Here is a 56,326-nt window from a genome sequence, read left to right as displayed (position 1 = left end):
GCCGAGACTCGCCGCGCCTTCTTCGAGCGTGCGCAGATCGCTGCTCGCGCACACGGCGGCGACCGCGCGCACCATGAAGGGCAGCGTGAACACCACATGGCCGACGACGATAAACGCCACGCTCATGCGGAACATCGTGAAGCCGCCGTAGACCACCAGCAGCGCGAGCGCCGACGCAAGGCCCGGCAGCGCGATTGGCAGCACCAGAAACTCTTCGATGATGCGCGACAGGCGCGTCTTGCTGCGCGCGAGCACGTAACCCGCCGGCACGCCGGTGAGCAGCGTGATGAGGAGGGTCGCCGCCGCCACTTCAAGCGAGAGGAATACCGAGCCGTGATATTGCGTCCACACTTCTTCGAGCCAGCGCAGCGTGAGTCCGCTCGATACGCCTTTGAAGTAGTTGACCGTCAGCCCCGCCATGATCGACATGACGACCGGCACGATCAGGAACGCGCATAGCAGCAGCGTCACGAGCCATTGGCCGGCTGCGAGCCACGTTCTGGCGGCCGGCAGGCGCGCACGCGAGCGCGGCTTCGTTGCCGGCTGTAGAGAAGCGGTGATGGAATTCATTGAGGTCCTGTCTTCCGGTCTGGCAGCGCCAGGTTTGAACATGCCGTTCATGCGCTTGCCGCCACGGCCGAACCGCTCACGCTGCGCGCCAACGCCAGCACGGCCCACGTCACCATGCCGAGCACGATCGAGAGGCCCGCGGCGGTCACCATGTTCGCGTTGAGGGTGAACTCGGTGTAGATGGTCATCGGCAGCACGTCGATGTCAGTGGCGAGCGTGAAGGCGGTGCCGAATGCGCCCATCGCGGTGGCGAAGCACACCGCGCCCGCCGCGATCAGACCAGGCGAGAGCGCGGGCAACACGATGTCGCGCGTGATGCGCCACGGCGACGCGCCGAGCGAGCGCGCGGCTTCTTCCAGCGATGCATCGAGCTTGGTCGCCGAGGCCATCACGGTGACGATCACGCGCGGAATCGAGAAGTACAGGTAGCCGAGAAAGAGGCCGCTCATCGAATAAGCGAATACCCAGCGGTCGCCCGTGAGTTTCAGCGAGAGCGCGCCGACCAGCCCCTGGCGCCCGGCGAGCATGATGACCATGAAGCCGACCACCACACCCGGAAACGCCAGCGGAAAGGTGAGCAGCGCGAGCAGCGTGCGCTTCAAAGGAAACTCGCGGCGCGCCAGCAGCAATCCCGCGATCACCGAGAGCACCAGCGTCGCCGCCGTGACCGCCGCGGACAACAGCACGGTCGCGCCGAGACTCGACATGTAGCGCGGATTCGTCAGCATCGCGCGATAGGTGGCGAACGCGTGGCCGTCGCCGCTCAACTGCGCGAGCGCGCCCATCGGCAACAGCCAGAAGGCGATGAATACCGCCAGCGCCGGCGCGATCAACGCGATGCGCCAGCGCAGCGGGAACGTGATGTCGTTCAATGCATCACCTGCAGATAACGCTCGCCGAAGCTCGACTGCTTCTCGGCCATCTTGCCGAAGTCCACCGGTTTGGCGCGCGCATAGTCGCTAGCCGGCAGGAATTTCGCGGCGGTGTCGGCCGTCATCGCGTTTGCGCGGACCGGGCGCAGATAGGCGTCGGCCCACAGCTTCTGGCCTTCGTCGGAGAGCACGAAATCGAGCACCTTCTTGCCGTTGGCCTCGTGCGGCGCGCCCTTCACCAGACTCATCACGTACGGGACGGAGATCGTGCCTTCCTTCGGAATCACGAACTCGACGTTCGCGTGATCCTTGTACTTCGCGCGGTAGGCGTCGAAATCGTAGTCGAGCAGGATCGGAATTTCGCCGGACATCACGCGCGCGTAGGCGGTCTGCTTCGGCACGATCGGCGCATTGGCCTTTAGCTTGCGAAACCAGTCGAGGCCCGGCTCGAAGTTATCGAGCGTGCCGCCGAGTGCCTGATTCACCGCCACCGCGCCCGCATAGCCGACGAACGCGCTCGACGGGTCGAGGTAGCCGATCATGCCTTTGTACTCGGGCTTGAGCAGGTCGGCCCAAGAGCGCGGCACGGGCTTGCCTTCGAGCGCGTCCTTATTGACGAAAAAGCCCAGCGTGCCCGAATGAATCGTGAACCAGTAGCCTTGCGGGTCCTTCATGTTGGCGGGAATGTCATCCCAATGCGCGGGCTTGTACGGCTGGATCACGCCCTTGTCCTTCGCCTGGAAAGCCGATGAGACGCCGAGGTACACCACGTCGGCGACCGGGCTCTTCTGTTCGGCCATGAGCTGAGCGATCGACTGGCCGGAATTCTTGTTGTCGAACGGCACGCGAATGCCGGTCTTCTGCTGGATCGCCTTGATCTGGCTCGCCCAGTCGGCCCATTCGGGCGGGCAGTTGTAGCAGATCGCGGTTTCGTCGGCATGCGCGAGCGAGGGTGCGGCCAGAGTCATGACAAGTGCCGAGGCGGCGAACGCGGCGCGCGCCAATTGACGCACTCGAACAAAAGCGGTGGAGGAACGGCGGGTCACAGCAATCTCCCAGAGATGGACAAGGTGGCTTAAGCGGTGGTGTCGAGTACGGGTGAACTGACGCAATACAGGTGGCGCGATGCGGGCTGCCGGACATCGCTTGTGTGCCGTGCTGTCTGGCGATGTAAACGTTTTCGTCGAGCGGATTATCGGGAACGTATGTGACGACGCTATGACGTGTGGCTTGCCGTTCGGGCGGCCGTTCTCCGGATACCGTTTGATCGGATCAGTTGATTCTTGACCTTATATCTGCGCCGCATTTTCTTGCGCCGGCTAATTCGCAGGGAAATCCCAATTCCGGTTTTCCGTGATTTTAGGAGTTCTCCGATGGGCGGTTAGCAGGGCGAAATTCACTATGAAATTGCCGCTTGTTACGCGGCATGACGGTAAAGCGGATTTAATTTCAGAAAACGGAGGCGTTGCGAAGCTGTTGTGTTTTTGTCCCGGTTTGTTCGAAGGTAATCTCAATTTTGATATTAGAGGCTTGTATGAAAACCAATCTATTGTTGGCCATGACTGCCGTGCTTTTATCTGTTTGCGCGCCTGCTCACGCAGCCACGGAATGTTATTTCGAGAAAACCCACGACGCTGTGGATTTGAACATCGACAATCTGGTGTTTGAGAACGTGGTTGCGCCCAAGTCCGGATACACCGCGATCAGCCCGGCCGGAGGCATGTCCATCACGCCCACCGACGACAACATCACCTCGAACTGCGATCTCGGGCAGGGCGGCCAGGCATTGAGGGCCAAGAATAACCGGCCGGCTTCGACGGACTATAAATATGTGTCCGTTACAGATGCCAGCGGCAATTCCCATCACGCTGTTTTGTATAGGACAACGGCGCAGGGAATATACTACACGGTTAAAATTACCAACGACGAATGCACCGATAATTCCGGATTTATTCCCCCTGATAACTCGTACGTTAAACTATATGACGTAGGTGATTCAAAGGAAAGGAAGTGCTTGAACGGGGCTAAGCATTTTACCTTTGGGGTTAAGTTTTATGTGAGCCCGGAGTATAAAGGTGCAAAAGGCACGTTCAGGTCCAACGAGACGATACATGGCAGCTTTAATATCTCTGGGGCGGTCGACGAAGTGGCCGTAAGGTCGGTGATATTCAATGCCACGTTGAAATAGTTTTTTCTTTCTGCCCGAGCCCGTGCCCATCTCGGTGTCCGGATGAGGTACGGCGCCTCGGGCTTCAGCAGTCGGGCTTCAGCAGTCACCAGCGAGCAATGCGCGGGCGTCTCATACAAACGGCCGCTCGGCATTTTCCGAGGCCCGCACCCGCGAGGGCTCGTTGCGGTTCGAAATCGCCGCGATGGTGGCGCCCTCGCGCAAGCTGTGCGGCAAGGTCAGCGTGAGCGATGTTTCATTCAAGGCTTCGTAACTGCCGGTGACGCGCGCCAGCAAACGCTCCCAGGCCGCACAGCCGATTTCCCGATTCGGCGCGCAGATGCTGGCAAGCGGCGGCGACAGCAGTTCGCCCATCGCGAGTCCGTCGAAGCCGAGAATCGACATGTCGTGAGGAATCTGCAGGCGCGCGCGGCGCAGGCCACGCATGACCACCATCGCCAGCAGATCGTTGCTGCAGAAGAGGGCACTGGGACGGTTCGCGCCGCTCGTCAGATGGGCGAGCACCGCGGGCGACAACTCCTCCGCGTTGAAATCGACCTCGAGCGCGGGCGCCGGCGTCAAGCCGGCTTGTTGCATGGCCTGCGAATAGCCGAGATGCCGCTGGCGGGCGCGGTCTGAGGCAGCCAGCGTGCCCGCCAGCATGAGAATACGGCGATGGCCGTGAGCGATCAGCATGCGCACGCCGTCGTAGGCCGCGAGACGGTTGTCGACGGCGACCGACGGACGGCGTACCGTGTCGTTATGCATCAGCACGTAGAGCAGGCCCGCGCGGTCGAGTTCGTCGAGCAGCGGGTGCGTGTCGGCATCGGCGACGGTCAGGATCAGTCCTTCCACGCGGTGTTCGCGGAGCGTCTCGATAGCGTGGCGTTCACGGTCGGCGTCGTACTGCGTGGTCATCAGCATGAGCCGGTAGCCTTGCGCCGAGGCGAGTTCGTCGATACCTTGCAGGCACTCGGCGAATACGGGATTGGCGAGCGTCGGCAGGATCACGCCGATCAGGCGCGTGCGTTCGCCGCGCAATTGGCGGCCAAGCGGGCTGGGGCGGAAGTTCAGCGCGTCGATGGACTGGCGCACTTTGTCGAGCGTGACCGGGTTGACGGTATGCGGCGCGTTGATCGCGCGCGATACCGTGGCGATGGAGAAACCGGCGTGGGCAGCGACATCTTTGATCGTCGGAGTCATGGGTTTCCGCTCGGGTCGTAAACGTTTTCGTGAGTTTCCGTGAGCGGATTATCGGCAACGTTTGTGACCCCCGGATGAATTCGGTTTTTGGGTTGTGCCGCGCCTGAAAATCGCGGTACGGGGCGGGTGCCGCGGCGGTTTGGTACGCCTGCCGCGAAATGGTAGAATTCGCGTCCACATGCGTTCTGGCCCCTGCCGGGGTGATGAAATTGGTAAACATAGCGGACTTAAAATCCGCCGCTTCACAGCTTGCCGGTTCAAGTCCGGTCCCCGGCACCAATCGTCCCGCCAAGGACTTGCGCGCTTTCAGCCGAACCCGGTTCAACCTGCGCGCAACCGGATCAGACGCCTTTCCTTCCCGCCGTATCTGAAATGCGCAGCCGCTCGCCCACGTGTTCGACGACGTGCGATGCTATGACGTAGTCAACCTGCGTGTCACACCAAGGCAACCCAACTCCAACGGAGAAATCGATGGGCAACGAAAAATCGAAGCGCGCACGCCGCGCAGCCGAAAGCCTTTTCGGGGATTTGCCGAGCGCCAGCAACACCCGGGCCAGCCGCCCCTCGAATCCCTTCGACGACGATCCATTTCAAAAGCCGGCCGGCACAACGCCGACTGGCGACGCCCTAGTCGTGCTGCCGGCCCAGTTCGAACTGCCGCCCGGTTACGAAGATGCGGCAGCCATGCGCGATGCGCTCGCCCGCATCTGGCGGATGGACTGGATCAAGGTCGGCAAGGACGAATGCGTGGTGCGCCTGCCGGTCGGCTGGCGCGCGGACAAATCAGTGGACGGTGTTCTGCGAATCGAATGCGCGGGCGTGGTTCGTGCGCAGGGCCGGATCGTGGAAGGCGCGATGCTGCAGATACTCCCGCGCTATTACCTGAAGGCGGAATTCCATGAGTCGAACGATCACTGCCGGATCGTCGTGCGGGACCGCGGCCGAAACAACGCTGTGTTGAAGGAATCGTTCTGGGACACGAGAAGCGGTCCGAACCATCCGCAGTGGAAGATTCTCTCCGACTGGCTGGACACGCAATACCCCGATCATCGCGACCCGCTGCGCTATTGGGACGATTGCGAAGACAATCGCCGCGCCGGTTGACCGAGCGCCGAGCCGAAGCATGTCCCACCTGAAATACCTCACCGGCTACCCAGCCGCGCTCCAGGAGAAGGTCAAACAGCTGATAGCCGAAGACCAACTCGGCGCGTACCTCGTCGCGCGCTACCCCAACACGCACGAGGTCCAAACGGACCGGGCGCTTTACGCGTATTGCGCGGACCTGAAACGCGAGCACCTGCGCAGCGCGGAGCAGATCGACAAGGTCACGTACGACAGCAAACTCGACGTGGTGCGCCATGCGCTAGGTCTGCATACGAGCATTTCCCGCGTGCAAGGCGGCAAGCTGAAGGCGAAGAAGGAAATCCGCATCGCGTCGCTGTTCAAATCTGCCGCGCCGGAATTTCTGAAAATGATCGTGGTGCACGAACTCGCTCATCTGAAGGAAAGCGATCACAACAAGGCGTTTTACCGCCTGTGCGAGTTCATGCAGCCGGGTTACCACCAGATCGAATTCGACTTGCGTCTCTATCTGACGCATCGGGAACTGGCGAAAAAGCAGACCTGACGATCCAGCGTCAGGTCTCATGCATCAAGTCGCAATCGCGTCGGCCGCGGAAGCCGTCAACAACACCGGAATCGATTTCGACGTCGGCGTTCCCGCGCCGTCGGCGACCGACGAGAGCGGCACCAGCGGATTCGTCTCCGGATAATAGGCACCGAGACAGCCGCGCGGAATGTCGTACTCCACGAGCAGAAAACCGTCCGCGTGACGCTCGATCCCATCGGCCCACACGCTCGTGATATCCACGCGTTGCCCCGCCTCGAACCCCAGCATCGCGAGATCGTGCCTGTTCGCGAACAGCACGCGACGCTGACCATACACACCGCGATAACGGTCGTCGAGGCCGTAAATCGTCGTGTTGTACTGATCGTGCGAGCGTGTCGTCATCAACGTCATCAGCCGCTCGCCATGTTGCTTGCGCGCCTGATGAATCGGCGTCGCCGTGTCGATCGCATGCACGAGGAACTGCGCCTTGCCGCTCGGCGTTTTCCAGATCCGCTCGCGTGAGGCCACGCCGAGATGAAAGCCGCCAGGGTTCTTCAGCCGCTCGTTGTAGTCCGTGAATCCCTCGATCACTTTGGCGATGCCGTCGCGAATCAGCGAATAGTCCGCTGCCTGCGCGAGCCAATCCACTTTCGCGCTGCCGAGCGTCGCATGCGCCATGCGCGCGACGATCGCGATCTCCGACAACAGATTCTCCGAAGCCGGTTTGTTCATGCCGTACGAGATATGCACCATGCTCATCGAGTCCTCGACGCTCACGCCTTGCGCGACACCGTTCTGCAAGTCGATCTCGGTGCGCCCGAGCGTCGGCAGAATCAGCGCGGCGCGCCCATGCACGAGGTGGCTGCGGTTCAGCTTGGTGGTGATGTGCACGGTGAGATCGCACGAACGCATGGCGTCCCACGTGCGCGGCGTGTCCGGCGTCGCAATCGAGAAATTGCCGCCGAGGCCGATAAATACTTTCACCCTGCCGTCGAGCATCGCCTGAATGGTGTTGACGACGTCGAGTCCGTGCTCGCGCGGCGGCTCGAAATCGTAGACTTCGCCGAGCCGGTCGAGGAACGCCTGCGTCGGCCGTTCCTCGATGCCGACCGTGCGGTCGCCCTGCACGTTCGAGTGGCCACGCACCGGGCACAGGCCCGCGCCGCGCCGGCCGATATTGCCGCGCATCATCATCAGGTTCGACAGGATCTGCACCGTCGGCACCGAGTTCTTGTGCTGCGTGAGGCCCATGCCCCACGTCGAAATCACGGCGCGTCCCTTCACGTAGATGTCGGCGAGCTTCAGCACGTCCTCGAACGGCACGCCTGCTTCGGCGACGATGGTGTCCCAGCTTTCCGCGCGCAGGTCGTCGGCGAACGCGTCGAAACCCACGGTGTGCCCGGCGATAAAAGCGATGTCGAGCACGCGTTCGAGACCCGAGATCAATGCTTCGTCGTCGAGTTCGATCACGCGCTTGGCGACGCCCTTGATCAGCGCGAAGTCGCCGCCGACTTTCGGGCGAATAAACACGGAGCTGATCTTCGTGCTGCCCATCGTCAGCATTTCCACCGGATGCTGCGGGCTCGCAAAGCGTTCGAGGCCGCGCTCCTTGAGCGGATTGATCGATACGATGGTCGCGCCGCGTTTGGCGCACTCGCGCAACTCTCCGAGCATCCGCGGATGGTTGGTGGCCGGATTCTGGCCGAAGATCAGGAGCGTATCGGCGTGTTCGAAGTCGTCGAGCGTGACCGTGCCTTTACCGATGCCGACCGTATGCGGCAAGCCGCGGCTGGTCGCCTCGTGGCACATGTTCGAGCAGTCGGGGAAGTTGTTGGTGCCGTACATGCGCACGAACAACTGGTAGAGGAACGCGGCTTCGTTGCTCGCGCGTCCCGAGGTGTAGAAGGCGGCGCGGTCCGGATCGTCGAGCCGCTTCAGGTGCGCGGCGATCAGCTCGAACGCCTGGTCCCAGCCGATCGGCACATACCGGTCGCGCAGCGCGTCGTAGACGAGCGGGTCGGTCAGGCGGCCGTGCTGTTCGAGTTCGAAGTCCGATTGCGCCATCAGTTCGGTGACCGTGTGCTGCTCGAAGAATGCGGGCGTCACGCGCTTGCTGGTCGCTTCCGCGGCCACGGCTTTCACGCCGTTCTCGCAGAACTCGAAGGTGGACGCGTGCTCGCGATCCGGCCACGCGCAGCCCGGGCAGTCGAAGCCGTTCGGCTGATTCTGCTTGAGCAGCATGCGGTAGTCGCCGCCCGTCACCTTTTCCTTGATGAGATTGATGGCGACGTACTTGAGGGCGCCCCAGCCGGCGGCGGGGTGCGTGTACGGTTCGATGCGAGCTTCGGGTTTCTTCATGAGGGTGCCGCGGTGTCGGGCCTGAACGCGCCTGGAGAGGCTGATAGGTGCAAGCCTACTGTGTTCCAAAAAGTGCGCAGCATACAGAAATTTGGAAAGGTGAGGGATACAGTGGGCGGGTTTTTGTCATAGACTGACGCTCCCACTCATGTCTTTGCTCGATCCAGCCCCTTGAACCTGTACGAAAAACTCGCCGACGAAATCACGGAAGCCGTGCGCCGCGGTGTATTCGCGGCCGGCGAGCGGATTCTCTCCGTGCGGCAGGCAAGCCAGCAACACGGCGTCAGCATCAAGACGGTGTTGCACGCTTACGCGTTGCTGGAAAACCGGGGGATTGTCGAGACGCGCCCGCAGTCGGGCTATTTCGTGCGCGACGCCGCGGCGCTGTCGGCGGCGCTCGACGCGCCGCAGCCCGGCCGCCCGCGGCCGCCGCAAGCGCCACAGACACCGCCGGTCGCGGCGACCGTGGACGTGAGCCGCCTCGTGCTGTCGACCTTGCGCAGCATCCGCGCGCACGACGCCGTGCCGTTCGGCTCGCCGTATCCGGATCCGTCGCTGTTCCCGTGGCGGCGCATCAACCAGTATGCGAACGCGATCGCGCGACGCCAGGCGAGCTGGAATCTGATCGACGACCTGCCGCCCGGCAATCCGGAACTGATCCGGCAGATCGCCCGGCGCTACGCCGAAAACGGCGTGCCGGTCGATCCCGGCGAGATCGTCATCACGCTCGGCGCGACCGAAGCGATCAACCTGAGCCTGCAGGCGGTCGCGAAACCGGGCGACACCGTCGCGGTCGAGTCGCCCACCTATTACGCGATGCTGCACGCCATCGAGCGGCTGGGCATGCGCGCGATCGAGGTGACGACGCATCCGGTTCATGGCATCGACATCGAGGCGCTCGCGCAGGTGATCGCCGAGCAGAAAATCGCAGCGTGCATGGTGATGCCGAACTTCCAGAATCCGCTCGGCTTCCGCATGCCCGATACGCGCAAGCGGCAACTGGTGGAACTGCTCGCCGCGCACGAGATTCCCGTGATCGAGAACGACGTCTATCAGGAGCTGTACTTCGGCGAGACGCGTCCGTCGACCTTGAAGAACTTCGACACGAAAGGGCTGGTGTTGCATTGCGCGTCGTTTTCGAAGAGCCTGACCGCGTCGTACCGGATCGGCTGGGCGCTGCCGGGACGCTATCGCGCGCAGGTCGAGAAGCTGAAGTTTCTCAACACGCTGACCACGCCGTCGGTGCCGCAAGTCGCGGTCGCCGACTATTTGCGGCAGGACGGCTACGACCGCCACTTGCGGCACGTGCGCAAGGTCTACCGGCAGCAGGCGAGCATCATGATGGCGATGGTGCAGCGGTTTTTTCCGGCGGGCACGCGCATGTCGACGCCGCAAGGCGGCTATGTGCTGTGGGTCGAGTTGCCGGACAGCGTCGATTCGATGCGGCTTTACCAGGCGGCGCTCGCGCGCGGCATCACCGTTGGGCCTGGCACGATGTTTTCGACGCGCAACGATTTTCGCCACTTTATCCGGCTCAACTACAGCTATCCGTGGACGGCGCAGACCGAAGCGGCGTTGAAGACGCTCGGCGAACTGGTCACGCAGATGGCGTAAGGACAAGGAGACTCACCATGGAAGACGACGAACTCGATCCGGTGCTCGCCGCCGTGCTGACGCAACTCTGGCGCGCGCATCGGGAAACGCCGGGCGGCGCGTGGTCGCTCGCCAAACTGTCGAAGCAGGCCGGCGTGCCGATGAGCGGCCTGCGGCGGCATTTAACGGCGCTGGTCGACGGTGGTCTGGTGCTCACCACCTTCAGCGAGGAAGGCACCGGCACGGCGCGCCTGAGCGAACTCGGCGAAACGCTGTGCGGCGAGTTGTTCGGCGACGGTGAGGCACCTGATGAAGATCAGCCAGACCCGCCGCCGAAACTTCACTGAGGCGTCGTCCGGTCACCAAAATACGGGTTTCGTTATGGGCGGGATAACGAATAATAATTTTGCCGCTGAAATTGACCTTCGAATATGGCCCCCTATGCTGGAGCCTTGCCCGGGTTATCCCGAGCGCTGGGGCAGGCACCTTCAACCATCTTCGGAGAATTCATGAAAACAACGCTGGCGCGAGCGCTGCATCATTCACTGCGCATCAAAACCGTCCGAACCGTACTCGCGGCAACGCTTGGCGCGACGCTGGCATTCAGCGCCGCCGGGGCGGCCGCCGCCACCACGCAGCCGATCGGCATCGCCTTCGTCTATCTCGGCAATCCGGGCGACGCCGGCTGGACCTACGCTCACGAGCAGGGCGTGAAGGAAGTCGAGGCGAAGTTCGGCGACAAGGTCAAAGTGACGCGCGTGGAGAACGTGCCGGAGTCGGCGGATTCGGAGCGCGTGTTCCGCGACCTGGCGTCCAAGGGCAACAAGATCGTGGTGGGCTCGAGTTTCGGCTTCCAGGATTTCGAACTGAAAGTGGCCAAGGACTTCCCGGACACCGTGTTCGAGCATGCGACCGGCTACAAGAAGGCGGCCAACTTCGCCACCTACGACGTACGCACCTATCAAAGCGCATACCTGGCCGGCCTCGTCGCGGGCTATACGACCAAGTCGAACACGCTCGGTTTTGTCGGCTCGGTGCCGGTGCCTGAAGTGGTGCGCAACATCAATGCATTCACGATGGGTGCGCGTTCGGTCAATCCAAAGGCGCGCGTGAAAGTGGTGTGGATCAATAGCTGGTTCGATCCGGGCCGCGAAAAGCAGGCCGCCGAAACGCTGATCGGCCAGGGCGCCGACGTGCTGATCCAGAACACCGATTCGACGGCGACGATGCAGACCGCCGAGCAGAAGAAGGTGCATGCGTTCGGCTGGGACTCGAATATGAAGAAGTTCGGGCCGAATGCGCAACTGGGTGCGTGCGTGAGCAACTGGGGCGTGTACTACACGCATCTGGTGGAGCAGGTGATGTCGGGCACATGGAACAACTCGCCGGTGTGGTGGGGGCTGAAAGAGAAGGCGATCGACCTCGCCGACATCAACACTGAAGCCGTGTCGCCGACCGCGCAGAAAGCCTTGAGCCAGAAGCGCGACGACATCATCTCCGGCAAGTTCAATCCGTTTGCCGGACCGATCATGGATCAGTCCGGCGCGGTGAAGGTGGCCGCCGGCAAGTCGCTGAGCGATCCGGAACTGCTGCGTTTGAACTGGTTCGTAGAGGGCGTGGACGGTACGCTGCCGAAGTAATAATTTGCTTCGCAAATCTAACTATTATTCAAGGAGATCGCCCGTGAGTCTGACCGTCTCGAGCGGGGCCGCCGCTGCGGCCTCGAACTATCCGCCGCAGGGTTTGACGCCCACGCACGAGCAGATCGTGCGGCATCTGCAGCATTCGAGCCGGGTGGCCGAACGGGCGACGCTGCTAGGGCACCATCCGTTCGGCGCGGTGCTGGTCGGCCCGGACCAGGAGACGGTGCTGATGGAGCAGGGCAACGTCGATACGGTGAATCACGCCGAGTCGGTGCTCGCGCGCGTGGCCGCGTTGAACTTCACGCCGGAGTATTTGTGGAGTTGCACGCTGTACACATCGGTCGAACCGTGCTGCATGTGCGCCGGGACGATGTATTGGGCCAACATCGGCCGGGTCGTGTTCGGCATGACCGAAAAGCGCTTGCTGGAAGCGACCGGCGATCACGCCGAAAATCCCACCATGAGCGTGGATTGCCGGTATGTCTTCGATCATTGCCAGAAACCGGTGGAGGTGATCGGGCCGGTCCCCGAGGTGGAAGCCGAGGTGATGGAGGTTCAGCGCAGATTCTGGAGCGGTCGGTAGCGGCGGTTTCTTCCTTCCTGGCTTTTTCCCTTCTCCCGAGCGGCGTTTTTCGCGGTTCCGGGAGAAGGGCGTCTTGCCTTGTCGCTGGCGGCGTGTCCAGGCATAGCGAGCACCTCGGTGCTCGCCTTCCTGCTCGCCATCTCGCCTGCTCGCGTAAGCCGCACGCCTGTATCGCCGCGTTGGCGCGGCAGGTATGCGCAACAGCCTTCCTAGTTCGCGACGTCCGTCTGCAGTTCCGCCGGCGCCAGTGTGGCCACGCCGCAAAACCAGCCGCCGTCATGCGGCTTGTGTTTCCATTGACTGCCGTTCTCCGTGAGCACGGCTGAGCACTGCTCGTTCACTACGATCCCTGGATTCGCCGCCGTACACTGAAGCATCGCCATGCCGGTGGATTGCTCGGGAGCCACGACGGGCCTGCTGCGCGAGTCCGGTTCGTCCGGTGAGGCAAACGGCTGCGGCGTCCCCGCTTGCAGGCTTTCTATCAGCTGCTGCAGTTCTTCGATGCGCGTTGCGTACCACGTCCCCAGACACGCCGAGTCACGGCAATTCGCTTCCCGCCATGCCCACTTGCTATCGCTGTCGGTGAGAAAGGCGCGCCGGTTGGCGACTCGCCGCCGGGCTTTCCAGTACAGTTGCCCGAGGGTGTCGTCGAGCTTCGAGAGCGCGGGGTCGTGGCAAATCATCTTCTCGGTCAGCGAGCGCCCCTTATTGCAGTCGAAGCTCGCGGCATGGGCGAGCGGATGCGTGAGCATGAGCGCGGCGATCAGAAGCGGACGGAGGAGGTTCATCGCAGTCCCGGCAGTGCATGGCTTTTTCATGGAAGCGATGATCGGTCGGATTGCCGAAACATGGACGCCGGAAAAACGCGTGACTTCGACCGGGTGGTTACCAAATCTTGCCAGGCGAAGACGCCGCAAGAATCGATTGAGGATCGACTGAACGCTTTCAGGCACGCGCCGTGCAACGTCCTTACAGGTAGCTGGCATCGCGCGGCAACGCGATGAGTTGTGCAAGAAGAAACAATATTCATAACGCATCAGCAGAGGCGTGCCGGCGGCGGACCGCGGACGCTGAATCGGGAGAAAGAATGAAACAACACCTCGTTCGATGTCTTTATGCGGCGGCCGGCGTGCTGGCATTGCCCGCCGTGGCGTGCGCACAGTCGCAGGCGTACACGAATGGCACGGTCAACGTGCGCGCGGGCCCGGCCTCCGACTACCCGGTCGTGACGCAACTGCCGGGCGGTGTGCCGGTGAGCGTGATGGGGTGTATCAGTAACTATGAATGGTGTGATATCGCCGCGCCCAATCTGCGCGGCTGGGTCTATGCGGGGCGGCTCAGCTATCCGTATCAGGGCGCCAATGTGCCTGTGATGAACTACGGTACGGTGATCGGCCTGCCCATCGTGACGTTCTCGATTGGCACGTATTGGGGCGATTACTATCGCGGACGACCTTGGTACGGCCAGCAATCGCGCTGGGCGCATCATCCGCCGCCGCCTCCGCCGCGTCCTGACGCCGGACGGCCACCCGGAGGTCGTCCACCGGGCGGTCCGCCGCCGGGGCACGGAGGTGGCAGGCCGCAGGGTGGACCGCCGCCGGGACACGACGGAGGAAGGCCGCAGGGCGGCCCACCGTCGGGGCATGACGGGGGAAGGCCGCAGGGTGGACCGCCGCCGGGACATGACGGGGGAAGGCCGCAGGGTGGACCGCCGTCGGGGCATGACGAGGGAAGGCCGCAGGGTGGACCGCCGTCCGGGCATGACGGGGGAAGGCCGCAGGGCGGTCCGCCGCCGGGGAACGCGGGCGGCCATCCGCCTCAAGGTGGCGGAGGTGGTGGCGGTCGGCCGCCGGGCGGCGGAAACGGTGGGCATGGCGGCGGAAACGGCGGCGGAGAAAAGGGCGGCGGCGGGGGCCGCCCACCGGACCAGCACGGCTGATCGCAACCACGCGGCCGACAAATATCAAAAAGTCACCAAAAAAGCCGCCGCGACAGGCTATTGCTTGATTCGGGTTCCAGGGTTCCGCCAGGCGGTGTCGGAACCCCGCCTGCGGAACCCGAACAGAATGCCGTCATCTCGTCCCGGCAACTGAACCCTTCGATCCGGTGATTGACAGTCGAGATCAAGCGGGCATTACGCGATGCGCGAAGAATAAAATTCGCGACCCTCGCGTAAACCCCGGTGTGCCGCGTACACTAAACTGCCGATGTCGGGTTAGGGGGCGCACAAATGACTTGCGAAGCGACATCAGAAAACAAGACGGGAGCCGCGCCTGAAGGCATTCGCTACTGTGCGAATCTGGCCGAAGGCGTGCTCGCGTCCGAGCGCACGGTGTTGCGATTGATTACGCAGAACACACCGCTGCCGGAATTGCTCGACGAAGTATGCCGCCGCGCGGAAGCGCTGCTGGGGGAAGGTGCGTCCTGTTCGATCCTGTTGCTCGACGCCGACGGCGTGCACGCCAGGGTCGGCGGCGCGCCTTCGCTGCCCAGGCACTACAGCGCGGCCATTGACGGCGTGATGATCGGGCCACAGGTGGGCTCATGCGGGACTGCGATGTTCGAGCGGCGTCTCGTCGCCGTCGACGATATCGAAACCGATCCGCTGTGGGCCGACTACCGGCACCTCGCGTTGCCGATCGGCCTGCGGTCCTGCTGGTCGGTGCACTTTGAAAACGATTCCGGCGTGGTGCTCGGCGCATTCGCGGTGTATTACCGCACGTCGCGCCGTCCCAGTGCCGAAGAAGAAGCGATGCTGCGCGACATCGGCCGCAGCGTTGGTCTGGCCGTGCATCAGGACGCCATGGCGCAGCGGCTCGCGCACAGCGAGGAGCATCACCGTCTGGTGGTCCATCACCTGATCGAAGGGATCGTCGTGCAGTCGCGCGCAGGCGTGGTGTTGGCCTGCAACCCGAGCGCGCAGCGGATTTTGCGCGCAACGCCGGAGCTCGTCGGCCGCAGTATCCAGTCGGTGATGGTGCGCGCGTATCACGAGGACGGCTCGCTCGTCACCGAGGCCGCGCGCCCGACCGCTCAGGTGCTCGCCACCGGCAAACCCGTGCTGGGTGTCACGATCGGCGTGGAGCTGATTGGCGGCGACGTCGTCTGGATCACCGAGAACGTGGTGCCGATCATCAAGCCGGGCGATACGGAGCCCAGCTCGGTGTTGATCTCGTTTACCGACATCGGACCCGTGCGCGAAGCGCAACGGCAACTCAAATTCCTCGCCACTCGCGATTCGCTCACCGGCCTCTACAACCGCGCGTACCTCACCGAGCGGCTGCGCGATCTGTTCTCGCTCGACACCGCGTCCGGCGTCGGCGAACTGGCGAGCGTCGCCGTGCTGTTCGTCGACCTGGACGGCTTCAAGAAGGTCAACGACACCGCGGGTCACGAGGCCGGCGACTCCCTGCTTTGCAGCGTGGCGCAACGGCTCTCGGCGTGTATCTCGCCGGAGGACACGCTCGCGCGGGTGGGCGGCGACGAATTCGTGATCGTGGTCAGCGCGTATGAGAACACCGGGCAGCTGATCGGCCTCGCGCGGCGCATCCTCGACATGATCGCGGAGCCGTTCGCGGTGGCGGACAACGAGTACTACCTGGGCGCGTCGATCGGCATCAGCCGCTTTCCCGAGGACGGCCAGGATGTGGCCACGCTGATGCGCAACGCCGATTCGGCCATGTATCACGCCAAACAGCGCGGCCGCAACAACTTCCAGTTCTTCACCGCCGAGCTGAATCAGCAGTTGCAACGGCGCTTCACGATCGAGCAATCGCTGCGGCGCGCGCTCGCTTCCAACGAACTGAGCCTCGTGTACCAGCCGATCGTCGATAGCCGCGACGGCCGCACGATCGGCGCGGAAGCGCTGCTGCGCTGGTACAACAGCGAACTGGGCAACGTGTCGCCGGGGGAATTCATCCCCGTCGCCGAAGATGCGGGCCTGATCGGCGAGATCGGCAACTTCGTGCTGGCGCGGGCCTGCGAGCAGGTGGCGCAATGGCGGCGCACGCTGGCGCCGGAACTGATCGTCGCGGTGAACCTGTCGCCCCGGCAGTTCAACGACGGCCTGGTGGAGCGCATCCAGCGCTGCCTGATGCAATCCGGGCTCGAGCCGTCGGCGCTGGAACTGGAAATCACCGAACGGCTGCTGATGAGCGACAGCGAAACCGTGTTGCCCATGCTGAGCACGCTGAACGACATGGGCGTGCGCATTTCCGTCGACGATTTCGGCACCGGTTATTCGTCGCTGTCTTATCTGAAGCGCTTTCCGCTGCATAACCTGAAGATCGACCGCTCGTTCGTCGCCGGCTTGCCGGATCATCGCGATTCGATTGCGATTACGCAGGCCGTGGTGGCGATGGCGCACTCGCTCGGCATGAACGTTACCGCCGAAGGGGTGGAGACCGCCGAACAGGCGGCGTTCCTGCGCGCGATCCATTGCGACAAGCAGCAGGGCTATTTTTACAGCCGCCCGGTCGGGGCCAGTGCGTACGCGCGTAGTTTGTGGGACGCGCAGGTCGGTCTGGTCGACGCTTCCTGAGCGCGCCGGCGCTTACGCGCGCAAGCCTGTGCGCCTTGCCAGGCTTGGCGGCGCGGGATTTCGTCGTGCGCTGCCGCTTGCGGCCGGATTCGATTGTTCGGTTTGACAAACAAGTGCCTTCGCGTTAGCGGTATTTATCCGCGAAGGCCACCTCCCTACAATCCTCCCATCGAAACGTGAATAGAGCGAAGCCGAAGCGGCGCCGCTCGACGGGAGTTGTCATGCCAGCTTTGATCAGGAACCAGCTTTACCGGCCGTCGGTGCTTTTGCCGATGGTCGCCCTCATGCAGGTGATGGTGTCGCAGGATTTCAACCTGGGCCAGGTCGGCTGGGTCGTGGCGTCACGTGGCGCGCAGGCCGCGCTGCAACGCTCGCGTGAATTGATCTGCGCCGTGCATTGCCACGACTAAGCCTCGCGGCTTTGCGGACGGTGAGAAGCAATAGTGCGGAACAGTTGGCATTCGAATGACAATTAGTCTGTGATCAGCAACCACCGGCAACCGGCAACGCAGCATGGCGATTCGAGAGGCTGAGGGTAAGATGCTACGACATGCATCCCAGCTTCCGGAGAGTTGCCATGTCACAGCACTTCGATGCAGTCGTGATCGGTACGGGACAAGGCGGCGCGCCGCTTGCCGTGCGTCTCGGTCAAAGCGGCCGTAAAACCGCGGTCATCGAGCGCGGGGCCTTTGGCGGCACGTGCGTGAACGTCGGCTGCACCCCGACCAAATCCTACGTCGCCAGTGCTCGCGCGGCGCATGTCGCGCGCCATTGCGCGGAACTCGGCGTGCAACTGAGCGGCGCGGTCAGCGTCGATCTGGCGGCCGTCAAGGCGCGCAAGGACAGGATCATCGGGCAGTCGCGCGACGGCGTCGAGAAATGGCTGCGCGGCGCGAAGAACGTGAGCGTGTTCAAAGGCCATGCGCGCTTTACCGGACCTCATGCGCTTTCGGTTAGCGGACCGGACGGCAAGCTGCTCGACGAGCTCAGCGCCGACGAAATCTTCATCAACACAGGCACGCGCGCCGTCGTGCCGCCGCTCCACGGTCTCGAGCGGATTCCGTACTACACGAACTCCAATCTGCTCGAACTGACGGAATTGCCGGGTCATCTGGTGATTGTCGGCGCGAGCTATATCGCGCTCGAATTCGCGCAGATCTTTCGCCGCTTTGGCAGCCGCGTGACCGTGCTGGTGCGCGGCGAACGCGTGCTCACCCGCGAGGACGCCGACTTCGCCGAATCCGTGCAGAAGGTGCTCGCCCGCGAGGGTGTCGAGTTTCACTTCGGCGTGCAGCCTTCGCGAGTCGAGCCGCATCCGCATCACCCGAACGAAGTGTGTATCGGCTTCGAGCAGAACATTCCGGCGCTCGAAGCGTCGCATCTGCTGTTCGCCACCGGCCGTGAGCCGAATACCGACGACCTCGGCCTCGCGGCCGCCGGCATCACGACGGACAAGCACGGCACGATTCCCGTGGACGGCCAGTTGCGCACCAACGTGCCGGGCGTGTGGGCGATCGGCGACGTCAACGGGCGTGGCGCTTTTACCCACACTTCCTACGACGACTTTCAGATCGTCGCGGCCAATCTGCTCGACGGCGGCGCGCGCACCGTGGACACACGCATCATGGCGTATGCGGTGTTCGTCGATCCGCCGCTTGCGCGCGTCGGCGCTTCGGAGGCCGAGGTGCGCAAAGCGGGCCGCGATGCGCTGATCGCCACCATGCCGATGTCGCGCGTGGGCCGTGCGCGCGAACGCGGCGAGACCGATGGCTTCATGAAGGTGATGGTCGACGCGCAGAGCAAGCAGATTCTCGGGGCGGCCATTCACGGCATTGAAGGCGATGAGGCGATTCATACCTTCATCGACATCATGACGGCGGGCGCGCCGTATCCGACTTTGCAGTACGCCATGCATATTCATCCGACCATCAGCGAACTGGTGCCGACCTTGCTCGACGGGCTCAAGCCCATGAAGTGAGCGGTACGCACAAGCGGAGCAGCCACGATGAAGCGTGCGATCCGAAGCGGCAATCTGTTCGACCCCGGTGCGTCGGCGGGCGGGAGCGAGGGCGAAGGAGAGGGCGAGCAGGTCGACGCCCTGGTGGAACAGGGCGGCGTGAGCATCGAGCGGATCGTCTCGATGGGGCACGCCAGCCCGCCGGGCTTCTGGTACGACAGTCCTCGCGCCGAGTTTGTCGTGCTGCTGAGCGGCGCGGCCACGCTCGAATTCGAAGGCGAGGCCGAGCCGCTTTCGATGAAGCCCGGCGATCACGTGCTGATCGAAGCGCATTGCCGGCATCGGGTAGCATGGACAAGCGACCGGGAGCCCAGCGTGTGGCTCGCCGTCTACTACCCGGACGACGCTTCGCGCTGAACACGGCACGCGGGTCGAACCCGGCCGGATCGACAAATCGTTACGGCTTCGCGGATAATCGGCAGCGGCGCGGGTCGCCCGCGGAGTGCGGGCCGCCTTGGCGCGCAACCGCATTCAACACCATCATCAGGAATCCAATCCATGGGCAAAGGACGTGTCGAAGCCTTCAGCGATGGCGTGATCGCCATCATCATCACGATCATGGTGCTCGAGTTGAAGGTGCCGGAAGGCTTCGATCTCGCGGCGCTGCGCCCGGTGCTCCCCGTGTTCTGCGCATATGTGCTGAGTTTCATCTACGTGGGCATCTACTGGAACAATCATCATCACATGTTCCATGCCGTGCAGAAGGTCAACGGCGCGGTGCTGTGGGCGAACCTCCATCTGCTGTTCTGGCTGTCGCTGCTGCCCGCCGTCACGCACTGGGTCGGCGAAAACCATCTCGCCTCCTGGCCGACCGCGATGTACGGCGTGGTGCTGTTCATGTCGGCGATCGCCTATTTCATCCTCATGCGCGTGCTGATTCGCGAGCACGGCGAGGATTCGACTCTCGCGAAAGCGGTCGGCAATGACTTCAAGGGCAAGGTTTCGGTCGTGATCTATCTCACGGGTATCGCGCTGGCGTTCGTCGTGCCGTGGGGTTCGGCGGCGCTGTATACGCTCGCCGCCGCGTGGTGGCTGGTGCCGGATCGCCGTATCGAACACGTGATGGAAGCGTGAGCGCGCATCAGGTGAGCGCGCTGCTGGCCGCGGCCGCGCGGCCGCGCAGCCAGTTGATGCTCGCGAAGAGCAGCACGGCGAATACGATCAGCATCGTCGCCACGGCGAGAATCGAGGGGTCGATCGAGTCGCGAATGCCGCTCCACATCTGTCGCGGTACGGTGGTTTGATCCGGGCCGCCAATGAACAGAATCACGATCACTTCATCGAACGAGGTCGCGAAGGCGAACACGCTGCCGGTTGCGACCGCCGGCATGATGAGCGGCAGCGTGACGCGCCGGAACGTGACCCAGGGCGCCGCGCCGAGCCCGGAAGCGGCGCGCAACAAACTCTGATCGAACGACAGCAGCGACGCGGTCACGGTGATCACGACAAACGGCGTGCCGAGCGCCGCGTGCGCCAGCACCACGCCGGGATACGAGTTCACGAGGCCGAGCGGCGCGAAGATCAGATAGAAGCCCGCCGCGACCACGACGATCGGCACGATCATCGGCGAAATGATGATCGGCATGATCAGCGAGCGCAGCGGAAACTGAGCGCGCGAAAGACCCAGCGCGGCGAGCGTGCCGAGACACGTGGCGATCAACGTGGACGCCGCGCCGATGCCGATGCTGTTCAGGAGCGAGCGTTGCCAGTCCGCGCTCGTGAGCGCCTGCTCATACCAGCGGAACGAGAAGCCCTGCATCGGGTACGAGAAGTACGAACCCGAATTGAATGAGAGCGGGATGATGGCGAGAATCGGCGCAATCAGAAAGAAAAGCACGAGCGCCGTGTGTACTCGCACCCAGCGTGTGGCGATGCGTTCCGTCAGCACCTTGTTGCGTTTGTCTTGCATGTCGTTCCTTCGTCGTGTGCGCGTGTTCGACCGGGCTTAACCAAAGCGCAAGCGGTCGATACCGACGATGCGGTTGAACAGGAAATAGAAGATCGCCGTGAAAATCACCAGATAGGCCGAGAGTGCGCCGGCGAGTCCCCAGTTGAGCTGCGTGTTGGTCTGGATCGCAATGAGCTGGCTGATCATCTCGTCGCCTGCGCCGCCGAGCAGCGCGGGTGTGATGTAGTAACCGAGCGCGAGCACGAACACGAGGAAGCAGCCGGCGCCCACGCCTGGCAGCGTCTGCGGTATGTAGACCCGCACGAACGCGGTGAACGGATGCGCGCCGAGCGATTGCGCCGCGCGCACGTAGACGGGCGACACGCTTTTCATCACCGAATAGATCGCGAGAATCATGTAGGGCAGCAGCACGTGCGTCATGCCGATGAGCACGCCGGTGCGGTTGAAGATGAGTGGCAGCGGATGCGTGGCGAGGCCCAGACCCATCAGCAGGCTGTTGATGACGCCGCCCGGCTGCAGCAGCACGTACCACGCGGTGGTGCGCACGAGCAGCGAGGTCCAGAACGGCACGATCACGAAGAGCATCAGGCGGTTGCTGCTTTTCGCGGGCAGGTTCGCGAGCAGCCATGCCACCGGATAGCCGAGCACGAGGCACAGCAGCGTGACCGTGGCGCTGATCGAGATCGTGCGCAAGAAGGCCTGCCGATAAATCGAGGCGTTGTCCGGCACGAACGCGACCGAACCTTGTGGCGTGACTTGCGCGTCGACGGCGGCGAGCAGATAGTCGGGCGTCGGCGACGCGGCGGCGCGCTTGAGCAGGCGCCAGGTTTCCGGCGAATTCCAGCGTTCGTCGAGTTCGACGAGCGCCGGTTTCCACGCGGGCGGCGCATCGGCGGGAAGTTGGCGCGCGGTGCGCATCAGCAGGCTGCGGAACTCGGCCTGCTCGAAGTTCAGCCGGCGCGCGACAGTGCCGAGTTGGCCGCTCTGCTGCGCTTCTTTGAGGCCCGCAGCGAGCAGGGCGAAGGTATGTTCGTCCGGCACGCCGCGGCCGTCCCACGCATCGAGTGCGCGGGTCAATGCGGGCATGCTGCTGGACATTTCATGGTTCTGCACGCTGCGCGCGAGCAGCAGCGCGATCGGCGCGATGAACGTCGACACGAGGAACACGATGAGCGGCAGCGCGAGCAGCAAAGCCCGCACCGATGCGCGGCGACGCGCTTTCTGAAATGAAGCGCCGCCGTCGGCTCTCGTCGGAGAGCCCAGGGATGAGGCGCGGGCCGGGGCGGGCATGCTGGTAGTCAAGTTGGGCTCTCGTCGGACGATGGGTTTATTGCGTCAGCCACACCTGGAAGCGCTTGTTGATCTGGTCCGCGTTGTCGGCCCAGAAGCCTGCGTTGATCTGCAGCGCGCGCTTGAAGTTCTGCGGTGAGGTCGGCAGATCGGCGAGGCGCTGCTTGTCGACGAGCGCGATCGCGTCCTTGCGCGGCGGCGCATAGGCGATGTACTTCGACAAATCCGCATACGCCTTCGGCTGGGATGCGGAGACGATGAATTTCGCAGCGGCGTCGGCATGCTTCGCGCCTGTCGGAACGCCCCACCAGTCGAAGTCGTAGACCTGTGCGTCCCAGACGGCCTTGAACGGCTTGTTGTCCTTCTTCGCGGCGTCGTCGATACGGCCGTTGTAGGCCTGCGTCATCACGACCGCGCCGTCCGCGAGCAACTGCGGCGCCTGCGCACCCGACTCCCACCACACGATGCTCTTCTTGATCGTGTCGAGTTTCTTGAACGCGCGATCCACGCCGGCGGGCGTGCCGAGCACTTTATAGACGTCCTTCGGATCGACGCCGTCAGCGATCAGCGCCCATTCCATCGTTACCTTCGGCGATTTGCGCAGGCCGCGCTTGCCGGGGAATTTCTGCAGATCGAAGAAGTCGTTGACGGTGGTCGGCGCGGTCTTCAGCTTGCTGGCATCGTACGCATAGACCGTGGACCAGACCATGCTCGCGACCGCGCAATCGCTGATCGAGCCGGGAATGAAGTCGCTCGTCTTGCCGAGCGATTTCTTGTCGAACTTCTGCAGGAGGCCTTCGTCGCAGGCGGTGATCGCGTCGTTCGTTTCGAGGTCGATCAGGTCCCACGTGGTGTTCTTCGCCTGCTCCATGGCGGAGAGCTTGGCGAGACCGCCGTCGTACGATTCGGTCGAAAAGCCGATGCCGGTGGCCTGCGTGAACGGTTCGAAATAGGCCTTTTTCGCGGCCGCTTCATAAGCGCCGCCGAAGGTCACGACGGAGAGCGTCTCCGCGGCCTGGACGGTCACGGTGGCGAATGCGAGTGCGGCGAGTGCGGCGCTTTGTGCTTTGTGAAGAGTGCGCATTTCAGTTGGCTCCTGCGGCTGCTGTAGTGATGATGGAAGGTGACGGCGGTGTGGATACGTGGAGCGTGGGCGCGCTGCGTGGCGCGGCCGCCGCGAGAATCTTGCAGTCGTCGTGGCGCCAGGCGATGTCGATCTCGTTGCCGGGCGAAGGCAGCGCGTGGCGCTGCGTGTTGGGCACTTTCACGACGAGGGAATCGCGCGAACCGAGCTTCAGGTGGACGCGATGGTGATCGCCGCAATACACCAGTTCCTCGACGCGCGCACGCACCACGTTGCTCTGTTCGTCGACGTGCAGGCCTTCCGCGCTCGGGATATGCGCGCGCTCGGGGCGCAACGCGAGCATCGCTTCGTCGCCCGCGCGCAGGCCGGGTTCGCAACGGCCGCGAATCACGCTGCCGTCGGACAGCGCGAGCGTCGCCCAGTCGTCGCCCACATTGACGACACGTCCGCTCAACCCGTTGTTCTCGCCCACGAAGTTGGCGACGAACGCGTTCTGCGCGTTCTCGTAGAGTTCGCTCGGCGTGGCGGCTTGCTGGATGCGGCCGTCGGAGAACACGGCGACGCGATCGGACATGGTCAGCGCTTCGGCCTGATCGTGCGTCACATAGACGATCGTGAGCGACAGCTCGCGATGCAGGCGCATGATTTCGTATTGCATGGTTTCGCGCAGGCGTTTGTCGAGCGCGCCGAGTGGTTCGTCCATCAGCACGACGCTCGGCTCGAACACGAGCGCGCGCGCGAGCGCCACGCGCTGCTGCTGTCCGCCCGAGAGTTGCACGGGGCGCCGGTTCGCCAGATGCGGCAGCTCGATCATTTCGAGTGCGCGCTTCACGCGCGTTTTCTGTTCAGCGCGGCTCACGTGCCGCACGGAGAGCGGAAACGCGACGTTCTCCGCAATCGTCAGATGCGGAAAGAGCGCGTAGTTCTGAAACACCATGCCGATGTCGCGTTGATGCGGCGGCTTGTCGTCGAGCCTGCGGCCATCCAGGCGGATCTCGCCGTGCGTGGGCGATTCGAATCCCGCGAGCATCATGAGCGTGGTCGTCTTGCCCGAGCCGGACGGGCCGAGCAGCGACAGGAATTCTCCCTTGCGCACGTCGAGGTTCAAATCGTCGACGACATTTTGCGTGCCGTCATACGTTTTGCTCACGCCCGAGAACGAAATGAAGGAAGGGTTTGACATCGTGATTGCGTCCTGTCGGTGAAGCGGGTTCAGTGCGCGCCGAGCGTCGCCGTGGCGACTTTGCTCGCAAGATAGCGCGCGAAATCGTAGTTCGGGCGTTCGAGATGACTCAGATGGCCGGGTTTCGCGAGCGGCGCATGCACGCCGCGAAAGACGGCTTCCACGCCGCGTTTGTCTTCGGCGTTCACTTCGTCGAGCAGTTTCTTCAACGTCGTCATGTGCGCGTTGGCCGCGGGATCGGCGATGAATTCGGGCGCAAGACCGCCGCCAAAGCGGATATGCACGCGCCCCACGCCTTGAGGCTGCAGCACGAGATACCAGAAGTAACCCGGCGTGAGCGTGACGAGATGCGTCGGGTAGATGGCGAGCAATGCCGTGGTCTTGCGCCAGTGTCCCGTGAGACGTGTGTTATCCGGATGCGCATTGCCGATAGGCAAGCTCGCTTCCTTCGTGATCCAGTGATAGTTGAAGGCGGGATAGCCCGGCGGGCATTCCATTTCGTCGAGCCGCGAATGCGGGCCTACCGTCGCGCGATGCAGCATCGGCAGGTGATAGCTCTCCATGAAATTTTCCGCGAGGATCTTCCAGTTCGTGTCCCACACGTGCTCTTCATAGAAGGTTTCAATGTAGTCGGACATGCCGTATGCGCCAACCAGTTCGCCCAGTTTGGCGAGCTGCAGGTGGACGGGCGGCGCGTTCTGGTCGAGTGTCACGTAGAGCCAGCCTTGCCATTCTTCGCAACGCACGGCGGGCAGCCTGTAGGCTTCCTTGCAGAAGCCCGCTTGCCGGTCCATGAGCGGTGCGCCTTGCAGCGCGCCGTCGAGCGAATAGTTCCATGCGTGATACGGGCAGACGATACGACGCACATTGCCGCGCCCTTCGAGCAGCACCGACATGCGATGCAGGCACACGTTCGACATCGCCTTGAGCTGCATCTGTTCGTCGCGCAAGATCACGATCGGTTGTGCGCCGATACGCGTGGTCAGGTAATCGCCGGGCGCTTTGAGCGCACTGGCGCGGCCCACGCATTGCCATTCGCGCTGGAAGATCGTGCGCTCTTCCAGCGCGAGGAATTCAGGCGACGTATAGACACCGGGCGGCATTGCATGCGCATCGCCGAATGACCGCTCGCAACCCGTCTGCAGTTCGTCGACCAGCGCTTGCACTGCAATCGTCTCTGACGGGTGGGCCATGGTGTCCTCCTGGGTTCATCACGGTAAGAGCGCACGCGCACGAGGCTTTGTGGCGTGGCGCTCAACATGGACACAAATCTATCAAGCCAAATTGCAAGCCAAAATATTGTTTTTAGATACAAAGCAAAGTTTTTACCTATACAGCGGCGGCCCGTTCGACGCGTGTAAGCGTGTAAGCGCGCTTTGCCGATCAATCGTCGAGATGCAGTCGCCGAATGTACGTCTCGCAGAACGACGCGAAGCGATGCACGACCTGGCGCGGTTTCATCGTACGTGACTGCGCAATGCCGAGCATCGTGGCGTTGACGTTGTCTTTGAAACGTTTAATGACGAACTCTTCACCGTCCACGGTGCGATTCGATTTGAGCGGAAAGTTCAGCAGGCTATAGCCGAGACCGTTGGCCACCATGCCGCGCACGACCTCCGGCTGTGACGAGCGGTACGCGGGCACAGGGCGGTTGCCCACCGCATCGAAGAGCGCGGCGAAATACTCGCGGCTGTGTGGCAGATCGAGCATCACATATGGCTCGGGCAGGAGGTCCGCGAGCGATACCTTGCGGGCGCGCGCGAGGCGATGCGTGCGCGGCAGAATCGCATATGGCGGCAGCGACAGCAGCGGCGTGAAGGCGATGTCCTCGGTCAGGTCGAGGCTATAGGTGAGGGCGATGTCGAGCGAACCGTCGTGCAGGCCACGCAGGAGGCCGTCCTGATGCGCTTCGACAGTGCGGAACGAAATGCCCGAGTGCTCGGCCGTGAAGCGGCTGATGAGCCTCGGCATGAGCGGCGGCGCGAGCGAAACGAGGCAGCCGAGCGCGATGGCGCCCGTCATGCCGCCGTCCATTTCCTTCGCGGCCATCTGCAATTCTTCCGCAATCTTCAGCAGATTGCGCGCTTGCCCAAGCAGATCGCGTCCCGCTTGCGTGAGCGAGAGGCCGCTTGCGTGATGCCGTATGAACAGTTGCACACCGAACGACACTTCGAGGTCCGCGAGCGCCGTCGAGATGGACGGCTGCGAAATGTGCAGACGCTTCGCGGCGGCGGTGAAGGACAGCGCCTCCGCCGTGACCACGAAATAACGCAACTGGCGCAACGAGTAGCGCAGGGGGTGGCTCTCCATCGGCAACGCTCCATGTCCAGGGCCTTCAATGGATGGGATTGTGCGGCGGCCAAAAAGACATGCATAGGAAAATCCGATGCTATGCATTTTTTAAATATATTTTTCAGATTCGGGAGGGGCGCGTAGATTTTCACCGACACGAACGGCCCAAGGCGGTACGCGCCATCGGAAAACACGACTGGGGTCCGCCACGGTTGCGAGCGCTTGAAGGCCGCGAGGCCGCAGCCGAATCGAAACATTCCGCCATTCAGAAGGACACAGCCATGACAGTGGAAACAACGTCAATCGATACGCTCGTGGTCGGTGCCGGCCAGGCCGGCATCGCCATGAGCGAACACCTGAGCAGGCTCGGCGTGCCACACCTCGTCCTGGAGCGCGATCGAATCGCCGAGCGCTGGCGCACGGGACGTTGGGATTCGCTGGTCGCCAACGGCCCCGCATGGCACGATCGGTTTCCCAATCTCGAGTTTGCGGAGGTCGACCCTGACGGATTCGCGCCGAAAGAGCAGGTCGCGGACTATTTCGTCGCCTATGCAAAGAAGTTCGATGCACCGATCCGCACCGGCGTGGAAGTCAGGAAGGTCGTGCGCAATGCGGGACGGCAGGGCTTCACGATCGAAACATCGGAGGGCACGATCGAGGCCAATCGCGTGGTGGTCGCCACCGGCCCTTTTCAACGCCCGGTGATTCCGCCGATCGCGCCGCAGGATTCGAGTCTCACGCAGATTCATTCCGCCGACTACCGCAATCCCGCACAATTGCCCGAAGGCGGCGTGTTGGTGGTGGGCGCGGGATCGTCAGGCGTGCAGATCGCCGACGAGTTGCAACGCGCGGGCAAGCGCGTCTATCTGTCGGTTGGCGCGCATGATCGCCCGCCGCGCGCCTATCGCGGCCGCGATTTCTGCTGGTGGCTGGGCGTGCTCGGCGAATGGGACGCGGAAGTCATGAAGCCCGGCAGGGAACACGTCACCATTGCGGTGAGCGGCGCGCGCGGCGGCCATACGGTGGACTTCCGGCGTCTCGCGCAGCAGGGCATCACGCTCGTCGGATTGACGAAATCGTTCGAGCATGGCGTGGCGACTTTCGAAACGGATCTGGCGGAGAACATCGCGCGCGGCGACGAGAACTATCTGTCGCTGCTGGACGCGGCCGACGCTTATGCGGCCCGCAATGGCCTCGATCTTCCGGAGGAGCCCGAAGCCCGCATCATTCCCGCGGATCCGGATTGCGTGACGCATCCGTTGCACGATCTCGATCTGGCTAAAGCCGGCGTGACGTCGATTGTCTGGGCAACCGGCTATGCGCTCGATTTCAACTGGCTGAACGTCGACGCTTTCGATGAAAAGGGCAAGCCGAAACATCAGCGCGGCGTGTCGAAGGAACCCGGCGTCTACTTCCTCGGTCTGCCGTGGTTGTCGCGTCGTGGCTCCGCGTTTATCTGGGGCGTGTGGCACGACGCGAAGCACATCGCGGATCACATCATCACGCAGCGCAAATATCTTGCGTATTACGACGGTGCGCAGCCAGATGCACAGCACGGCCGCGACGAAAGCGGTGACAATACTTCCGGCCATTCGCCCGTTCATAAAGTCAGCGCGATGGGCTGAACTGATGTGCATGCGTCTTTAATCCGCGATCCATTTCTTCCTAGCATTGAGGTGCATTGATGAGCCAACCTACGCACACCCGTATCCGCATGTTCAACACGAAGGATACGTATCCGAACCAGACACTCGACAACGATCTTTGTCAGGCCGTGCGCGCCGGCAATACCGTGTATGTGCGCGGTCAGGTGGGCACGGATTTCGACGGCCGTCTGGTCGGCCTCGGCGATCCGCGCGCTCAGGCCGAGCAGGCCATGAAGAACGTCAAGCAATTGCTCGCGGAGGCGGGCAGCGATTTGTCGCACGTCGTCAAGACGACGACGTTCCTGACAGACATCCGTTATCGCGAGCCGGTCTATCAGGAAGTCGGCAAGTGGCTGAAGGGCGTGTTTCCGATTTCCACGGGCCTGGTGGTGGTCGCACTGGGTCAGCCGCAGTGGTTGATGGAAATCGATGTCGTCGCCGTCATTCCGGATGGATGGACGCCGCTGGCGGCTTAAGGAGCGGGACATGACATTCTCTATCGTCGGGCGGTGTGCTGAGTCCGGGCAGCTTGGCATCGCGATCAGTTCGTCCAGCATCGCGGTGGGCGCGCGATGCCCGTGGGTGCGCGCAGGCGTGGGCGCGGTGGCGACGCAGAACGTCACACTGCCTGCGCTCGGCCCGCAGGTTCTCGATCTTCTGGAGAACGGACAGTTGGATCCGGCCGCGGCACTGGAGCAAGCGCTCGGCGGGAGCGAGTGGAGTGAGTACAGGCAGGTGACGGTGATCGATAGCCAGGGCCGCACGGCTTTCTTCAGCGGCAAGGAAGCGCTGGGCACCTATCACGCTGTTGCCGGCGCGCAATGCGTCGCGGCGGGCAACATGCTCGCCGGTGTCGAAGTGATCGAGGCGATGGTTCCTGCCTTCGAGCACGCAGCCGGCACGCTGGCCGAGCGCCTGCTCGCGGCCATGCATGCCGCGATGGCTGCCGGCGGCGAAGCAGGCCCCGTGCATTCCGCGGCGCTCAAGATCGTGGGCGAGCCGAGCTGGCCGATCGTCGACTTGCGCGTCGATTGGGCGAATGAAGATCCCATCGATCAGCTCGACGGTCTATGGCAGGCTTATCGGCCGCAGATGCAGGACTACATCACACGCGCGTTGAATCCGACCGCCGCGCCCAGCTACGGAGTGCCAGGCAATGAATGACCGATCGAGCCGTGCGCTGCTCGAACGGCTGATCAGTTTCGCCACGGTCAGCCGCGACTCGAATCTGGAGATGATCGAGTTCATTCGGACTTACCTCGAGGAACTGGGTGTCGAGTGCGAGCTGTTCTACAACGCCGAGCGCACCAAGGCGAATCTGTTCGCGACCATCGGTCCGTGTGAGGGAGGCGGCGTCGTGCTGTCCGGGCACACCGACGTGGTGCCTGTTGACGGCCAGCCATGGACCGTCGATGCATTTCGTCTCACTGAACGCGAAGGGCGGCTGTATGGCCGCGGCACGGCCGACATGAAAGGCTTTATCGCTTCGGTGCTGGCGGCGGTGCCCATGTTCATCGAACGGGAACTGAAGCTGCCGGTGCACCTCGCGTTCTCGTACGACGAGGAAGTAGGATGCCTCGGCGTGCGTTCCATGCTGGCGGACCTGGAGCAGCGGCCGCACAAGCCGGCTCTGTGTCTGATCGGCGAGCCTACCGAGCTCAAGCCGGTGCTGGGTCACAAGGGCAAACTGGCAATGCGCTGTCACGTGAAAGGCGCGCCTTGTCATTCGGCTTACGCGCCTTATGGCGTCAACGCGATTCAATACGCGGCGCGGATGATCGGTCATCTGGAAGAGATCGGCGAGCAACTGGCGCAACCCGAGCATCACGACGAACGCTTCGATCCGCCGTTCTCGACCGTGCAGACGGGTGTGATCAAAGGCGGCCGTGCGCTCAACATCGTGCCGGCCGAATGCGAATTCGACTTCGAAGTGCGCGCGCTGCCGGGCTTTAATGCGCACACGGTGGCCGACCAGTTGCAAACTTACGCCGAAGCCGAGTTGCTGCCGAAGATGCGCGCCGTGAAGTCCGACACCGGCATCCGCCTTCAGCCGCTTTCCGCCTATCCGGGATTGGCGACATCGCCCGATAGCGAAGCGGCGCGGCTTCTCGCGCTGCTCAGCGGCTCGACTGAATTCGGCACGGTCGCATTCGGCACCGAGGGTGGGCTCTTCGAGCAGGCCGGCATTCCCACGGTGGTCTGCGGCCCGGGCAGTATGGACCAGGGGCATAAGCCCGACGAGTTTGTCACCGTCGAGCAATTGCGCGATTGCGATGCGATGTTGATTCGCCTCGCGGACTACCTCTCGAGCGCATCCTTTCAATAATATTTCACTTGCCGATTTCGAACATTCGCTCAATGATTTTTTAGCTTTTATTTTTGAAACATGTTAAAAAGCATTCCGTTATCGTATGTTGACATCAAGGCTTCACGCAAAGCGGCAAGACTGGCGTCGACGAATGACAAGCAGTAGCGATTGAAGTAATGCTTTTCAATTAAATATAAGAAATATCACGAGGCATCGAACGCTCGATTGAAGCGGCCTGAGGTCAGGCGCGCTGCGGGGAGCAGGCAGGCATCATGTCCGGTGATGCGTGTGTTCGGTGCAGCAGCGGTCGTCGCGGATCGGATTTGCCGGCGTAAAGGTGTAATGGCAAGTCGCATGGGCCTGATCCACGGTAGTACGGCCGCAAGGCGTTCGCTCGCGCGGACGCGGTGTCAGTACGCATTTGCCTTGCGCAAGTGCCTGCGAATACGCCATGCCCATCGAAAAACTCCTTGTTCCGCTACCGGCGGGCCTGAAAGTCTACGTTGAACGTCACGTATTCGATCCGGCCTTCGAGAGTGTCATTCTGATCAACGGCGCGTTAGCCACCACGGCGTCGTTTGGACAGACAATCAAATACCTCGGCGAACGCTATAACCCAATCTGTTTCGATTTGCCCTATGCGGGGCAATCGAAAGCGCATAACGAATGCGGCTTCATTCTTACCAAAGACGATGAAGGCGACATTCTGTTGTATCTCATCGGCTTATTCGAGCCGGGCTTCCTGTTATCGGTGTCCTGGGGCGGCGTGGCGTCGCTGCTTGCGCTCTCGCGAGCGCGCACGAGCGTGCGCCGCGCGGTGATCGCGTCGTTCTCGCCGCTGCTCAACGAGGCCATGACCGCGTACGTGACCGCGGCGCGCGACTACATCGCCGCGGGCGAAAACCTGAAGGCCGCGCAACTGCTCAACGACACCGTGGGCTGTCATTTGCCGCGGATCATGAAGCTCTACAACTACCGCTACCTGTCGACGCTGCCGCGTGACGAGCAGCACCAGGTGGCGTTTCATGTCGACCAGATTCTGGCGATTCGCCCGGAGCAGTATCTGCACGAATTCAGCAACATAGACTGCGGACTGAAGTTCATCAACGGCGAGCTCGATGCGTACACCACGCCCGACGACGTCCGCTCGCTCGGCCATCATCTGAAGCGTGCGGAGTTTGCGACCATCGATCAGGCCGGGCATTTCCTCGATCTGGAAGGGCGCGCCGCGCTGCGTCAGGTGCGCACGGCGATTATGGATTACTTCGGCGCCGCGCCGGTTCAGCAACCCGTGCGCGCGCTCGACTGCTTCGACGCGCCGAGCGGCCGCGCATCGCTCCCGCTCGTGCCCGAACCCGCCATCGCGAACGTCGCAACTCCCGCGTTGCAGGCCGCTGCCGATCACTCGTTCTAACAGGTCGAACCATCGTGAATATCGCTCAGAGCATCGCCATCGTCGTACCGTGGACAGTGTGGCTGCTGTACTGGATCGCCACGTCGAACCAGGTCAAGGAGACCGCGCGAAAAGAGGCGTCCGTGTCGCGCACCTTGCAGTCGATTCCGTTGATCGCTGGCGGCGCACTAATCGTGTTGCCGGACTTCAATGCCGCGGCGTGGTCGTTCGACTCGCATTCGATCGGTGCGCTGCAATGCGCCGGCCTTGCCGTGCTGCTTGCCGGCCTCGCGTTTTCAGTATGGGCGCGCCTGCATCTCGGCACCAACTGGAGCGTGTCGGTCACGCTGAAAGAAGATCATGAACTGGTCCGCAGCGGCCCGTACGGGCTCGTGCGGCACCCGATCTACACCGGTTGCCTGCTGGCGCTCGCGGGCGGCGTGCTGATCGGCATGCAATGGCGCGGCGCGCTCGGCTTGCTACTGATTTTCGCTTCGCTTGCGTACAAGGTGCGGGTGGAGGAGAGCTGGCTGACCGGCCACTTCGGCCGCGCCTATTCGCAGTATCGCCGCGACGTCGCTGCGTTGATCCCGGGTCTCTTCTGAGCCGCCGGGCATGACAAGAGTCATCATCACCGCAATCGGCTCCGCGGGCGACGTGCATCCGCTGCTCGGCATCGGCGCGGCACTCGCGGCGCGCGGACACGAGATCGTGTTCTGCACGCATCCGCCGTTCGCGGAAGCGGCGACGCGCCGCGGCTTCATGTTCGTGCCGATCGGCACGGCGGCCGACTACGCCGACGCGATGGCGAATCCGGCGCTATGGAATCCGCGCACGTCGTTTCGCACCTTATGGGCGGTCATTGCGCCGACCCTGCGAGCGCATTTCGACACACTGGCATCACTGACCACTCCCGACACGGTGCTGGTGGGCACGTTATGGGCTTTTTCCGCCCGGCTGATGCAGGAGCTATACCGGGTGCCGTTCGTGTCCGTGCAGGTGTCGCCGTCCACCTTGCTTTCCGCGCACGCTCCGCCGACCCATCCGCGGCTCACCATTCCACGACGTTTGCCGCTCGCGGTAAAGGCTGCGCTGATGCGTTCGATCGAACGGTACGCGCTCGACAAGGTGTGCGGTCCGGCGCTGAACGCGTTGCGCGCGGAGCTGGGTCTCGAACCGGCCACGCGCATCTTCGGCCAATGGTTGCATTCGACCGATCGCGTGCTCTGTCTTTTTACCGACTGGTTCGCGCAGCCGCAGCCCGACTGGCCGGCTCCGTATCGCATGAGCGGTTTTCCGCTGTTCAACGACACCGTTGCGTGCACACCCGATCCGCAACTCGACGCGTTTCTCGCCGCGGGCGAACGGCCCGTGGTGTTCACGGCGGGCTCGACGTTGATCGATCAGGCGCGTTATGCGCGAGCGGTGCGCGACACGCTCCGCGAGAGCGGGTTGCGCGGCATTCTTTTGCGGCCCGACGCGCCTGTCGAGGATCGCGTCGCTGCGAATGAGGCGAGTTCGTTCTCCACGTGGATCGAGCGCCGCTACGTACCGCTGCAGACGCTGTTGCCGCGTTGTCGCGCGCTGGTGCATCACGGCGGCATTGGCACGGCGGCGCTGGCGTATGCCGCCGGTATCCCTCAAGTCGTGACGCCATTCGCACACGATCAGTTCGACAACGCGCAGCGCGTCGTCGCGAGTGGGTGCGGGGTTCGGGTGGATGGACCGATCGAGGCGCGGACGTTGACCCGCGCGCTCAGGCAGGTGCTCGGGAGTCCGTCGATTGCGACGCAGTGCGGGCGCGTGCACGACCGGCTCGCCGCGTCGCCGGATGGATGCGAAGCGGCGGCGCGCGAGATCGAGGGTTTCATGCAGACGGGCTTGCGCGCGGCCGCCGGCACTCGCGTGTTGTCGCCCGCGTTGGCGTTGAGCGGGCAGGGCGTATGAGCGCCGCAGCGCGAATGCCGGAGGGCGCAGGGTCAAGCGATGACGCGCGAGGCGGCTCGGGCCGTGACGCGCGCGCCGGCGTGGACAGCGGGCACAACGAGCACAACGAGCACAACAACCGAACCATGCGCGGCGCCCGCCTCGCGTTGCTCACCTTTGCGCTTTCGCTCGCGACTTTCATCGAGGTGCTCGACTCGACGGTGACCAACGTGGCGGTCCCCGCCATTTCGGGTGGCCTCGGCGTGTCCAATAGCCAGGGCACGTGGGTGATCAGTTCCTACTCCGTCGCGGCCGCGATCGCCGTGCCGCTGACAGGCTGGTTATCCAGACGGGTCGGCGAAACCCGGCTCTTTCTCGCGGCGGTGATTCTTTTCACTCTGACGTCGCTGCTCTGCGGCGTGGCCAGCGACTTTCATCTGCTGGTCGTGTGCCGCGCATTGCAGGGCCTTTTTTCCGGGCCGATGGTGCCGCTCTCGCAAACCATCCTGCTGCGTACGTTCCCACCCGACAAGCGCGTGGTGGCTCTTGCGCTGTGGGCGATGACCGTGCTGCTCGCGCCGATCCTCGGGCCCGTGGTCGGCGGCTGGATTATCGACAGTTTCTCGTGGCCGTGGATCTTCCTGATCAATCTGCCGATCGGCATCTTTTCGTTCGCGGTGTGCATGACACTGCTGCGTCCCGATACCCGCGACGCGCACGGTGCGAAAGCCGCGCCGGTCGATCTGCCGGGCATCGTGCTGCTGATCGTCGGCGTCGGGTCGTTGCAGGCCGTGCTCGATCTCGGCCATGACCGGGGCTGGTTCGATTCGCCGCTGATCCTGACGCTCGCGATCGTCGCCGCGCTTGCGATCGTGTCGCTGCTGATCTGGGAAGCGGGCGAGAAGGATCCGGTGATCGATCTCAGCCTGTTTCGCGACCGCACGTTCTCGTTTTGCGTGCTGATCATTTCACTCGGGATGATGAGTTTCTCGGTAGTCGGCGTGATCTTCCCGTTGTGGCTCCAGGCCGTGATGGGCTACACCGCGTTTCAGGCCGGGCTCGCCACTGCTCCGCTCGGCATACTAGCGCTGGTGTTCTCGATTCTCGTCGGCATTTTCTCGGCGCGTTTCGACGCGCGCGTGCTCGCCACGTTTGGCTTTCTGATCTTTGCGGGCGTGCTGTGGTGGGATGCGCACTTCACGCTGACGATGACCTTTACGCAGATCATCACGCCTGGCCTGATTCAGGGCATCGGCCTGCCGTGCTTTTTTATTCCGTTGACCGCCGCGACGCTCTCACGCGTGTCCGACGACAAACTCGCCGCCGCTTCCAGTCTGTCGAACTTTCTACGCACGCTGTCGGCCGCCTTCGGTACGGCGATGAGCGTGACGCTGTGGGACAACCGCGCGCTGTATCACTACGACGTGGTTGCGCAGTCGGTGGCGAAGTCGTCCGGCAACACGCAGCGCTTCGTTCAGATCCTGCACGGCATGGGTATCGACGGCGCGCGCGAACTGAGCACGTTGCACCACATGGTGCAGCAACAGGCGTACATGATGGCGACCGGCGACATGTTCTACATGGCGAGCATCACCTGCCTCGTGCTCGCCGCGATGATGTGGCTGACGCGTCCCAAACGCGGCGCCGCGATGACCTTAGGTCACTAGGAGCAAAGTCATGACGATCCTGGGCGCGTTGATTATCCTGTTTCATCCGGGCGAGGCGCAGTTGATGCGAGCCGTGGCGATGCGCGACGAGTGCGACCGCCTGCTGGTGGTCGACAATTCTCCGCAGCCGGACAGTCGCGCGGCCCTGGTGCTGGGCGAAGCAGGGATCGAGCTGCTGCGTCACGGCAATCGCCACGGCATTGCCGGTGCATTCAACTGCGGCCTGCGTGTGCTGTTCGAGCGGGGCGCGGATGCGGTCGCGCTGTTCGACCAGGATTCCGAAGCGCCGTCCGGCTATTTCGACGTGATGCGCGACCGGTGTGCGTCGGTGAACGGTACTGCGTTCATGGCCGGCCCGCGCATCTTCGATGAAAACGACCAACGCTTTCTGCCGGAACTGTCGACCAGCGGTCTGGGTGTCGAAAGATTGTCGTTGCGCATGGATGCCGGCTTGCAGCGCTGCGCGTTCCTGATCTCGTCGGGTTGCGTGATTTCGCGCGAAGCGTTCGCGCGGCTCGGCCGCTTCGACGAATCGCTGTTCATCGATCACGTGGACACCGAGTATTGCCTGCGTGCGCTGCTGCGCAATGTGCCTGTCTATGTCGTGCCGTCGCTGGTGCTGTCGCATCGGATCGGCACGCGCCACCGCCATCAATTAGGCCCCTTCGAAGTGACGACGATGAATCACCCTGCATTTCGCCGCTACTACAGTGCGCGTAACGCAATGCAGCTGGCGCTGCAATATGGACTGCGTCTGCCGGTCGCGGTCGTACCGAACCTGTTGACGCTATGGCAGATCGTGCAGATCGTGCTGCTGGAGAAACACAAGCTCGACAAACTGAATGCGATTGCGCTGGGTCTCATAGATGGATTGTTCGCCCGGATGGGGCCGCTTGGAGAAACCCGTCCTCGGCTCGCGGCCAGAGCGGCGAGGGCGGCCGCCGTGAATACGCCAGCGGCGACTGAAGGTGCGATGCGTCGCACGCACCACTCATGAAGCAGTCGATGCGACGCCTGATGCGCCACCTCATTCGCCACCTCATCCGCCACCGCATGCGCCATTCGTGCGCCTTGCTGCTGATTGCATCGGCACTGAGCGGCTGCGTCAGCGATGCGGGTCTGCATGCGAACGTTCAGCCTCGCAAACCTTCCGCCGATGCGCTCGCGCAAACCGCCGGTCCGGGCACCCACGGCGCGTGGCCCGCGCCGGACTGGGTCGGGCGGTATCGCGATTCGCAACTGGATGAACTGGTCGCCGAAGCCCTGCAGAATAATCCCGACCTGCAGGTCGCGAAGGCACGCGTGAGCGCCGCGCAGGCGCAGCTCGAACAGTTCGCGTCGCTGACGGGCCTCACGGGCACGGCGGTGGCGACCGTGAGCAAAACCCGCTTGCCTCAGCCGGCGGATGTGGCCAACGTTTCAGTCGGCGGCCAGCAGATTCCGGTGCAGGTGTTCAACGACCCGACGGTGTCGCCCGCCGCGCTGATCGCGGGCTTGAGCTATCAGCTCGATCTGTGGGGCAGGAATGCGGCGCTCTCACGCGGTCTGCTCTCGTCGCGCGACGCGGCACGGATCGATGCCGAGCAGGTGCGGCTCACGCTGACAGTCGCGCTGGTCACGCTCTACTGCGAACTCGACCGCGCGTTTGCGATGCAGGACATTCTGCGGCAGAAGCGGCAGGCGGCGGAGCGGGTCGATGCGGTGTTGCGCGAACGTAGCGCGCGCGGCCTCGATAATGCCTACGACGCCGCGGATGCAACGCTCAAGCAAAGCCGGCTCGCCGCGCAGCAGGCGCTCAACGACGAGCGCATCACGCTGACCGAGTTGCAGATCGGCGTCATGACGGGGCGCGGGCCGGAGCGCGGTTTGTCGCTTCATCGGCCGCAACTGGCCGCGGCGGCCGACGCGCCGATGCCGGCGCAACTGCCGGTCGATCTGCTGGGACGTCGCCCCGATATCGTGGCGGCGCGGTTACGCGCCGAAGCGGCACTCGCGAGCGTCGATGTCACGCGTGCGCAGTTCTATCCCGACGTGAATCTCGTGGCGTTTGCCGGCTTGACTGCGCTGACGCCTGCCGCGCTGTTCTCGCGCGCGGCGATGACCGGCTCGATCGGCCCGGCCATCTCGTTGCCGGTGTTCGACCGGACCCGCCTGCGCGCGCAACTCGGCGGCGACTATGCGAATGTCGACGCGACGGTGAGCCTCTACAACAAGACCGTCGACGAAGCGCTCGGCGAGGTCGCGCGTCAGCTCACTTCATTGCGCACGGTGGACACGCTCACGAACGAGCAGACTCGCGCGGTAGATGCGGCCGCTCGCATCGTCGCGATTGCCGAGGAGCGGCACCGGCGCGGTATCGGCATGCAGAAGGACGTGACGCTCGCCGATCTCTCGCTGCTCGACGAACGCGCGCAGCAGGTCGATCTGCAGGGCCGCCGCCGGCTGTTGCAGGTTGCGCTGGTCGGCGCGCTCGGCGGCGGCTTCGACGAACGCAAGGTGGCCGGCGCACCGCTCTCGCATTATCAGACTACTTTTCCCTCTCACGCGCGCATTACGGATACGCACTTCGATTGAATGCACAACGATAAACAGGCACATGATGCCGCCGGCTGGACCGAGGAACAGGTCAACGCGGCAAACGTAGCGCACGGCGCGCGCGATCGCATCCGGGCGATGCGCCGGCGTCGCTTCGCCATTTTCTTCGGCATGGTGGCGCTCGCCGGCGCGGCATGGGCGACGTGGTGGGGGTTGAGCGCGCGCTTCTTTGAGGAGACCGACGACGCCTACGTCGCCGGCAATATCGTCCAGATCGCCGCGCAGATACCGGGTACTGTCACCGATATTCTGGTAGACAACACGCGCCAGGTGCGCGCGGGCCAGCCGCTCGTCAGGCTCGACGACGCCGAAGCGGCCGCGGCGTTCGCCCAGGCGCGCGCGCAACTGACGCTGGCCGTGCGGCAGGTGGCGAACGCAACGATCTCGCGCAAGCTGTACGTGCAATCCATCGACGCGCGCCGTGCCGAACTGGCGTTGGCGCAGCGTGCGCTGGCGGCGCGCGACCACGCGTCAGTCGAAGTCGTGTCGCCGGAAGAACTGGCGCGCGCCCGCGAGGCGGTGGCCGTGGCGCAGGCGAATCTGGCTTCGGCGCAGGTTCAGCTGGACGCCGCGCGCGCGCTCGGCGGCAAATTCCCGGTCGAGGCGAGCCCACCCGTTCTGCAAGCTGCGGCGCAATTGCGCCTTGCCTATCGCAATCTGCAACGCACGACTATCGTGTCGCCCGTCGACGGCACGGTCGGCCAGCGCTCGGTACAGATCGGTCAGCAAGTCGGGCCGGGTCTCGCGTTGATGTCGATCATTCCGCTCGAACGGCTGTGGGTCGAGGCCAACTTCAAGGAAGGGCAGATCCGCAGCATGCGCGTGGGGCAGGCGGTGCGCATCGTGTCGGATGTATACGGCTCGCAGGTGGTGTATCACGGCCGCGTCGAAGGCTTTTCGGCGGGCACGGGCAGCGCGTTTTCGATGCTGCCGTCGCAGAACGCCGCGGGCAACTGGATCAAGGTCGTGCAGCGCGTGCCGATCGTGATCTCGCTCGACCCGGCTGATCTCGCCGCGCATCCGCTACGGCTCGGCTTGTCGATGCAGGTGTCGGTGGATACGCATGTGCGCAGCGGACATCTGATCGGCAACGATACGCCGGCGCCGACGCAAAGTACGCGCGTGCATGACAACGTGTCGCGCGATGCGGACGCGTTGATCGAGAAGATCATTCGGGAGAATAGCGACCGCGGCGGTGACAGTTAGCGATCCGCGGCGTCACGGTTTTCCGCACCACGAACGAACTGCGCAACGGCGAGCGTCCATGCCGCGACAGCTCGCCGGCCGGCGTCGCGATCACTCCGTTTCATTGTCGTCGGTGTCCGCATTGGCGGTCGCTGCTTCCTGATTCATGGCGGCGGCCGCGAGTGTCGTGGCAAGCTCCGGGTGTGTTTCCTTCCGCTCGCTGTAGCGATCGGTCAGATAGTCCGACCTGTCACGCACCAGCAGCGTGAACTTGTACAGTTCCTCCATCACGTCGACCACGCGGTCGTAGTACGCCGAGGGCTTCATCCGGCCGCTTGCGTCGAATTCCTGCCAGGCCTTCGCCACCGACGACTGATTTGGAATGGTCACCATACGCATCCACCGGCCGAGAATGCGCAACGCGTTCACGGCGTTGAACGACTGCGAGCCGCCGCACACCTGCATCACCGCGAGCGTACGGCCTTGTGTTGGGCGAACGCCGCCGCTTTCGAGCGGCAGCCAGTCGATCTGGTTCTTGAATACGGCCGTCAGGGTGCCATGACGTTCCGGGCTGCACCAGACCTGCCCTTCCGACCACTCCGAGAGTTCGCGCAGTTCGACCACCTTCGGATGGTCGGCCGGCACGCTGTCCACCAGCGGCAAACCGTGTGGATCAAAAACCCGGGTTTCCGCGCCGAAATGGCGCAGGATGCGTTCGGCTTCGAATGTGAGAAGCCGGCTGTATGAGGTCGCGCGCAACGAACCGTACAGCAGCAGGATTCGTGGAGCATGTTGTGAAACCGTGCCCGGTTCGAGCTTGCGCAGATCCGGCGTGTCGAGGTGCGGCGCGCTGACGTTGGGGAGATCCTGCGTCATTAAAGGAGTCTCCGTCCTTCGCTATCGACAACCTGCTCGCCGTCTTCTTTCGCGAATGAGCCCTGCTGCGCGGCGGGCAGGATATCGAGCACCGCCTCGGACGGCCGGCACAGGCGCACACCAAGCGGTGTAATCACAAACGGACGGTTGATCAGGATCGGATGTTCCAGCATGGCGTCGAGCAACTGCTCATCGCTCAGGGATGCATCGCCCAGACCCAGTTCCGCGTAGGGCGTGCCCTTTTCGCGCAGCGCAGCGCGTACGGTCAAGCCGGCGCGAGCAATGAGCTGCTTCAGTGTCTCCCGTTCAGGCGGTGTTTTCAGATACTCGATTATTTCCGGCTCGATCCCGGCATTGCGGATCATGGCTAGCGTGTTGCGCGACGTGCCGCAGTCGGGATTGTGATAGATCGTGACGTTCATAGCGGTTCCCCTTTGCTGATGTGTTTCGCTTCGTACCAGTGCTGAGAACGGTTGACAATGCCGACGACGAACAGCATCACCGGCACCTCGATCAGCACACCGACCACCGTGGCGAGCGCCGCGCCGGAATGAAACCCGAACAGGCTGATTGCCGTGGCGACGGCCAGTTCGAAGAAATTGCTGGCGCCGATCAGACTGGACGGCCCCGCAACACAATGCGCGACGCCGAGCCGGCGGTTCAACAGGTACGCAAGGCCGGAGTTGAAGAACACCTGAATGAGGATCGGCACCGCGAGCATGGCGATAACGAGCGGCTCCCGGATGATCGCTTGCCCCTGAAACGCAAACAGCAGCACGAGTGTCGCGAGCAAGGCGCTGATCGAATAGGGGCCCATGCGTGCGACCGCCTGGCGGAAATGCGCGTCGCCCGCGGCCAGCAGATGCCGGCGCAGAAACTGGGCGAGCACCACGGGGATCACGATGTAGAGTCCGACCGACATGAGCAGCGTATCCCACGGCACCGTGATCGCGGACAGGCCGAGCAACAGCGCAACAAGCGGCGCAAAAGCTACGATCATGATGGAGTCGTTCAGGGCGACTTGCGAAAGCGTGAAATACGGATCGCCCTTGCAGAGTTGCGACCAGACGAACACCATCGCGGTGCAGGGCGCGGCGGCCAGCAGAATCAGGCCTGCGATATAGCTGTCGAGTTGATCGGCGGGAAGCCACGGCGCAAACACATGGCGGATAAAAATCCAGCCGAGCAGCGCCATTGAGAATGGTTTGACGAACCAGTTCACGAACAGCGTGACACCAATGCCGCGCCACTGGCTCTTGACCTGAGACATCGCCGCAAAGTCGATCTTGACCAGCATCGGGATGATCATCACCCAGATGAGTGCACCGACCGGCAGATTGACCTGCGCCACTTCCATGCGGGCGATTGCCTGGAAGAGCAGGGGAAGCAGTTGGCCAAGGAGGATGCCACCAACGATGCAGAGCGCGACCCAGACCGTCAGGTAACGCTCGAAAAAACCGATAGCCGGTCGTTCGCCGCCGGCCGCTGTATTAGTGCTGCTCATTAAATTCCTCTACACGGCTTGCGCCAACGTCAGGGATTGCTGTCTGAATCGCGTTGTGATCGAACAGGGCAAGGTAAAGCCAGCTGTTGTCACTCAGATTCTCAATCGCGATAGGGATGCGCCACGCGTCATGCTTTGTCTGCGCAGCAGCCTGGCAGAGTGCTCGCCGCGCAGGTCTCTCCCGCGCAACAGTTCTCGGTCAGGAAGCCGATCAAACCGGTCATGGCGTCAAAGTTCGCCGTGTAGATGACGAACCGTCCGTCCTGTCGCGGCTTCACCAGATCCGCATGTGACAGATCTTTCAGGTGAAACGAAAGGCTTGAAGGGGAAAGCCCAAGCTGCTGGGCGATTTCACCGGCAGCCATGCCGTCCGGGCCGGCTACGACCAGCAACCGGAAGATCGCGAGGCGCGATTCATGGGCGAGCGCGCTCAAGGCGCGTACAACGAGGTATGAGTCCATACCGTAACGATAGAGGTTTTGTTTCTATATTTCAAGTATTGTTGAAATGAAGGTGAGGCGAGATGGGGCGGTGCTCGATAGGCGAGCGGTCAACCCCGCTCGGTGGCGGACCGCTGGTTCGATGCAGCACTCGCGCCGACCAGAAGAATCTTTATTGTTTGAAAATATCAATAGTGGGTTCTTGTGTTGTCCCGCATTTTCGATAATGAATGTGAATGTTGTCCCGCCACGCGGGTGCGCAGCATCGCTTCCCGCATCTGCCTGGCCCCTTTGCCACTCATTATTTCGCCGGGTGTTTCCATGTCCAAGACCAAACCAGAAGAATCGCTCACCGCACCGGCCACCGGAATCCGCAAAGGTCTCACGAACTATGGTGACAGCGGCTTCTCGATGTTCTTGCGCAAAGCCTTCATCAAAGGGGCCGGTTACACGGACGATGCGCTGGATCGACCGGTAGTCGGCATCTCCAACACCGGCAGCGCCTACAACCCGTGCCACGGCAACGCGCCGCAATTGATCGAGGCGGTCAAACGCGGCGTGATGCTGGCCGGCGGCTTGCCGATGGATTTCCCGACCATTTCCATCCATGAGAGTTTTTCGCAGCCGACCAGCATGTACCTGCGCAACCTGATGTCGATGGATACCGAGGAGATGATCCGTGCCCAGCCGATGGACGCGGTCGTACTGATCGGCGGTTGCGACAAGACCGTGCCGGCGCAGTTAATGGGCGCTGCATCGGCGAACATTCCCGCCATCCAGCTGATCACGGGTTCCATGCTGACTGGCTCCCACCGCGGCGAGCGTGTCGGGGCGTGCACCGATTGCCGGCGCTACTGGGGACAATTTCGCGCGGACGAGATCGATAGCCAGGAAATCGCCGCCGTGAACAATCAGCTGGTGGCGAGCGTGGGCACCTGTTCGGTGATGGGTACCGCCAGCACCATGGCTTGCGTGGCCGAAGCGTTGGGGATGACCGTGCCGGGCGGCGCATCGCCGCCGGCAGTGACCGCGGACCGTATCCGCATCGCGGAGGAGACGGGCGCCCAGGCCGTGCGGATGGCGCAGAGCGGCCTGACCATCGACAGGATCCTCACCGCCGATGCATTCGAGAACGCCATACGCGTGTTGCTGGCGATCGGCGGCTCGACCAACGCGATCGTTCACCTGACCGCCATAGCGGGACGCATGGGACTGGATGTCGATCTGCAGGCACTGGACCGCATGGGCCGCGAAACGCCGGTGTTGCTGGACCTGAAACCATCCGGCCAGCACTACATGGAAGACTTTCATCATGCCGGCGGCATGGCGACGTTGCTGCGCGAACTCAAGCCGCTGCTCAAGCTCGATGCGATGACGGTGACTGGCCGCACACTGGGCGAGGAGATCGAACTGGCCGGCCCCGGCTTCGAGCAGAACGTGGTGCGCACCATCGCCGACCCGATTTATCCGCAAGGCGGCATTGCCGTTCTGACGGGCAACCTCGCGCCTCGCGGCGCGATCATCAAGCAATCGGCCGCCAATGCCCGGCTCATGCAGCACGAGGGACGCGCGGTCGTGTTCGAGAACGTCAAGGACATGGCTGAGCGTATCGACTCGGACGATCTCGATGTCACGGCCGACGACATTCTGGTATTGAAGAACATCGGCCCGAAAGGCGCACCGGGGATGCCTGAAGCCGGCTACATTCCCATCCCGAAGAAGCTCGCGCGCGCGGGTGTGAAGGACATCGTGCGGATATCCGACGGGCGCATGAGCGGCACCGCCTTCGGCACCATCGTGCTGCACGTGACGCCCGAGGCGGCCGTCGGCGGCCCGTTGGCACATGTGCAGAACGGCGACCGCATCCGGCTGAACGTGCCCGCCCGTGAAATTGCGCTGCTCGTATCGGACACCGAACTGGCGCGCCGCGCGGGGGCCGCGCCCATCGATATGCCGACAGCCGAGCGCGGCTATCAGAAGCTGTTCCTCGACACCGTGTTGCAGGCCGACCAGGGCGTCGATTTCGATTTCTTGCGCGCGCCGAGGTGTGTCGGCACGACGCCGAAGGGCTAACGAGTCCGCCCCTCACCGTAGGACACGGGCGGGGCGGCTCGTTGCGCAACACCTCGTGCGCTTAGGCGTTGAAGCCGCCATCAATGGTCAGGCTCGCGCCGGTGACGAATCCCGCTTCCGGGCTGGTCACATAGGCAACCATGCCGGCAATTTCGTCGGGATGCGCGTGGCGCTGGATCGCCATCAGGCCGTGCAGCGCAGTGGCAAAGTCGCCGGACTCGGGATTCATATCCGTATCGGTCGGGCCCGGCTGAACGTTGTTGACCGTAATTCCCCGCGGCCCGAGATCGCGGGCCAACCCTTGAACCAGCCCTTGCAGGGCGGACTTGCTCATCGCATAGGCCGCGCCGCCGGCGAACGGCATGCGCTCGGCATTGCAGCTACCGATGTTCACGATACGGCCGCCATTGCCCATATGCGGCAGAACAGCCTTGATGGCGACGAACACCGCCCGGACGTTGACTTGGAGCGTGGTGTCGAAGTCTTCCAGCGAGAAGCTGTCCACCGGGCCCATCAAAAGAACGCCTGCGTTGTTGACGAGGATGTCGATCTTGCCGAACTTCGCAGCGGCCTCGTCGATGGCGCGGGTCAAAGCGCTGGCGTCGCCGGCGTCCGCCTGCAGCGCAATGGCTCGTCCGCCTTGGTCCGCAATGCTTTGAGCAAGTGCATTGGCGGTGGCCGCCGAGCCTTTGTAGGTGAAGGCCACGGCTGCGCCGTCTTGCGCGAGGCGCCGCACGATCGCCGCGCCAATCCCACGGCCGCCGCCGGTCACGAACGCCACTTTGCCAGTCAGATTCGAAGTCATGTTGTGTTCCCAGAAGAGTTGATGAAAGGAGTATCGTCCTGACATTCAAGCTTGAGTAGCGGGTGATCTAGACTATCTCTTTCAACCATTTGTATCAAATGATCATGGAAGCGCTCAACCTGGTCGAATCGTTTCTTCTCAGCGCAGAGCACGGGAGTTTCTCCGCGGCGGCTCGTCGACTGGGTCTGACGCCGGCCGCGGTCAGCAAAAACGTGGCGAGACTGGAGGCGACGCTTGGACTGCGGCTGTTCCAGCGCAGCACACGCAGTCTCACGCTGACCGCAGCCGGCGAGCAGTTTCTGAGTGACGTCACCCAGCCTTTTACGGCCTTGCAGGATGCGTTCGCCAATGTCGTCACGCAAGACGGAAAACCGGCCGGGACGCTCAAGGTTAGCCTGGGACTCGCATTCGGCCGTGAGTATCTGGTGCCGCTGCTCGGCGAATTCCTCGATTTATATCCAGCGATCGTACCGGACTGGCATTTTGACAACCGGCCTGTCGATCTGATTGCCGGCGGCTTCGACGTGGCTATCGGGGGCGGAATAGAACTGACACCGGGGATCGTAGCGCGTGAACTTGCGCGCACGCATGTGATCGTCGCCGCGTCTCCTGCGTACATGTCGAGCCGCACGATGCCGAAACACCCGTCGGAACTCAGCCAATTCGATGGGATCGTGCGTCGCTCGGCCGAGACCGGACGCCTCAGGGTGTGGACGCTCAAGAACCAGGTTGGCGAACAATGCCAGGCGGAGTGTCGAACGCGCATCATCCTGGATGACCCTGAGGCGATCGCGCACGCGGCAATTCTCGGCTACGGCGTCGCGTTCCTGCCGATGCCCCACGCGTTCCGCTGGCTATCGAGCGGCGCGCTGGTGCGTTTGCTGCCGGCCTGGTACGCCGAGCAGGGTCCGATTTCGCTCTATTACCCGAACAAGAAACTGCTTCCGGCAAAGACGCGGGTGTTCATTGAGTTCGTGGCGGCCGCGTTTAAAAGGCAGAAGTACGCGTCTAAGTTCGACGCGCGCTAATAGACGAAAACTGATCAATCAGAATGACGGTATGCCGATAGGCGGCCGAAAGACTTCGAGAGTCGGTCGAGCCGCACTGGTCTGTCTTCTTCAACAACAGACAACCTGTGGAAGTCGGGCGCCGCGAAACGCTCAGGTAGATCTTGTGGCCGTCGGCTAGTGCCTGTCTTGCGAGATTCCGCGCAGATTTTCGCGGACGCGTTTAGCGACGAGAACCGTCAGATAGTCCAGCACGCGCGCCCCGTCACTGTATTGGGCCCACGTCTCAGCGTACATCCTCGATACGGTCTCGGTCGGGGTGTTGGTGTCAGATGCAATTGCCTTGACGACGTCGTCAAAGTTGAGGTCGGCCATTACGTGCTCCTGGCGTTCAAAGAGAGGGATGCAAGCCAGCGGAAGTCGATTAGACGACGTTGCCGGCCTGCGCGCAAATTGAATCGGCCTATGGTTGACGCATGTCAGTTGTCGTCGACTTGTCTGAACATACTGAGCAATCTTCCAGTACGCGGTGTGCCTACTCCATAGTAAAAAAGTCATCCGGGCCTGATCCTCGCCCGTGTATAGCGCGCGTCACACAAAAGCTGTCCTATCAACGACTTGTCGAGCTTGCCCATGTGTTGTCCACAGCCTTGCGAACAGATTCTGTGGACAGTTTTCGGCTCATGCGGCGCGTCGGGACCATTCATCCTGCTGCCAGGAAAGATTTCTTAAACGGTATATACTGTTTATATCGTTTGTTAAATCTGGAGTTGACCATGATTGAACCCCGCGTCAGGAAGGCGACGAAGAAGGCCTCTCACTTTCCGAAGCATGCCAATGGCCATGCGCTACCCGAGGAGAGGCAGGCGGAAGCGCCGGAAGCGGTAGCCGCCGATACTCGGGCTGCTCCGACAAAGGCGAAGAAACAAAAGCGTGTGGTGCCGCAGGAAGCCACACCAATCGAGATAGCCGTAGAGGAAAAAGCGCAGCGTCAAAAGAAGGAGAAGGTCGTACGTGACAGCTTCACAATGCCGAAGTCCGACTATGAAAAGATTGCGGCACTGAAACAGAAGTGCCTGGACGCGGGCGTGTCGGTGAAGAAGAGTGAGCTTCTGCGAGCGGGCTTGGTTCTGCTCGAGACGGCATCAATGAAACGCCTGCTTGAGGCGATTTCGGCTGTCGAAACAGTCAAAACCGGTAGGCCCGCAAAATCGTAACGCGGCGCTTGCTGTGCTGCGGGCAACCCTCGCCGGCACAGCATGTGCCACTCCTAGTCGAGCAGATCATGCCAGACAAGCATCTTTCAAGCAGGTTTGATACCGAACTCGCTCGGGTCTCCACGAAGCTGCTCGAAATGGGCGGGCTGGTCGAGTCACAGATAGCGTGCGTGCTGGAAGCGCTGAAATCGTTCGATCTGGCGCTTATCGAGCATGTTGGCGATGCTGAGCGCCGGCTCAATCTCATGGAAATAGAGATCGACGACGAAGTGGTCAACGTGATTGCCCGGCGGCAGCCGGCAGCCTCCGACTTGCGCCTTCTGATGGCGACGTTGAAGTGCGCGGCCAACCTCGAGCGTGTTGGCGACGAGGCACGCAAGATAGCGAAGCGAACTCGCCGCGTCGCCGTGGATGCGGGCGCGTGGAAACTCAATATCGCTGAAATCAGGACTTCTGGGGAAATGGCCACGCAGATGCTTCGCAGAGCGCTAAACGCATTTGCGCGCATGGATGCAACGGCGGCCGCACAGATTGTCCGCGACGACGAAGCCATCGACGCCGAATTTCGGGCCGGCGTAGTCAAGCTTGTCACCTCCATGAAGGAAGACCCCCGGACAGTCCGGATTGGGCTCGACTACCTGTTGATTGCGAAATCCATCGAGCGTATCGGCGACCATGCCACCAACATCGCGGAATCCGTCGTCTATGTCGTTCGGGGTACCGACATTCGCCACGAGCATAGGAAGCAGCGTGGGCACGAAATCTACGGCAGATAAGGCGGAGATGCTGATAGTCGGGCTGGATTCAACCATCATGCGTTTGCTCGACAATTCAATCTGGCTGTCGGGTTATGCCTTAGATGCCTCAGGCATCCTCAACATACTCCACAGCGGGCGCGACCGTCTCATGCTCCGGCGCGCTGCTGCTCAAAGGAGTAATTGCGTTCGCGTAGCGTCGCGTGCCCACTAGTGCTGTGATCCCGTGGGCAAAAATGCTGATCAGCACGGTCGCCATGACGGCTTGTTTGATAATGGATTCGGCCGGCAGATTCAATTCTCCTTCGAGATAAACCAGTGCAAGGACGATGGACGCAAGCCCCCTCGGACCGAACCAACCCATGAACAAGACGGTCGGACGGCTGAGGTGCGTGCCTATCAGCGCAATCGCTACCGGCACCATGCGAATCAATGTCAGGCTCAGTACGCCGTAGATCACCACGACGAGACTGAAGTGCGCCCACACCCGGCTAACGACCAGACCGAAGAGAAAGAATACGAACAGGTTGAAGAGTTGGCCCCAGTCTTCTGCGAACTCGACGCTATGTTTGCCAACCTCGTTAAAGCCCACTTGAGTGGCGAGTCCTGCCACGAAAGCCGCGATGAACATACTCGCGCCGACGGCGTCCGAAGCCAGCACGCAAGCGAGTGGCAGCGTCACCACACCGAGTTGAGCGAGCGGCTCGGCCATCCACTTCTTGCGGCGGGAAAGGCCTAGCAGCCAGCCACCTAGAAGCCCGATAACGAGTCCAACAAGCGCCCCGTAGCCGAGTTGCTCAACGACAAATCTGACGAACACGGCGCCGCCAGTGTGGGTCTCTTGCGCCACCGCCAGTGCAATGAAAAACATCATGAAGGGGACTGCGAGCCCGTCATTGAGCCCTGCCTCGACATTCAGCGCCTGACGGATCCGTTGCGGCACCAGCTCGCTGTTCACGATCACCTGACCAAGCCCGGCATCGGTCGGTGCGAGAATCGCGCCGAGAATGCCGGCCTCCCACCAGGAAATCGTTCGGAAAACGACCATCGCGCATAGCGCGCCGAGCACGATCGTTAGCAGCATGCCGATGCTCAGTAGGCGGACTGGCAGGTTCGTATGGCCCTTCAACATCCCCGGGCTGACGCGTGAGGCGTCCGTGAAGAGCGTCATGACAAGCCCCAGCTCGGCAACGAGGAGCAAGCCTTTACGGTCGAGCACCAGCTCGGTTGCTGCTTCAGGAAAAATCGCGAGCAGGGCGCCGGCTGCGGTGAACAGAATCGGTGCGGTGATAGCCGTCTTCTCCAGTCTTCGCGACACCAGACTGTAAAGGAACACGAGCGAAATGAACGCGGCGATCAGTAACATTGGCCAATCCTTCGAATACCCGATGATGTGCCGCCATCCGGGTGTTGCGTTTCAAACATGGTGTATTGGTCGGCAGGAAGCGCACCCGCTGTCGCTGCATCGCTGCATGGACGGGAGACGCAGTCCCATCCTGTGTTTAAGCCTAGGCAGCTTACGCGGCAGTTATTTGCCGGAGATCAAGGAATGCGCCGTAGTGCGTAGAGAGCTGCGACTTGTATCCGGCATCCTGGGGTTGACCCGATAGCGTGTTGCGTCCCGGCTCCATGCAATCGCAATCGAGATTTCCTGGCCAGCAGCGAGACGCCTCGCTTTCTTAATGCCTTTCGGTCACTTCCATATCGATAGAAATTGGAAGGCCGCGCGCGCGGGCAGGGTTAGCATGGGCGTTTTGCTCTTCCGCCTTCCGAATATCAAAAGCGATGTCAGTCAAACTTCCACGCTTCGGCGTCTGGGCGCTCGTGCACGGTAGCCGTGCCGCGTTGCAGGATCCAGCCGAACCTTATGATGCTTCATGGGAGCGCAACAAGGCTCTTGTACTCGAGGCCGAGCGGCTCGGCTACGACTCGGTGCTCGTCGCTCAACACACGGTCAATCCGCATGATCCTTCGCTCGACCAGCTCGAGGCATGGACCGCGTCGGCAGCATTGGCGGCGCTCACGTCGCGCATCGAGATCATCACGGCGATCAAGCCTTATCTCTATCATCCGGTCGTGCTCGCGAAGATGGCTCAGCAGATCGAGCACATCAGCGGCGGGCGCTTTGCGATCAACCTGGTGAACGCCTGGAATCGTCCAGAGCTGGAACGTGCCGGCATTGGCTTTCCTGAGCACGATGAACGCTACGCGTACGGCCGCGAATGGATCGAAGTCGTCGCGGCGCTGTTGCGTGGCGAAGTGGTGAATCATCACGGCGACAACTTTCGTATCGACGAATATCAGTTGCGTCCCGCTGATCCGTTTCGCGCGCGTCCGCGCATCTATGTCGGCGGCGAGTCGGAGCCGGCGCGCGAACTGGTGGCGGCGCACGGCGACGTGTGGTTCATCAACGGTCAGCCGCACGACGAGGTCGCGCGTCTGATCGCCGATGTATCCGCCCGTCCGCGTCCCGCCGCGCAGGCTGCATTGCGTTTCGGTCTGTCGGCCTTCGTGATCGCACGCGAGACACAGGCGCAGGCAGAGGCGCATCTCGCGCATCTGTTCGCGCTGGCCGAACTGGACAAGCCGCTGCGCGAGCGGCAGAAAGCCAATATCGATCCGAAAGCGGTGATGCACCAGACCTTCGCGCAATCGCCGCGTGTCGGCTCGAATGGCGGCACGGCCGCGGGGCTGGTCGGCGATTACGACACCGTCGCGCAGCGCGTTGCCGCGTTTCACCGCGCGGGCATCGAACTCTTCATGCTGCAGTTCCAGCCGTTCGAAGCCGACATGCGCAGCTTTGCGGAAGAGGTCGCGCCGCGCGTTCGCCGGCTTCTTTCGAACTGAGCGCAACCGTTTCCGGATCGTGCGCGACGCGCGCGATCCGGTGTGCGATCAGAAGAACGCGCCGGTGGGCGGAAGCTGTCCGGTCAAGAGGTTCTGCCCAAGCAACCGCTCCTTGTATAGGCGCGGATTGTGCGAAGCAATCACCTTGATGTTGCGCCAATGCCGGTCCAGCGCGCCCACGCGAGATACGACCGAGCCCGACCCGAGATCGATCAGCCAACTGGCGATCTGCGGGGCGAGATCGTCGATCACGACCTTGGCCTCCGCCGCCGAGAGCGTGGCGGCGAGCGTGGTGTCATATTCGTCGGCTGTGCCATAGCTGTCCCAGGTGCGCTGAAGCGCCGCTACGGCACGATCGGCGGTTGCCTCGACGCTGGCGGCGTAGGCGCGAATCCGGCCAAGCAGCGTTTGCAGTACCGGCTCGTCGCTGGGATGCGCCGCGTCGCCGTGATAGAAGTTGCGCCCGCGTGCGCGCAACACCTCGACGGCGTCCAACGCGACCCGCCGCACGATGCCTGCAATGCAGTTGGTCAGATAGACCTGATGAAAGGTGTAGCCCCACGGCGCCGCTTCTTCGCCTCGCGGTGGGTCTGTCGGATAGACATGCGCCGCGGGCACCGTCACGGCATGAAACTTCGCCGTACCCGAGCCCGTCAGGCGCTGACCAAATCCCTGCCAGTCGTCATCGTTGCCGACACCCTGACCCCGGTAGAGCACGTATTGCACGGTTCGTCCCTCACGGCTTTCCACCGCGAGTCCAACGAATGCGTCGTTGTAGAGGTTGCCGGTCGCGTAGACTTTCTCGCCAGAGCCGATATACGCGCGGCGCGCTTCGTCCCATTCGAACCGGCTCAGCACCTGGCTCGGACGCGCGCCCGCCGCCACGGCGTCGCTGTCGGTGAAGCTGAGGCCAACGGTTTTGTTCTTGCCCGTCAGATCGAGAACGTGTGCATGGAACGGGTGATCCCGGCGTCTGAGCGCCGCTTCGACTTGCCACAGATGATTGCGGAACGCGTGAGCAATGTTCGAATCCGCTGCCGCAACGTCGCGCGCCACGACGAAAAGTTCGCTCAACGACACACCGCGGCCGCCGGCCTGCGCAGGCAGGCGCAGCGCGCCGAAGCCGAGCGCCTTGAGCGTCGCGATCTCCTCGTGCGGCAAACGGTGATTGCGTTCCCGCTCCACCGCGGTCGCTGCGATATGGGTTAGCGCATCGGCGAAACCGAGTGTGGCGGACAAGGGTGAGACGAGCCTGGTTGCCATCGTATGTTCCATCAAACCTTCACGCTGTAGTCCGCGACCTTGATTCGCGACTTGATGATCTTGCGTTCCGCGAGCCAATCGGCGGCGCGTTGGAACTGCGCGATGAACGCGGCGTCGTCCGGTTCGTGGAATTGGTTCACGCGCTTCAGGCTCGTCAGATAGTCGCGCACCTGATCCGGATATTTGGCTTCCTGCTGCACGAGCTGTTCGGATTCGGCGGAATGTGCCGACTGCCACGCGCCTTCGACGTAGTACGCATCGATCACCGCGCGAATCAGCTCGGAATTCTCTTCGGTAAATTTTCGGCGTGTCACGAGCGAGCTGTAATCGATCAGGAAATCGAGGTCGCGTCCTTCGTTGAAAATGTCCTTCGCGTCGTTGGCATGGCGTGCGATGTCCACGGCCGGCGACCACATCGACCACGCGTCCACTACGCCTTGCGCAAACGCCGGCGCGGCATCGGGCGGATTCAGGTAGACGAACTCGACCTTGCTGCGGTCGATGTGATGCTTCTCCAGCGCGGCAATCAACAGGAATTCGCCCAGTCCCGACCGGTTGACCGCGACCTTGCGGCCCACGAGATCGGCAACCGAATTGATACCGCTCGATTTCTTCACGATGATCGCGGTCGAGCGCGGCGAATAGATGTCGAACGCGTTGAAGACGAGAGGGGAGCCGGCCAGCATTGCGGCCAGCGCCGGCGTCGTCGATCCCCAGAAGCCGAAATCCGCGCTGCCGCCGACGACCGCCTGAATCGACGGCGCATGGTTGGGGAACGGCCCGACCCATTCGACCTTGATGCCCTTTGCAGCCAGTGTCTTTTCGAACACACCGCGCTGTTTGGCGATGTCCGGCAGGGCGCCGTAGCCCCAGCCGACGCGAACCGTATCGGTGTTGCGGGTCAGCTTGCGCGGCTCGGCGGCGCGAGCCGGAAACAGTCCGCCGGCGGCGGCGCCGGCCAGCAGGCCACCCGCCGCGCGCAACAGCTGGCGGCGGCTCAGTAAAGAATCGTTCATCCTTGTCAGTTCCTTGGAGTCATGCGGAAAAGCGCTCAGTGAGACTGAACGCCGAGCTCGTCGAGCAGGATTGGCCGCAGTGCCTGCGGCGTCTGGTTGTTGGGTTGGAAGGACGCCGCGATGCGCCCCGCGCGCATGACAAGAATCCTGTCGGCGAGCGTGAGCGCCTCGTCGACGTCATGCGTGACGAGCAGCACGCCAGGGTGATGGCGCGCGACGAGTTCCTTGACGAGTCCGTGCATCTTGATGCGCGTGAGCGCGTCGAGCGCCGCGAACGGTTCATCGAGCAGCAGCAGCGCGGGATCGCGCACGAGGCCGCGCGCCAGCGCCACGCGTTGCGCCTGACCGCCGGAGAGATTGCGCGGCCAGTCGTCTTCCCGGCCGGAGAGCCCGACTTCGGCCAACGCACGCGCCGCTCCCGCACGGCCGATCGTCGTTTCATGACCAAGCGCGACGTTCTCCCAGAGCGTCGCCCAAGGCAGCAGGCGGTGCTCCTGGAATACGACGGAAGGCCGTTCGGGCGCACGGATCTGGCCGGCGTCGGGTAGATCGAGCCCGGCCAGCGCACGCAACAGGGTGGTCTTGCCACAACCGCTTTCTCCGAGCAGCGCGACAAATTCACCTTCGCGGATATCGAGATCCAGCGCATCGATGACGACACGCGTGCCGTAGCTGCGTTGCAGACCGCGCACCGATACGGCGAGCGGCGAGCGGTTCACCCGTTCCTCATTGAGCGCCTGAACGGCGGCATCCTGCGGCAGTGCAAGATCGAGGCTCACTGGCGTGCTCCTTTGGCGTAATTCGCATGCCATGAGAGGAAGCGCGCTTCGAGCAACCGCACCAGCGCGTCCGCCACGACGCCGACGATCGCGTAGATGATGATGGTCAACAGAATGACGTTGGTCTGAAGGAATTCGCGGGCATCCATGGCCAGAAAGCCGATGCCTTTCGTTGTCGCAAGCGTTTCCGCAATGACGAGCGCGAGCCAGGCATGGGCGAGTGCGTAACGCACGCCCGTCAGGATCGACGGCATCGCGCCAGGCAGAATGATGCGCCGTACGACCGCGCTCCGGTTCAAGCCGATCACCTTCGCGAGTTCCATCAGCTTCGGATCGATCTGGCGAATGCCCAGCATGGTGTTGATGTAGATGGGGAAGAGCACGGCAAGCGCGACCAGAAAGATTTTCGCCGCCTCGCCCACGCCGAACCAGACGATGACGAGCGGCAGCATCGCCAGAAAAGGAATTGCGCGCACCATCTGGATCGAACGATCCAGCAGCGCCTGCGCAAGCGGCGAGAAGCCGACCAGAATGCCGAGCGCGAGTCCGATCGTTCCACCGATTGCAAAGCCCGTAGCGGCACGCAATAGCGACACGCCGAGGTGAATGAAGAGATCACCGTTTCTGGCCAGATCCAGCGCGCTTGCCGCAACGCTGCTCGGAGCCGGGAGCACTTGTGGCGCAATCAGTCCAACGCGCGCCGCGACTTGCCACAGCACGAGCACGAGTGCTGGAACGGCCCACGAAAGCCACCTGTAGAGCGTGCGTTTCGAAACGCCCCGGTAAAACCGGGGCGAAGCGGCATAGCCGTTGCGTGAATAGGTGACATCAGCCATGTCGGTTGGTCCCAGATAAGCCGTGAAAAAGGACTGCTCCGAGATGGAGCCAGTACGGGTCAACACACCTCAGGGCGGATTCATTTTGCCCAGCGATCCGGACGGCGAATTTGTATCGGCAAAAGGCGGTGCCTCGCGAAGGCGAGTTTGTTATTAAAGGCCGATTCGCATGGCGATGACAAACAGTTATTTATGCTTTGCTTTTCAGTTCTGAAGCATTGCTCGAGGGCGGCAATGCCTGGCGCGTGATGACGCCGTTGCCGAGGGCCCGCGCAGGTTTGCGCGGCACGGGTGTAAGTGGCGGAAGGTTGGCGTTTCTAGCCGGCGTGTGCGGTTTTTCGTTAGCCGAAGGGACCGAGCTGCATGGCGAAGCGCCGCGCGCATTCCAGCCCAAACGCCGTCGGCGCGACGCCGCGATCGTGCTGCACGTCGAAGCCCATGCGCCACGCGGCGATCCGTTTGCCGTAGCACGTGAGCGCGTCGAGCGACTGCATCACAAAGACGATAGCCGGCAACGTTTGGGCGTACAGTGCTTCGGCTTCCTGTTCGAGTCCGTTAGCGAATGCCCGGTGTATCGCGACCTGCCGGTCGAAGGTGTCTGGCGCTACGATCAGTCCCGCACATCCGGCTCGCAGGTTGTCGACAAGTTCTTGCCCACCCCGGCCATTGAAGACCGGTAACGTGTGCCCGAGCTCGCGCAGCCGGTCGACGGTGCGCTGAATCGTTGTCGCCGGTCCCTCGCCTTTAAGCAGGCGGAAGTTGGGGCATTGACTCGCAAGCGTCACAATCGATTCCGCTGACAGGCCGACGCCCAGATATTCCGGTGCGTTCTGAATGCCTGCGGGGGCTTGTGTGCGCTGCATCACCGCGGCAAAGAAGTCGAAATAGAACGACTCCGGTTTGTCGCGCATCGACGGAGGCTGAAGGATCAGCCAGGAAGCACCGCGCTCAACTGCGTAGTTAGCCAGCGCGACTTGCGCGTCCACGGTGTCGCCCGTGATCGTCACGACGAGCGGGACACGTGCCGCGATGTCTTCGCTGGCCCAGTCGATCAGACGATGTTTCTCTTCGAGCGACAACCGGTTTACCTCGGTCGCGAGACCGAGTATGACGATGCTCCGCGCGCCCGCCGCGATCGTCGCGTTGATCTGAATTCTTTGCGCTTCGCGATCCAACTGGTTGCGGGAGTCGAAGAAGGCGTAGAGGACAGGCCAGATTCCGCTCGGTGAAGAATGGGTGTCAGGTGTCATGGATAGCATCCGCTGCCAGTTCAGG

Annotated in this window: 53 protein-coding genes and 1 tRNA gene (1 of these 54 cut by a window edge); 30 read left to right on the top strand and 24 right to left on the bottom strand. The window is 62.8% G+C overall.

Annotated features, from left to right (window positions below; all coding sequences use genetic code 11):
• The 3 genes in view from P0D68_RS29910 to P0D68_RS29900 are tightly spaced (at most 47 nt apart) and all read right to left on the bottom strand, a layout consistent with a single transcriptional unit that may run on beyond the window.
• Positions 1–570: the 5' portion of an ABC transporter permease gene (locus P0D68_RS29910; RefSeq protein ID WP_408300617.1), read on the bottom strand. Its footprint begins 333 nt before the window's first position; the window shows 570 of its 903 coding nt (coding positions 1–570); its start codon is at positions 568–570; its stop codon lies beyond the left edge, outside the window.
• A 47-nt stretch (positions 571–617) separates the two neighbouring features.
• Positions 618–1,442 carry an ABC transporter permease gene (locus P0D68_RS29905; RefSeq protein WP_091792795.1) on the bottom strand — a complete coding sequence of 275 codons (825 nt, stop codon included), beginning with the start codon at positions 1,440–1,442 and terminating at the stop codon, positions 618–620.
• Positions 1,439–2,488: an ABC transporter substrate-binding protein gene (locus P0D68_RS29900; RefSeq protein ID WP_091792796.1), complete on the bottom strand. Its 1,050-nt coding sequence runs from the start codon at positions 2,486–2,488 to the stop codon at positions 1,439–1,441. Before P0D68_RS29900 ends, P0D68_RS29905 begins: the two co-directional genes overlap by 4 nt.
• Positions 2,489–2,976: 488 nt before the next feature.
• Here P0D68_RS29900 and P0D68_RS29895 point away from each other — a divergent pair, with 488 nt between their 5' ends.
• Positions 2,977–3,630, top strand: coding sequence for a hypothetical protein (locus tag P0D68_RS29895; RefSeq protein WP_408300620.1), 654 nt, complete (start codon positions 2,977–2,979; stop codon positions 3,628–3,630).
• Between the two features lie 111 nt (positions 3,631–3,741).
• Here the strand turns inward: P0D68_RS29895 and P0D68_RS29890 are convergent, their stop codons facing one another.
• On the bottom strand, positions 3,742–4,812 hold the full coding sequence (locus P0D68_RS29890; protein ID WP_408300622.1) for a LacI family DNA-binding transcriptional regulator: 1,071 nt from the start codon (positions 4,810–4,812) through the stop codon (positions 3,742–3,744).
• 194 nt (positions 4,813–5,006) lie between these two features.
• On the opposite strand from P0D68_RS29890, the gene P0D68_RS29885 reads away from it, so the two are divergent.
• The 3 genes from P0D68_RS29885 (at position 5,007) to P0D68_RS29875 (ending at position 6,439) form a co-directional block, all read left to right on the top strand.
• Positions 5,007–5,091, top strand: a tRNA-Leu gene (locus P0D68_RS29885).
• Between the two features lie 192 nt (positions 5,092–5,283).
• Positions 5,284–5,916, top strand: coding sequence for a hypothetical protein (locus tag P0D68_RS29880; protein WP_091792799.1), 633 nt, complete (start codon positions 5,284–5,286; stop codon positions 5,914–5,916).
• Positions 5,917–5,935: 19 nt separating this feature from the next.
• Positions 5,936–6,439, top strand: coding sequence for a M48 metallopeptidase family protein (locus P0D68_RS29875; RefSeq protein WP_091792800.1), 504 nt, complete (start codon positions 5,936–5,938; stop codon positions 6,437–6,439).
• A 24-nt stretch (positions 6,440–6,463) separates the two neighbouring features.
• On the opposite strand, the gene P0D68_RS29870 is transcribed toward P0D68_RS29875, so the two are convergent.
• Entirely contained in the window at positions 6,464–8,779 is a 2,316-nt protein-coding gene (locus P0D68_RS29870; RefSeq protein WP_408300625.1) for an FdhF/YdeP family oxidoreductase, read from the bottom strand.
• 171 nt (positions 8,780–8,950) lie between these two features.
• Between P0D68_RS29870 and P0D68_RS29865 the strand changes: the two genes are divergently transcribed.
• The 4 genes from P0D68_RS29865 (at position 8,951) to P0D68_RS29850 (ending at position 12,598) form a co-directional block, all read left to right on the top strand.
• Complete coding sequence (locus tag P0D68_RS29865) at positions 8,951–10,393, top strand: aminotransferase-like domain-containing protein (protein WP_408300627.1); 1,443 nt, start codon at positions 8,951–8,953, stop codon at positions 10,391–10,393.
• Between the two features lie 17 nt (positions 10,394–10,410).
• Entirely contained in the window at positions 10,411–10,719 is a 309-nt protein-coding gene (locus P0D68_RS29860) for a helix-turn-helix domain-containing protein (RefSeq protein ID WP_408300629.1), read from the top strand.
• A 162-nt stretch (positions 10,720–10,881) separates the two neighbouring features.
• Positions 10,882–12,012 (top strand): BMP family ABC transporter substrate-binding protein, encoded by a 1,131-nt coding sequence (locus P0D68_RS29855; protein WP_091792804.1) that lies wholly within the window; start codon positions 10,882–10,884, stop codon positions 12,010–12,012.
• A 43-nt stretch (positions 12,013–12,055) separates the two neighbouring features.
• Positions 12,056–12,598, top strand: a complete 543-nt coding sequence (locus P0D68_RS29850) for a nucleoside deaminase (protein ID WP_177204951.1) — start codon at positions 12,056–12,058, stop codon at positions 12,596–12,598.
• Between the two features lie 209 nt (positions 12,599–12,807).
• Here P0D68_RS29850 and P0D68_RS29845 read toward each other — a convergent pair whose 3' ends face one another.
• Positions 12,808–13,386 (bottom strand): lysozyme inhibitor LprI family protein, encoded by a 579-nt coding sequence (locus P0D68_RS29845; protein WP_408300631.1) that lies wholly within the window; start codon positions 13,384–13,386, stop codon positions 12,808–12,810.
• 299 nt (positions 13,387–13,685) lie between these two features.
• On the opposite strand from P0D68_RS29845, the gene P0D68_RS29840 reads away from it, so the two are divergent.
• From P0D68_RS29840 to P0D68_RS29815, 6 genes are all read left to right on the top strand, one after another.
• Entirely contained in the window at positions 13,686–14,537 is an 852-nt protein-coding gene (locus P0D68_RS29840; RefSeq protein WP_408300633.1) for an SH3 domain-containing protein, read from the top strand.
• A gap of 291 nt (positions 14,538–14,828) precedes the next feature.
• Positions 14,829–17,138 carry a putative bifunctional diguanylate cyclase/phosphodiesterase gene (locus P0D68_RS29835; protein ID WP_408300635.1) on the top strand — a complete coding sequence of 770 codons (2,310 nt, stop codon included), beginning with the start codon at positions 14,829–14,831 and terminating at the stop codon, positions 17,136–17,138.
• 221 nt (positions 17,139–17,359) lie between these two features.
• Entirely contained in the window at positions 17,360–17,548 is a 189-nt protein-coding gene (locus P0D68_RS29830; protein WP_091792808.1) for a hypothetical protein, read from the top strand.
• 167 nt (positions 17,549–17,715) lie between these two features.
• Entirely contained in the window at positions 17,716–19,116 is a 1,401-nt protein-coding gene (locus P0D68_RS29825) for an FAD-containing oxidoreductase (protein ID WP_408300637.1), read from the top strand.
• A 27-nt stretch (positions 19,117–19,143) separates the two neighbouring features.
• A complete protein-coding gene (locus P0D68_RS29820) occupies positions 19,144–19,512 on the top strand; it encodes a cupin domain-containing protein (RefSeq protein WP_408300639.1) in 369 nt (122 codons plus the stop codon).
• Between the two features lie 141 nt (positions 19,513–19,653).
• On the top strand, positions 19,654–20,229 hold the full coding sequence (locus P0D68_RS29815) for a TMEM175 family protein (RefSeq protein WP_408300641.1): 576 nt from the start codon (positions 19,654–19,656) through the stop codon (positions 20,227–20,229).
• 7 nt (positions 20,230–20,236) lie between these two features.
• On the opposite strand, the gene P0D68_RS29810 is transcribed toward P0D68_RS29815, so the two are convergent.
• The 6 genes from P0D68_RS29810 to P0D68_RS29785 form a co-directional block, all read right to left on the bottom strand.
• Complete coding sequence (locus P0D68_RS29810) at positions 20,237–21,064, bottom strand: ABC transporter permease (protein ID WP_408184578.1); 828 nt, start codon at positions 21,062–21,064, stop codon at positions 20,237–20,239.
• A gap of 36 nt (positions 21,065–21,100) precedes the next feature.
• Positions 21,101–22,354 (bottom strand): ABC transporter permease subunit, encoded by a 1,254-nt coding sequence (locus P0D68_RS29805; protein ID WP_408300688.1) that lies wholly within the window; start codon positions 22,352–22,354, stop codon positions 21,101–21,103.
• Between the two features lie 37 nt (positions 22,355–22,391).
• Positions 22,392–23,438, bottom strand: a complete 1,047-nt coding sequence (locus P0D68_RS29800) for an ABC transporter substrate-binding protein (RefSeq protein ID WP_091792814.1) — start codon at positions 23,436–23,438, stop codon at positions 22,392–22,394.
• A gap of 1 nt (position 23,439) precedes the next feature.
• Positions 23,440–24,621 (bottom strand): ABC transporter ATP-binding protein, encoded by a 1,182-nt coding sequence (locus P0D68_RS29795; RefSeq protein WP_408300644.1) that lies wholly within the window; start codon positions 24,619–24,621, stop codon positions 23,440–23,442.
• Between the two features lie 29 nt (positions 24,622–24,650).
• Complete coding sequence (locus P0D68_RS29790; RefSeq protein ID WP_408184576.1) at positions 24,651–25,814, bottom strand: SRPBCC family protein; 1,164 nt, start codon at positions 25,812–25,814, stop codon at positions 24,651–24,653.
• A gap of 190 nt (positions 25,815–26,004) precedes the next feature.
• Positions 26,005–26,931 carry a LysR family transcriptional regulator gene (locus tag P0D68_RS29785; protein WP_091792817.1) on the bottom strand — a complete coding sequence of 309 codons (927 nt, stop codon included), beginning with the start codon at positions 26,929–26,931 and terminating at the stop codon, positions 26,005–26,007.
• Positions 26,932–27,194: 263 nt separating this feature from the next.
• Between P0D68_RS29785 and P0D68_RS29780 the strand changes: the two genes are divergently transcribed.
• From P0D68_RS29780 to P0D68_RS29730, 11 genes are all read left to right on the top strand, one after another.
• Positions 27,195–28,538 (top strand): flavin-containing monooxygenase, encoded by a 1,344-nt coding sequence (locus P0D68_RS29780; protein ID WP_408300646.1) that lies wholly within the window; start codon positions 27,195–27,197, stop codon positions 28,536–28,538.
• 59 nt (positions 28,539–28,597) lie between these two features.
• Positions 28,598–29,035 (top strand): RidA family protein, encoded by a 438-nt coding sequence (locus P0D68_RS29775; RefSeq protein WP_408300648.1) that lies wholly within the window; start codon positions 28,598–28,600, stop codon positions 29,033–29,035.
• A gap of 10 nt (positions 29,036–29,045) precedes the next feature.
• Positions 29,046–29,723: a DUF1028 domain-containing protein gene (locus P0D68_RS29770; RefSeq protein ID WP_408300650.1), complete on the top strand. Its 678-nt coding sequence runs from the start codon at positions 29,046–29,048 to the stop codon at positions 29,721–29,723.
• A complete protein-coding gene (argE, locus tag P0D68_RS29765; RefSeq protein WP_408300652.1) occupies positions 29,716–30,885 on the top strand; it encodes an acetylornithine deacetylase in 1,170 nt (389 codons plus the stop codon). Before P0D68_RS29770 ends, argE begins: the two co-directional genes overlap by 8 nt.
• Positions 30,886–31,318: 433 nt before the next feature.
• Complete coding sequence (locus P0D68_RS29760) at positions 31,319–32,281, top strand: alpha/beta fold hydrolase (RefSeq protein ID WP_408300654.1); 963 nt, start codon at positions 31,319–31,321, stop codon at positions 32,279–32,281.
• Positions 32,282–32,295: 14 nt separating this feature from the next.
• Complete coding sequence (locus P0D68_RS29755; RefSeq protein WP_408184570.1) at positions 32,296–32,865, top strand: methyltransferase family protein; 570 nt, start codon at positions 32,296–32,298, stop codon at positions 32,863–32,865.
• A 10-nt stretch (positions 32,866–32,875) separates the two neighbouring features.
• Positions 32,876–34,207 carry a glycosyltransferase gene (locus P0D68_RS29750; protein ID WP_408300656.1) on the top strand — a complete coding sequence of 444 codons (1,332 nt, stop codon included), beginning with the start codon at positions 32,876–32,878 and terminating at the stop codon, positions 34,205–34,207.
• Between the two features lie 125 nt (positions 34,208–34,332).
• Positions 34,333–35,853, top strand: coding sequence for a DHA2 family efflux MFS transporter permease subunit (locus P0D68_RS29745; RefSeq protein WP_408300690.1), 1,521 nt, complete (start codon positions 34,333–34,335; stop codon positions 35,851–35,853).
• Between the two features lie 10 nt (positions 35,854–35,863).
• On the top strand, positions 35,864–36,850 hold the full coding sequence (locus tag P0D68_RS29740) for a glycosyltransferase family 2 protein (protein WP_408300658.1): 987 nt from the start codon (positions 35,864–35,866) through the stop codon (positions 36,848–36,850).
• Between the two features lie 56 nt (positions 36,851–36,906).
• Complete coding sequence (locus tag P0D68_RS29735) at positions 36,907–38,427, top strand: efflux transporter outer membrane subunit (protein ID WP_408300692.1); 1,521 nt, start codon at positions 36,907–36,909, stop codon at positions 38,425–38,427.
• 99 nt (positions 38,428–38,526) lie between these two features.
• Entirely contained in the window at positions 38,527–39,654 is a 1,128-nt protein-coding gene (locus tag P0D68_RS29730; protein WP_408300694.1) for an HlyD family secretion protein, read from the top strand.
• Positions 39,655–39,744: 90 nt separating this feature from the next.
• Here the strand turns inward: P0D68_RS29730 and arsH are convergent, their stop codons facing one another.
• From arsH to P0D68_RS29710, 4 genes are all read right to left on the bottom strand, one after another.
• Entirely contained in the window at positions 39,745–40,509 is a 765-nt protein-coding gene (gene arsH / locus P0D68_RS29725) for an arsenical resistance protein ArsH (RefSeq protein WP_408300660.1), read from the bottom strand.
• Positions 40,509–40,931, bottom strand: coding sequence for an arsenate reductase (glutaredoxin) (gene arsC / locus P0D68_RS29720; protein ID WP_091792828.1), 423 nt, complete (start codon positions 40,929–40,931; stop codon positions 40,509–40,511). The genes arsH and arsC overlap by 1 nt, the downstream gene beginning before the upstream one ends.
• Positions 40,928–42,013 carry an ACR3 family arsenite efflux transporter gene (arsB, locus tag P0D68_RS29715; RefSeq protein ID WP_408300662.1) on the bottom strand — a complete coding sequence of 362 codons (1,086 nt, stop codon included), beginning with the start codon at positions 42,011–42,013 and terminating at the stop codon, positions 40,928–40,930. The genes arsC and arsB overlap by 4 nt, the downstream gene beginning before the upstream one ends.
• Before the next feature lie 128 nt (positions 42,014–42,141).
• Positions 42,142–42,474, bottom strand: coding sequence for an ArsR/SmtB family transcription factor (locus P0D68_RS29710; RefSeq protein WP_408300664.1), 333 nt, complete (start codon positions 42,472–42,474; stop codon positions 42,142–42,144).
• A gap of 300 nt (positions 42,475–42,774) precedes the next feature.
• Between P0D68_RS29710 and P0D68_RS29705 the strand changes: the two genes are divergently transcribed.
• A complete protein-coding gene (locus P0D68_RS29705; protein WP_408300666.1) occupies positions 42,775–44,526 on the top strand; it encodes an IlvD/Edd family dehydratase in 1,752 nt (583 codons plus the stop codon).
• Positions 44,527–44,587: 61 nt separating this feature from the next.
• Here P0D68_RS29705 and P0D68_RS29700 read toward each other — a convergent pair whose 3' ends face one another.
• Positions 44,588–45,331, bottom strand: a complete 744-nt coding sequence (locus tag P0D68_RS29700) for an SDR family oxidoreductase (RefSeq protein ID WP_408300668.1) — start codon at positions 45,329–45,331, stop codon at positions 44,588–44,590.
• Between the two features lie 104 nt (positions 45,332–45,435).
• On the opposite strand from P0D68_RS29700, the gene P0D68_RS29695 reads away from it, so the two are divergent.
• A complete protein-coding gene (locus P0D68_RS29695; RefSeq protein WP_408300670.1) occupies positions 45,436–46,359 on the top strand; it encodes a LysR family transcriptional regulator in 924 nt (307 codons plus the stop codon).
• A gap of 156 nt (positions 46,360–46,515) precedes the next feature.
• On the opposite strand, the gene P0D68_RS29690 is transcribed toward P0D68_RS29695, so the two are convergent.
• The gene (locus P0D68_RS29690) at positions 46,516–46,713 is read right to left on the bottom strand and encodes a DUF3562 domain-containing protein (protein WP_091792833.1); all 198 of its coding nucleotides are present in this window, start codon (positions 46,711–46,713) and stop codon (positions 46,516–46,518) included.
• A gap of 401 nt (positions 46,714–47,114) precedes the next feature.
• Between P0D68_RS29690 and P0D68_RS29685 the strand changes: the two genes are divergently transcribed.
• Complete coding sequence (locus tag P0D68_RS29685; protein ID WP_408184560.1) at positions 47,115–47,555, top strand: hypothetical protein; 441 nt, start codon at positions 47,115–47,117, stop codon at positions 47,553–47,555.
• Between the two features lie 68 nt (positions 47,556–47,623).
• A complete protein-coding gene (gene phoU / locus P0D68_RS29680; RefSeq protein WP_408300673.1) occupies positions 47,624–48,331 on the top strand; it encodes a phosphate signaling complex protein PhoU in 708 nt (235 codons plus the stop codon).
• 88 nt (positions 48,332–48,419) lie between these two features.
• Here phoU and P0D68_RS29675 read toward each other — a convergent pair whose 3' ends face one another.
• Complete coding sequence (locus P0D68_RS29675) at positions 48,420–49,676, bottom strand: cation:proton antiporter domain-containing protein (protein ID WP_408300675.1); 1,257 nt, start codon at positions 49,674–49,676, stop codon at positions 48,420–48,422.
• A 419-nt stretch (positions 49,677–50,095) separates the two neighbouring features.
• Here P0D68_RS29675 and P0D68_RS29670 point away from each other — a divergent pair, with 419 nt between their 5' ends.
• Positions 50,096–51,157, top strand: a complete 1,062-nt coding sequence (locus tag P0D68_RS29670) for an LLM class flavin-dependent oxidoreductase (RefSeq protein WP_408300677.1) — start codon at positions 50,096–50,098, stop codon at positions 51,155–51,157.
• Positions 51,158–51,205: 48 nt separating this feature from the next.
• On the opposite strand, the gene P0D68_RS29665 is transcribed toward P0D68_RS29670, so the two are convergent.
• From P0D68_RS29665 to P0D68_RS29645, 5 genes are all read right to left on the bottom strand, one after another.
• Positions 51,206–52,420, bottom strand: coding sequence for an acyl-CoA dehydrogenase family protein (locus P0D68_RS29665; protein ID WP_408300679.1), 1,215 nt, complete (start codon positions 52,418–52,420; stop codon positions 51,206–51,208).
• A gap of 11 nt (positions 52,421–52,431) precedes the next feature.
• On the bottom strand, positions 52,432–53,436 hold the full coding sequence (locus P0D68_RS29660) for an NrtA/SsuA/CpmA family ABC transporter substrate-binding protein (RefSeq protein WP_091792838.1): 1,005 nt from the start codon (positions 53,434–53,436) through the stop codon (positions 52,432–52,434).
• Between the two features lie 35 nt (positions 53,437–53,471).
• A complete protein-coding gene (locus P0D68_RS29655) occupies positions 53,472–54,215 on the bottom strand; it encodes an ABC transporter ATP-binding protein (protein ID WP_091792839.1) in 744 nt (247 codons plus the stop codon).
• On the bottom strand, positions 54,212–55,051 hold the full coding sequence (locus tag P0D68_RS29650; RefSeq protein WP_408300682.1) for an ABC transporter permease subunit: 840 nt from the start codon (positions 55,049–55,051) through the stop codon (positions 54,212–54,214). The genes P0D68_RS29655 and P0D68_RS29650 overlap by 4 nt, the downstream gene beginning before the upstream one ends.
• A 341-nt stretch (positions 55,052–55,392) precedes the next feature.
• Positions 55,393–56,301: a dihydrodipicolinate synthase family protein gene (locus P0D68_RS29645; RefSeq protein WP_408468790.1), complete on the bottom strand. Its 909-nt coding sequence runs from the start codon at positions 56,299–56,301 to the stop codon at positions 55,393–55,395.
• Positions 56,302–56,326: the final 25 nt, after the last annotated feature.

Source organism: Paraburkholderia sp. RL17-380-BIE-A, assembly GCF_046028085.1.
In the GTDB taxonomy this organism is placed as follows: Bacteria; Pseudomonadota; Gammaproteobacteria; order Burkholderiales; family Burkholderiaceae; genus Paraburkholderia.
This window is presented reverse-complemented; position numbering and strand designations above follow the sequence as displayed.

Bases quoted from the DNA above. Each gene is read 5' to 3' on its own strand.
- arsH (WP_408300660.1), bottom strand. From the start codon at position 40,509: ATGACGCAGGATCTCCCCAACGTCAGCGCGCCGCACCTCGACACGCCG.
- P0D68_RS29785 (WP_091792817.1), bottom strand. From the start codon at position 26,931: ATGGAGAGCCACCCCCTGCGCTACTCGTTGCGCCAGTTGCGTTATTTC.
- arsC (WP_091792828.1), bottom strand. From the start codon at position 40,931: ATGAACGTCACGATCTATCACAATCCCGACTGCGGCACGTCGCGCAAC.
- P0D68_RS29670 (WP_408300677.1), top strand. From the start codon at position 50,096: ATGTCAGTCAAACTTCCACGCTTCGGCGTCTGGGCGCTCGTGCACGGT.
- P0D68_RS29855 (WP_091792804.1), top strand. From the start codon at position 10,882: ATGAAAACAACGCTGGCGCGAGCGCTGCATCATTCACTGCGCATCAAA.
- P0D68_RS29685 (WP_408184560.1), top strand. From the start codon at position 47,115: ATGATTGAACCCCGCGTCAGGAAGGCGACGAAGAAGGCCTCTCACTTT.
- P0D68_RS29690 (WP_091792833.1), bottom strand. From the start codon at position 46,713: ATGGCCGACCTCAACTTTGACGACGTCGTCAAGGCAATTGCATCTGAC.
- P0D68_RS29745 (WP_408300690.1), top strand. From the start codon at position 34,333: ATGCGCGGCGCCCGCCTCGCGTTGCTCACCTTTGCGCTTTCGCTCGCG.
- P0D68_RS29815 (WP_408300641.1), top strand. From the start codon at position 19,654: ATGGGCAAAGGACGTGTCGAAGCCTTCAGCGATGGCGTGATCGCCATC.
- P0D68_RS29805 (WP_408300688.1), bottom strand. From the start codon at position 22,354: ATGCCCGCCCCGGCCCGCGCCTCATCCCTGGGCTCTCCGACGAGAGCC.
- P0D68_RS29730 (WP_408300694.1), top strand. From the start codon at position 38,527: ATGCGCCGGCGTCGCTTCGCCATTTTCTTCGGCATGGTGGCGCTCGCC.
- P0D68_RS29790 (WP_408184576.1), bottom strand. From the start codon at position 25,814: ATGGCCCACCCGTCAGAGACGATTGCAGTGCAAGCGCTGGTCGACGAA.
- P0D68_RS29870 (WP_408300625.1), bottom strand. From the start codon at position 8,779: ATGAAGAAACCCGAAGCTCGCATCGAACCGTACACGCACCCCGCCGCC.
- P0D68_RS29825 (WP_408300637.1), top strand. From the start codon at position 17,716: ATGTCACAGCACTTCGATGCAGTCGTGATCGGTACGGGACAAGGCGGC.
- P0D68_RS29860 (WP_408300629.1), top strand. From the start codon at position 10,411: ATGGAAGACGACGAACTCGATCCGGTGCTCGCCGCCGTGCTGACGCAA.
- P0D68_RS29800 (WP_091792814.1), bottom strand. From the start codon at position 23,438: ATGCGCACTCTTCACAAAGCACAAAGCGCCGCACTCGCCGCACTCGCA.
- P0D68_RS29880 (WP_091792799.1), top strand. From the start codon at position 5,284: ATGGGCAACGAAAAATCGAAGCGCGCACGCCGCGCAGCCGAAAGCCTT.
- argE (WP_408300652.1), top strand. From the start codon at position 29,716: ATGAATGACCGATCGAGCCGTGCGCTGCTCGAACGGCTGATCAGTTTC.
- P0D68_RS29830 (WP_091792808.1), top strand. From the start codon at position 17,360: ATGCCAGCTTTGATCAGGAACCAGCTTTACCGGCCGTCGGTGCTTTTG.
- P0D68_RS29770 (WP_408300650.1), top strand. From the start codon at position 29,046: ATGACATTCTCTATCGTCGGGCGGTGTGCTGAGTCCGGGCAGCTTGGC.
- P0D68_RS29820 (WP_408300639.1), top strand. From the start codon at position 19,144: ATGAAGCGTGCGATCCGAAGCGGCAATCTGTTCGACCCCGGTGCGTCG.
- P0D68_RS29795 (WP_408300644.1), bottom strand. From the start codon at position 24,621: ATGTCAAACCCTTCCTTCATTTCGTTCTCGGGCGTGAGCAAAACGTAT.
- P0D68_RS29740 (WP_408300658.1), top strand. From the start codon at position 35,864: ATGACGATCCTGGGCGCGTTGATTATCCTGTTTCATCCGGGCGAGGCG.
- P0D68_RS29895 (WP_408300620.1), top strand. From the start codon at position 2,977: ATGAAAACCAATCTATTGTTGGCCATGACTGCCGTGCTTTTATCTGTT.
- P0D68_RS29710 (WP_408300664.1), bottom strand. From the start codon at position 42,474: ATGGACTCATACCTCGTTGTACGCGCCTTGAGCGCGCTCGCCCATGAA.
- P0D68_RS29775 (WP_408300648.1), top strand. From the start codon at position 28,598: ATGAGCCAACCTACGCACACCCGTATCCGCATGTTCAACACGAAGGAT.
- P0D68_RS29780 (WP_408300646.1), top strand. From the start codon at position 27,195: ATGACAGTGGAAACAACGTCAATCGATACGCTCGTGGTCGGTGCCGGC.
- P0D68_RS29665 (WP_408300679.1), bottom strand. From the start codon at position 52,420: ATGGCAACCAGGCTCGTCTCACCCTTGTCCGCCACACTCGGTTTCGCC.
- P0D68_RS29810 (WP_408184578.1), bottom strand. From the start codon at position 21,064: ATGCAAGACAAACGCAACAAGGTGCTGACGGAACGCATCGCCACACGC.
- P0D68_RS29835 (WP_408300635.1), top strand. From the start codon at position 14,829: ATGACTTGCGAAGCGACATCAGAAAACAAGACGGGAGCCGCGCCTGAA.
- phoU (WP_408300673.1), top strand. From the start codon at position 47,624: ATGCCAGACAAGCATCTTTCAAGCAGGTTTGATACCGAACTCGCTCGG.
- P0D68_RS29645 (WP_408468790.1), bottom strand. From the start codon at position 56,301: ATGACACCTGACACCCATTCTTCACCGAGCGGAATCTGGCCTGTCCTC.
- P0D68_RS29660 (WP_091792838.1), bottom strand. From the start codon at position 53,436: ATGAACGATTCTTTACTGAGCCGCCGCCAGCTGTTGCGCGCGGCGGGT.
- P0D68_RS29760 (WP_408300654.1), top strand. From the start codon at position 31,319: ATGCCCATCGAAAAACTCCTTGTTCCGCTACCGGCGGGCCTGAAAGTC.
- P0D68_RS29845 (WP_408300631.1), bottom strand. From the start codon at position 13,386: ATGAACCTCCTCCGTCCGCTTCTGATCGCCGCGCTCATGCTCACGCAT.
- P0D68_RS29705 (WP_408300666.1), top strand. From the start codon at position 42,775: ATGTCCAAGACCAAACCAGAAGAATCGCTCACCGCACCGGCCACCGGA.
- arsB (WP_408300662.1), bottom strand. From the start codon at position 42,013: ATGAGCAGCACTAATACAGCGGCCGGCGGCGAACGACCGGCTATCGGT.
- P0D68_RS29840 (WP_408300633.1), top strand. From the start codon at position 13,686: ATGAAACAACACCTCGTTCGATGTCTTTATGCGGCGGCCGGCGTGCTG.
- P0D68_RS29675 (WP_408300675.1), bottom strand. From the start codon at position 49,676: ATGTTACTGATCGCCGCGTTCATTTCGCTCGTGTTCCTTTACAGTCTG.
- P0D68_RS29650 (WP_408300682.1), bottom strand. From the start codon at position 55,051: ATGGCTGATGTCACCTATTCACGCAACGGCTATGCCGCTTCGCCCCGG.
- P0D68_RS29875 (WP_091792800.1), top strand. From the start codon at position 5,936: ATGTCCCACCTGAAATACCTCACCGGCTACCCAGCCGCGCTCCAGGAG.
- P0D68_RS29695 (WP_408300670.1), top strand. From the start codon at position 45,436: ATGGAAGCGCTCAACCTGGTCGAATCGTTTCTTCTCAGCGCAGAGCAC.
- P0D68_RS29700 (WP_408300668.1), bottom strand. From the start codon at position 45,331: ATGACTTCGAATCTGACTGGCAAAGTGGCGTTCGTGACCGGCGGCGGC.
- P0D68_RS29750 (WP_408300656.1), top strand. From the start codon at position 32,876: ATGACAAGAGTCATCATCACCGCAATCGGCTCCGCGGGCGACGTGCAT.
- P0D68_RS29890 (WP_408300622.1), bottom strand. From the start codon at position 4,812: ATGACTCCGACGATCAAAGATGTCGCTGCCCACGCCGGTTTCTCCATC.
- P0D68_RS29735 (WP_408300692.1), top strand. From the start codon at position 36,907: ATGCGCCATTCGTGCGCCTTGCTGCTGATTGCATCGGCACTGAGCGGC.